This is a genomic window from Mangrovibacterium lignilyticum (assembly GCF_010882175.1).
Lineage (GTDB): Bacteria > Bacteroidota > Bacteroidia > Bacteroidales > Prolixibacteraceae > Mangrovibacterium > Mangrovibacterium lignilyticum.
The window spans coordinates 576,714-634,384 of sequence record NZ_WKLH01000003.1 but is presented as its reverse complement, the minus strand read 5'-3'; the positions used below and the strand labels follow the sequence as shown (position 1 = coordinate 634,384).

Below are 57,671 nucleotides of genomic sequence, written 5' to 3'. Positions count from 1 at the left end.
AAGGATATACCGTTTATGCCATTGAGCAAATCGATAAAAGCATTATGCTGCCGGATTTCACCCCCAAACCGGGCGAAAAAATCGCGTTGGTCTTTGGCAACGAAGTGAAAGGCGTTCAGCAAAAGGTGGTCGATTTGTGTGACGGTGCGATCGAGATCCCCCAGTTTGGCACCAAGCATTCTTTCAATGTTTCGGTCAGCGCGGGCATTGTCCTTTGGGACTTATTTAAAAAGATGAAGTGGACAGCATCCAGCCCCGGGTAGTTGCCAATGCCCCCGGCAAGCGCCTTCCCGCTCATTAAAAACCCGCCGGGACTGCCGGTTCCCGGTCTCGTTTTGGAGGCCGACCAGCCGGCTTTTCCCGACACTTAAAAGACTGGAGTTCCAAGAGCTTCTACAGCCTTGACGAAGGCTTATCCAGTCGTCACAAGTCCTTATACAGAATCCGCAAGACCGAGTCCAGCCGTAACAAGTGCTTATCCAGAAGCTCCGAGACCTTAAACAGCCGTCGCAATTCCCTATCCAGCCGTCACAAGTCGTCATACAGCCGTCGCAAGTGCTTATCCAGCCGTCGCAAGTCGTTATACAGCCGTCACAAGTCGTTATACAGCCGTCAACACACCTCGAACAGGCTCCAAGAGGGCTCCAACAGCTTTTCCGCGAAGAAAAGTTTCGGCGAACGTTCTGTCCATGGGTTAGCCTACGCAGCCACAAAAAATAAAGGCTGTCCGAAATTACATCGGACAGCCCTTATCAACTTATGCGTTTATTCCCCTGGGGAACTATTTTACAATTTCCTGGAAACGAGCTTCGTCAAAATACTTCGCGAATTCCAAATCAGTAGCGATTTTAGATTTCAGGTCAGCATTCATTGAAACTGCTTTTTCAAGGCTTTCGTACATCAGGTTTTCTTTCGCTGTACGAGCGCCAACAATTGCTTTGAAATATTCGGTCATGTAGCAACCTTCCCATGGGCAGTTCTCCAATGCTTTCAGAGCGCCGCTGTTGTCGCCAACCATGATTTTTGCCAAACCTTCGTTTGGTGTATTTGTACCGTCTAACAGTTTAACTGCTTTTTCGTATTCGGCTTTTTTGATGGCAACAATAGCCAAGTTGTTGTTCACTTCAGAACCGGCACCTGATGCAGCACCAAACAACTCTTCAGCTTTAGCAACATCACCGGCAACCAACGCGCAAGCACCTAAGTTGTTTTTGATGATTGGTTCGCTTGTACTTAAGCTTTCAGCTTTCTCGAACAATGGTTTTGCTTCTTCAAATTTACCTTGTTGAGCCAGTACCATACCTTTGTTGTTATATCCTCTCCAGTCGTTCGGATAAACTTCAGTCATGGCGCCATAAATGTACAATTGCTTTTCTTTATCGTCTGTTAAAGTTGCAGCGTACAACAATTCAGCAGGATTCAGAGCCGATGGATTACCATTGGCCAGGTCCATAATTTCTTCGTCTGTTTTACCGATCAGCTCAACGCTGGCCGTAATTTTTGCACGACGCAATTGGGGCAGAATTTCATCAGCAACGCTTGTGAAAGCCTGTGACAAGTTTTTGATTTCGCGTTCGCGTACTTCTGGATCTGAATACATTGACAGCACACGCAAGATCAATTCTTTGTCCTGGATGTTTGATTTCTCCATCAATTCTTTGAAACCGTCCCAGTCTTCCGGAGTAAACTTAGATTTCAATTCAGCTTCAATTTTTTCTTTCTTCAGCTGCTTCTCTACGTAATTACTTGAAGTTCCTTCACGTTTTTCAGACAGTTTAGTGTTGAAATCCAATGCACCATCAGGTGAAGCGTAAGCTGAAACTTCAACACCTTTCAATTCTTTACGTTCTGCGTCGAAAGCGTCTTTAGTGTATTCTTTTAATTTCTCGATATCCTCGCTTTTCAACTCACTGTTTCTCAAAACAGCACTGTTAATCAGGTAGCGAATATCTGCCGTGTATGAATCAGGAACGATTCGTTGAAACGGATCAATGTTTGGATCGTAAACACCGGTCAGGTTCTTTTCACGTTGAACGCCAATGATTGCGAACGGGAAGTTCACCACCAAAGTTGGAGCCGCCAAAACACCATCGGCAACTTTAATTGGTTCAAAGTCTACACTTTTGCTACCTTTTGAAGCAGTCATCCGGATAACCAGCTCCGATTTCCGCATATCATCGGTAAAAGGTACAGCGTCTTTATAACTGAAGTTTCCTCCGTCAGTGTAGCTAACTACCTTGTTATTTGCACTTACTTTTTCTCCTTGTACAGTTACTGGTTCAAAGGCAGTTTCACCACCTTCATAAGTCAACACAGGAGTCGCAACCACAGTCGCTTTCTTGTTGAAATATTTAGCAGGGAAAACACCATTGATGGCAACATCAACGTCGCCGGCGTGAGTTTCCAAAACCTCAGGAGTTACTTTGAAGCTGATATCATCAGCATTCTTTTTCATTTTTTGAAGACTTGCACAGCTCGATAAAACCACCGATGCTATAGCAATAGAAGCTAGAGATTTAAAGTTAAAATGTTTCATTGTAGCATTATTAAAATGATTAGTCTTTCCAACCGTTACGAATATACAAAAATTGAGTTGTTTTTAGACCGTTAAAGCGTTCATTCACTTAATATGAACCGGTTTATTCCGGGACGGTGATCATTATCAAATATAATACCAAGAATCTTTCTGTAATCCTTATCATGCCTGACAAAGTCCGCCTGATTGGTATCTATCAACACGATAGGAAAATCAGGTTGTTGTTTAAAGAAACTGAAGTATCCTTTCTCAATTTGAGAAAGATATTTCATACTGATTCCCTGTTCATAATCCCGCCCTCTTTTACGGATATTCTTCAAAAGGTTTTCAGGAAGAACATGCAGATAAACAAACAAGTCCGGTTTCGGAATCCGATCGTAAATAATATTGAAGAAACGATGGTACAATTTATACTCATCCTTGCTCAAGGTATTCTGTGCAAAAATCAAGCTTTTGACAAAGTAATAATCGGAAATCACAAATGAACTGAAAAGCTCAAACTCCCGGATATGCTTATTCAGCTGATTGTACCGGTCGGCCAAAAACGACATCTCAAGCGGAAAGGCATACTTATCCTGCTCCTGGTAGAATTTGGGCAGAAAGGGGTTGTCCTCAAACCCTTCGAGCAACATCCTGGCTCCAAATTCTTTCGCAATCATCTTAGTCAGGCTCGTCTTGCCTGCGCCGATATTCCCCTCAACAACCAAATAATTGATATCCATAGCACAAAAAAATCCCGGAATTCGTTGGTTCCCGGGATCTAAAATACATTTATAAAACGTTTTACCGAAGATTTCAGCTACATTTTCAATCCGAGATGATAAAATGTAAAAGCCCAAACATCGGTATACTCTTCAATGACTTTAGCGGTGGGCTTTCCAGCGCCATGACCAGCTTTCGTATCAATGCGAATCAGTGTTGGCAATTCGCCCGCATTGTATTCCTGCAACCGAGCCGCATATTTAAACGAGTGCGCCGGCACCACGCGATCATCGTGATCGGCTGTCGTTACCAATACAGCGGGATACCGACCACCTTTTTTCAGATTGTGGTATGGTGAATAAGCATACAGATAGTCAAACATTTCCTTGCTGTCGTCGCTACGCCCGTAATCACCGGCCCAAGCCCAACCAATTGTGAAATCCTGGTAACGCAGCATATCCAACACCCCTACTGCAGGCAAAGCCACCTTAAACAAATCAGGACGTTGATTCACAACTGCACCAACCAGCAATCCCCCGTTTGAACCGCCTTGCAGAGCCAGTTTATCCGCCTTGGTGTATTTCGAGCTTATCAGGAACTCAGCAGCAGCAATGCAATCGTCGAACACATTTTGCTTTTGCAGTTTGGTTCCCGCTTTGTGCCAATCTTCGCCGTACTCTCCGCCACCGCGAAGGTTCGCAATCGCCAGGACGCCTCCATTCTCCAAAAACACCATTCGTGTAGAAGAATAAGAAGGAGTCAGACTTATATTGAAACCACCGTAGCCATAAAGCAAAGCCGGGTTATCTCCTTTAAGTTGAATATCTTTTTTGTGCACAATGAACATGGGCACTTTAGTTCCGTCTTTTGAAGTGTAAAACTCCTGCTTCACAACAAAGTCATCCGGGTTAAAATCCACTTTCGGACGAAAATACAATTCCAGCGACTTCGTGGCAAAATTATACTTATAGATCTCTCCCGGCGTGTTGAACGAAGTATAACTGAAGAAGGACTCGTCTTCCTCTTTTTTACCGGTAAATCCACCAACCGATCCCAGTCCCGGAAGCGTCAGTTCATAGTCAAATTTTCCGTCGACATCGTAAACGCTTACAATATTGTGGGCATCTTTCATATATTGCGCTACGATTTTTCCACCATTGAAGGAAACAGATTCCAATACATCTTCCTGCTCCGGCAATATCTCCACCCATTCATCTTCCACGGGGTTTTTAAAATCGATTTTAACCAGTCGGTACCTGGGCGCTTTATAATTTGTTTTTACAAAAAGGCCATCTCCTATATTTTCAACTACGTCAAAATCGTACTCGTAGCTTTCCATTAACGGAACAAAACCGGCCGTTTTACCCGACAGATCCTTTATCGACACCGCATTACCACTTGTTCCTTCACTTGACGACAAAACAAGAAAGCGTTTATCTTCGGTGACTCCGGCACCATACATTCTCTTGGGATGTTCAGTCGATTCCTGGATTAACACATCTTTCGATTGAGTAGTCCCTATTTTGTGGTAAAAAACTTTTTGATATTCATTGGATTTAGACAACTCGCTTCCGGCTTCCGGGGCATCATAGGCGCTGTAGAAAATCCCCCCATCGTACCAGGACAGGCCGGAGAATTTCACCCAAACCAGATGATCATCCAACATGTCACCGCTTTCAATATTCTTTACAAAAATCTCGTTCCAGTCAGATCCGCTGCGGGCGATCGAGTACACGAGATACTTTGCATCGTCTGAAATCGTCACGCTTGACAAAGCAACAGTACCATCGTCCGACAAGGTATTGGGATCCAGCAGAACAGAAGCATCACTTGCCAACGAATCAGTCATGTACAGCACACTTTGATTTTGCAGACCGTCATTTTTAAAATAGAAATATTTTCCGCCTTTTTTAAACGGTGCGCCAAAGCGTTCGTAGTTCATCAGGCTGGTTAAGTGTTGGCTTATCTTATCCCGATTAGGCAGCTCTTTCAAGTAAGCAAAAGTCACTTCATTTTCGTCCCGAACCCACTGTTCGGTTTCAGCTGAATTATCATCCTCCAGCCAACGGTACGGATCTTCAACTACCGTCTCGAAATACTCGTCAGTGATATCACCTTTGGAGGTTTTCGGATATTTTAATTGCTGCGAAAATGAAATCATAGGAATCATTAAAAATAAATAGACTAGTTTTCTCATCTGTAAAATTAATTGATCAGTAAATATTGTTGTCTGGTTCTAATCAGTACAACCCGATCGCTTTTCATTACAGATTTTTCTTATCCTCACGAACTTTGCGGTCTCTTTTTCCGCCAATAACCTGACCGGTGACGACACCAATCGCAAACGCCGGTGAATAAAAGACCACCTTCTCCGGTCCCGGGAATATTAAGGTTAAAAGAAAAGCGACAAGCATGCAGCCCACTGTCCAGATAACCGATTGCATGTATGTATGGTAATAAGGAGGGAAAAATCCATGCTCTTTCCGCATGTGGTCGTTCATGCGAGATTGGAGCTTGTCCAATTTACGGCGCTCTTTGCCCGGATGGTTAACTGCCGTTGCGACCTCATCCTTCATTTGTTCCATTTCATTGCGGAATGAATAGCACTCGCGACATTTTCCCGCATTTTCGTCTACTCGTTCACCGTTACGCAAATATTCCTCAATCCGGAAAAAGCGCAAATCTCTTTCATTTGAGCCTTTCAGTTGGCTAACAACTTCCTTCTCAAATCCAGGATACCAATTTTCCATATTTCAACGCTGTTCGTTTATTTCAAGGTCAAAAATAGTGCAAAAAAAATGCCCGCAAAAGCAGGCATCTTTTCTATCTGTGATTTTCTCGAATTAATCTCTTTCTCTTTGAGGACGACGTTCTCCTCGGTTGTTATCCCGACGATCACCACCACGATTGTTGTCACGACGATCACCTCCGCGATTATCACGACGATCACCGCCACGGTCACCTTCGCGACGAGGAGGACGTTCAACAAAACCCTCCGGTTTAGGAAGAAGAACTTTACGGGAAAGTTTGAGTTTGTTGTCCCGATCGATGTCTAACAACTTCACTTCTACTTCTTCGCCTACCTTCAACACGTCTTCAACATTTTGTACCCGTTCCCAGGCAATTTCCGACACGTGAAGCAATCCTTCTTTTCCTGGCATGATCTCAACGAATGCACCAAAAGTGGTGATCGATTTGATCTTACCTTTATAGATTTCTCCTTTTTCAGGAAGAGCGATAATCCGTTTTACACGCTCTTTGGCAGCATCCAAAGCGTCTTTGTTCAATCCGGAAATTTCCACATAACCAAAGTCATCACGTTCTTCGATCACAATGACTGTTTGTGTTTCTTCCTGTAATTTCTGAATGTTTTTACCACCAGGGCCAATGATTGGTCCGATCATATCTTTCGGAATCTGGATGGTTTCAACACGAGGTACATTTGGTTTGTACTCAGCACGAGGTTCTGGTATCACTTCCAATATTTTACCTAAGATGTGTTCACGACCTGCTTTCGCCTGCATCAACGCTTTTGTCAATACTTCGTAAGAAAGACCGTCAACTTTGATGTCCATTTGTGTTGCTGTGATACCTTTCTCGGTACCGGTTACTTTAAAGTCCATATCACCCAGGTGATCTTCATCACCCAAAATATCGGAAAGAACCGCGAATTTATCTGAATTCTTATCAGAGATCAGTCCCATGGCAATACCAGAAACCGGACGTCTCATTTGCATACCGGCATCCATCATACACATGGTTCCGGCACAAACAGTTGCCATTGACGATGAACCGTTTGATTCCAAAATATCAGAAACCACGCGTACAACGTAAGGGAAGTCCTCAGGAATCATACGCTTCAATGCGCGGAATGCCAAGTTACCGTGACCAATTTCACGACGACCTAAACCACGAGGAGTTTTTGCATCGCCCACACAGAATGGAGGGAAATTGTAATGCAACAGGAATTTTTCAGTTCCCTGGAATGTTACATTGTCAATTTTCTTGATATCCATTTTTGTTCCCAAAGTGATTGAAGAAAGCGACTGCGTTTCACCACGTGTGAAGATTGCAGATCCGTGTGCACCCGGCAAGTAGTTAACTTCGCCCCAGATCGGACGAATCTCGTCGGTTTTACGTCCATCCAAACGAATACCTTCGTCCAGAATCATACGGCGCATTGCTTCACCTTCAACTTTATGGTAGTAACGTCTGATCAGTTTTTCGTCCTGACCCAGATCGACTTCTTCGTTTCCTTCGTTAGCGGTTTTATAGGCTTCAACATAATCGTCAACAATTTTCGCGAATGATTCGATCCGCAATTGTTTATCTTTGATTTGTTGTTTAGCAATATCATAACAAGCAGGAAGTAAATCGGCTTCCACTTTTGCTTTCAGCTCCGCATTGTTTACTTCGTGACAATATTCACGCTTAACAACGCCAACTTCAGCAGCTAATTCCTCTTGTATTTTACAATGAATTTTAATGGCATCGTGTGCCACTTTAATGGCCTGAAGCATATCTTCTTCGGATACTTCATCCATTTCTCCTTCAACCATCATGATGTTCTCGAAAGAGGCACCAACCATAATGTCAATATCAGCTTCAGCTAATTGTGCAGTGCTTGGATTGACGATATACTCGCCATTCACACGACCAACACGCACTTCCGAAATCGGTGTTTCAAATGGTACATCTGATACTGCTATAGCAGCAGAAGCAGCCAATCCGGCCAATGAGTCGGCCATCACATTTTCATCGTATGAAATCAGACTGATCATCACAGCTGTTTCAGCATGATAATCGGCCGGGAATAAAGGGCGGAGGGCGCGGTCGACCAAACGGGCAACCAAAATTTCTTCATCAGAAGGACGAGCTTCACGTTTTAAAAACCCACCGGGGAAGCGACCTGCTGCAGAAAATTTCTCGCGGTAATCAACTGATACCGGCATAAAATCAACATCTTCTTTGGCATCTTTTGCAGACACAACAGTTGCCAACAACATGGTATTACCCATGCGGACAACAACTGCACCATCGGCTTGCTTTGCTAAACGACCGGTTTCAATGGTAATGTTACGACCGTCGCCGATGTCAATTGTCTTAATAATTGCTTGATTCATAAAAATTTTGAACTAAAATTTAACAATACAAATTGTCTCTGTGGTGGTGGGGATATCAAAAATAATAAAAGGCAATAGAAATATTGCCTTTTATTATGAATAATTTTATCGACGTAAGCCAAGCTCTTTAATGATGCTACGATATCTTTCGATATCTTTTTTGGCTAAATAGTCTAACAAGCTACGGCGTTTACCAACCAGACTAACCAATGCACGCTGTGTGCTATAGTCTTTTCTGTTCTTTTTCAAGTGCTCAGTCAGGTGGGAAATACGGAATGAGAATAAAGCGATCTGACCTTCAGTAGAACCGGTATCAGTTGTGCCTTTTCCAAACTTTTCAAAAAACTCTGTTTTCTTTTCAGAATTCAAATACATAATTTTTGTCTTTAATTGTGATACAATGTTTAACCCGCAGCATCGCCTTCAATAACAACGGCTTAAAATTAACTTGCTAAAAAGCTGCGCAAAAGTAATTAAAATATTTGGAAAACAACAGATTGGGCTTTACAATTCACGATGAAACTTTCACAAAAAAAGGATCCCGATCATTCGATCGGGATCCTACGATTTTGCATACTACTACACTACTATAATTTGATGCATAAATCAGATATAGTTATCATTCCCTAATAACCTGGATTTTGATCATACAACCCCTCTTTCACTTCCAATTGATCCTGATGAATCGCATAAAGAATATCATTCGCAACGATGGTTCCGATTTTATTTGCAGTATCATCAACACCAGCCCAGGCATTCATCAAAGTCAACACTTTTCCGGTACGAACCAAATCGTGCCAGCGTTTTCCCTCTGCAATAAACTCCCGTCTTCTTTCGGCCAGCAACATATCCAGATCAACATTAGATACACTACCTACACCAGCTCTGGTACGAACCTGGTTGATAATATTATCAACAGTTGTCTGATCCTGTCCTAACTGAATTAAAGCTTCTGCTTTCATCATCAAAACGTCCGTATAGCGAAGAACCGGGAAATTGATCCCCCAGTTGAATCGATCCGCAGGGATGTGGTCCATACTTAAAAACTTCATGTACTGCGGACTATTGATGGTATTACCGTTTTCATCAACATAGCTCATCAGAACTGAGAAATCATCACGAACATCTCCGTCTTCAAATGAACTAAGAAAATCATCGGATGGGTCAATTGCGCCGCTTCCGTCTACCGGCACACCACCTGCAAACGGCAGGTTATTTCTCGCCCAGCTTTCCTGGTACATCAAGGTCGGCAGAATGGTACCAATACCACGATCACCGGTTGCGCCATCATTAATCGCCTGAACGTCGAACACGATGTCGGGATTGTTCTCATTATTGTAGCTAAAAATAGATGCATAATCGCTCACCCAACTATAATTACCACTTCCAATAACCTCATTCAGTAACGTCAATGCATCGGAGTATTTATTCGCATTCATCCCAGGTCCATCAATTCCATAATCAGGACCAGACATCGTTAGGTAAACTTTTGCAAGAATTCCTTTTGCTGCATTCGAAGTAGCCTTACCAGGAGAATTGTAAGAAGCCGGAAGTAGCGACGCTGCCTCGGTCAAATCACTCACGATCAAACTATAAACATCGGCTACAGCACCACGTGGAATCTCCAACGCGTCAGTCGGTGAAACAACTTTATCGTAAATTGGCACGCGTCCAAAATACCGCACCAGGTCAAAATAAAACAACGCCCGAACAAACTTGGCTTCTCCCATCATCCGGTTGCGCGTTGCAGCATCAGGAACAACGTCTTCAGAAATCTGATCAATGACCAGGTTCGCACGATAGATCGCTAAATACGAAACATCCCAAGCTTGTTTCATCAATGGGTTTGTGGCCAAAGTATGTTCGAAATTATTCAGCGGATTCCATTCGCGAACACCTGTTCCGGGTGAATAAACATTGTCTGAACGAACTTCGGACAAATAGAACTGGATAGTAGAATAATCCTGCAGGGTATTGTACATTCCGTTTACAGCCTGCTCGAACTGTGTTGTATTCTGATAAAAGCTAGCCGCACTCGGCTCAGAGATCGGAGCAAGATCCAGATCGTCTTCACAAGCAGAGAAGGCAATCAATATGAATAAGAGATAAAATATATTTTTCATGGTTAATTTCATTTAGCTAGTTTAAAATTTAAGATTTAACCCGAATACCATTGATTTTGACAATGGGAATGCACCGTAGTCATCACCGCTGTTGTTAACAGCTTCGGGGTTAAACCCACCATTGTATTTATCAGCACCGAAGAAGTTTTCGGCAGTAACATAGACTCTCGCTCCGGTTATCAGGTCTGAATGAATCAATCGACCTAAATCATAACCGAGTGTAATGTTCCGGATTCTCCAGTAGTCATTTTTATACAACCAGTCGGTGTTCTTAATCCGACCAAAAGTTGAAGGCGATTTGTGCTCTTTACCGGCAACATCGGCTTCAGTCAGGGTTTGTCCTTCAACCCAACGAACACGATCGCGGGCTTTACCCAGGGTATTTTCAGAACTTCCCTGACCAGTACGATACATCGCACGGCCGAAAGTAGAATAAAGCACACCACCTGTTTGGCCTTGTATTAAAATGGATAGATCGAAGCCTTTAAAAGAAAACTCATTGGTAATACCCCATACGTAATCAGGGTTCGGGTGACCGGAATAAGTTCTGTCGTCCGCATCGATTGTTCCATCGCCATTTTGATCGACATATTTAGGGTCTCCTGCCTCTTCGTTACCATACATTGCAACACCGTTTGCCACATCTTCAGATGTCAACAAACCATCTTGCTGAACGACATACAACGTATACATCGGTCTTCCGACCTCCAAAATATTGTGAGTAATATCGAAAGCTCCACCTAAAATCGGCGTATTGTTCGGGCCCAATTTCTTAACCTCATTGGAGTTGTGACTTAAGTTAATCATGGTTTTCCATTTGAACTGGTTCACCATATTTTGAGTAGACAATTCCAATTCCCATCCTTTATTTAGTACTTCACCAATATTTGTTAACGCGTTACCGAAACCACTTGCAGTCGGAACAGGAATATTCAACAGCAAGTCAGTATTGCGTTTTGTATAGTAGTCAAAAGAAGTATAAATCCGACCTCCAAGAATACCTGCATCAAAACCAATATCAACTGTCTCTGAAGTTTCCCAGCTCAAATCAGGGTTCGCGAAATTCGATGGAACCAAGCCATTAACCAAACTTCCGTTATTACTGTAGTTCGCATAAGCCAAACGAGCTATTTGGTCGTAATCGCCAACACCGTTATTACCGGCCAAACCCCAGCTTGCTCTCAATTTCAAATCACTGAACAATTCGGTATCTGCCATGAACGGTTCATTAATAATTTTCCAACCAGCAGAAAGTGAAGGGAAGATACCCCACTTCGTATTGTCTCCGAATTTAGAAGAACCATCGCGACGAATACTGGCCTGAAACAGATACTTGCTCATGTAATTATACTGCACACGTCCGAAATAAGAGATCAATGTATTTTCAGTTTCCTCAGAAGTTCCACTTGTCGTTGTGGCTGCGTTTAAGGTCGGAATATCGTCGGACGCAAAACCGGTACCATTGATACTATATGTTTCCAAATGGAAAGTACTGTAAGAATAACCACCTAAAACATCGATATTGTGGTTGCCAATTGAGGTATTATAATTCAGTGTATTTTCATTTACGAAGTTAACCCGGTTATATCCGGACTTACTCCCGCTGGCCGTACGGTTACGCGTTATAAATGCAGGCGTAAATCTGGATGCTTCATTGTTGTGAACATCAAAGTTGATATTCGTCCTGAACTTCAACCCCTTGATGAGTTGATACTCAACAAACGCTGTACTGATCGTCCTGAAAGTCTTGCTATTACGCTGAACATTCATTGCTTCAGCAATCGGACTCACCCTTGAAGTACCCCAGGCGTAGCGCGCGTTATCTCCAACATTTGTACCGAGTGGGCCGGTTGAAGATTCAACAACCGGGTTCATTCCAACAACAATGTGCGTAATGGCATCTTTACCCTCAACATTCGGATCTTGCTGTTCGCTGAAAGAAGGTGATAAATTCAATCCAAATTTCAAGTTCTTATTCGGGCTAACTTCAACATTGGCACGAGCACTGTAGCGACGGTAATTCACGCCAATTGCAACGCCTTCCTGGTCCAGATAGTCTCCTGAAACGTAATACTTCACAATATCATTTCCTCCGTTGGCTGACAACTGGTAGCTTTGCACCAAACCTTTCCGGAAGAATAAGTCTTGCCAGTCTACATAATCCAACCCGGGGTGACCATCCTGCATCCAGCGCTCATCCCACATATATTTCGTATTGTATTCACCGGCGCCAAGCCCCAGTAGCGACCTGCGTTCAGCATTTGTTTGCGAAGAGGTCGCACCTAAATCAGAAGCATGGTCTTTCACCCAGAAATAATTCATGTGTTCAACCTGACGTTCAACCCACTCATCAGAAGAAAGTACGTCCAACTTTTTGGCTGTTTCATTCCAACCAACATACGTATTGAATGAAATCTGAGGTTTCCCGGTCTTACCTTTCTTAGTCGTGATGATCACAACACCGTTTGAACCACGGGATCCATAGATAGATGCCGCTGCAGCATCTTTCAAAACCTGAATGGTTTCAATATCATTCGGATTCAGGTTAGTCAATGGGTTACCACTGGAGAAACCACCACTTGTTGATTGCGGAGACACTTCCATAGGGAATCCATCAACAACATAAAGAGGCTCGTTATTGGCGGAAATTGAACCGGTACCGCGAACCTGTATACTAAAGCCTTGGCCCGGCAAACCACTGGTTTGTTTAACACGTACACCCGCCATCTGACCAATTAAAGCCTGATCGACTTTATTAACAGGACGTTCGTTCAATTTCTCAGCATCCATAGTTGCAATCGAACTAATGATATCGCTCTTTTTTTGGCTACCGTAACCGACGACTACGACCTCGTCGATACCTAATGTCTCTTCTTCCAAGACAACATTGATTGTAGATTGGCTGCCCACAGCAATCTCCTGCACCTGCATTCCAACAAAACTGAAGACCAGGGTCGCTCCGGCTGAAACTTCAATCGAATAATTTCCATCAAAGTCCGTAATTGTTCCATTGGTCGTTCCTTTTTCAACCACAGTAACACCCGGTAGAGGAGCTCCATCGGTGTCTTTCACAAGACCCTTTACAGCAGTTACCTGTTGAAGCTGAATTTCGTTTCCTGATGGTGTTAAAACGATCAGGTTATTTTCCATCACTTTATAGGTAATCGACGAATTGGCAAATATTTGATCCAAAACTTCTTCCACATTCGCATTGTCTGCATCTACCGACACAACTCTGTTCAAGTCGGTAAACTCGTCGTTGTAAAGAAAATGGAACTGACTTTGTTCTTCAATTTCTATCAGTACATCCTTGACTGTTTTTTCTGAAAGACGAAGTTTAAACTTCGTTGCTTGCGAATAAGTAGTGGCACTAACATGAAAAACACAGAGGAAAATGATTAGCGTCGTTAGTTTCATGATTAAGAACAGTTTTTTAATCCCGGACGCAAAGAGCCAACCGGAATAATCCAGATTTTTTTTCATAATTTAGCATTGTTAATGAGTTAAACAACTTGCTTGAGGGGAACCGCCAAGAACACCTCAACTGGTTTGGTTAAGAATTTTAACTGATGGGAGAGCAATCTCCCATTTTTTTTTAGATTATTTCATAGATCAATTACTTTTTAATTAGAGGTTCATACTCCCGTTTCAACTTCTCATTAATAGTCAGGACAACCTCGTCATCCTGAATTTTATAGCTTAAAGGTATTGTTAGTTGAAGGGCGCTGAGTAACTGCCCCAAGGTTTGTTGTTCAATCGATCCTGTGATTTTATAGGTCGTTAGTCTCTCATCTTCAATTGAAATTCGAACATCATAGCGTCGTTCCAATTTCTTAGCGAAATCAAGCATATTCTCACGTTCAAAAATCCACCTTTTCCCTATCCACGAGGTATAGATATCTGTATTCACGTTAGTGGCAATTTGATACTTCATTTTTCCCGTTAACGCATTTGGGCGATCAATGGTTATCATCTGCCTGGGCATTAGCATCTGTTTATCACCCCCTTGACTCAACTCAATCGTCCCTTCTACCAGGGTCGCCTCCAGTTTATCCTCATCAGCATACGCCTTCACATTGAATGCTGTTCCAACGGCTTTTACCTTAACTTGCCCTGCCTGAACAATAAATGGCAGCTTCTTATTCTTCGCAACTTGAAAATAAGCTTCGCCCGACAGTGTAACATTCCGGTTATTTGAATTAAAACTGTTCGAATAACTCAGCTTACTCCCCGCATTTAACCAAACACGTGTCCCATCGCCCAGATCCATTTTAATTTTGGCACCATAAGGAGCTTCAAGCACATAAGGTGACGGAGAACCGATCGCATGATTGTTCCGGAGATTGATCGCCATGGCTCCCATCAAGAACGCGAGAACGAAAACCGCTGCTATTTTGAGCCATTCTGGTAAACGACTGAAAGTGACACGAATCGTTTTTGACTGCGCCGGATTTAATTTATTATGTAGTTTGTTGTATTGCTGCTCAACATTGATTTCGGGAATATTGCGAATGATTCCGGCAGCAAACCAGGCATCTCTAAGCTCTTCAAATGATCTGAAATTTTCGGGGTCAGCCTGTAGCCATTCCAACACCCGGAGGCCTTCCTCGTAAGAGGCTTCACCCTGAAGATATTTTAAGATCAACTCTTCCATGAAAACTTAGTTAGGTGGTTTTGTAGGATATGACAACTAACGAGCCGATCGGGGTGACAAAAATCTTACGTTCTGAAAAATAAAACAACGAAATAATGCTTAAGATCCTTTCGGACCCGAGCTAAAGCCCTCTGCAATTGAGTCTTAACCGTATTGACAGAAATTTTCAATTTTTCAGCAATCTCCTGATTTTTTCTGCCCTCTAAACGGCTCATGCGGAAAATCTGCTGACATTGATCGGGAAGTTTTTCGATCGACTTCTCCAAACTCGCCTCAAATTCTCTTTCTATTAAGGTCGACAAGGGGTAGCTATTGTTTGCGATTTCGAGATCGGCGATAGCGAGTTGATTTTTAAAATAACTGTAGTATTTGTCTTCTACCTTTTTATGCTTGATTTGGTTCAAACAATGATTGTAAGCTGTCTTAAACAAATAAGCTCCGGGTGAGCTTTGAAGTTCAATCTGGCTGCGCTTCTCCCAAATTGAGGTGTAGAGCTCCTCTACGATTTCTTCTGCGGCAAGACCATCTTTCAGAATTTCTAGTGAATAGCTGTACAAACGATGATAATACTTCTTGAAAAAATATTCAAAAGCACCTTCATCACCACGGCACATCTTACGAAAGATTTCTTTTTCGTTTGCTCCCATGTAGTTCGTTTAGCGGTCTTAGTTAATGGGCGATTACCGGTCGTAGCTGGTTTAACCAACGCACAAGCCGGTATCTCAAGGCTGTAAATGTAACCGATTATCCTCTTTCGAGCAAATGCCGAAACTCCTTTATCTGCTCCGGCGAACCCAACACAAATAACTGGTCCCCCCGACTCAATGTCAATTCAGATGAGGGATTAAAAATATACTTGGCACCACTAATCTTAATCCCAACAATATTAATCCCTGAAAGGTCTTTCGTTTTTAATTCCAAAATGGAGTGATTAACAAAGCAATCAGCCATATTCGTACAACTGATCTCTTCCAGACTTACATCCTTACTATGCTGGAGCAGAATATATTCCAGAAACTCAACAACATCAGGTTGGGTAATCAGTTTAGCCATGCGCTGGCCTCCAATACGTTCGGGCATGATAACATTGGTAACACCGGCCCGTTTTAGCTTCGAGACAGATTCCATTTCAGAAGCCCGGCTCACAATCTTCAGACTGGGATTCATACTTCTGGCCGTCAAAGCGACAAATACATTGTCGGCATCATTCGGAGTGGTGGCAATCAGTGCCTTTGCGTAATCGACACCTGCTTGCTTCAACACGTCTTCATGAGTCGCATCACCTTTAATGTAAAGTAATTCTTCGTCTTCCCGAATCCGGCCAATCACATTGTCTCGTTTGTCTACAATTACAAAATCGAGCCCGTGATCGCGAAGCTCCATGGCAACCTGTTCGCCGTTCCGACCAAAGCCAATAATGATGACATGGTCTTTCAGTTTTTGAATCTTCTTATCCACCCGATATGTTTTTAAATAATTAACTAATTCGCCGTCGAATACAAAACGAGCCAAGTTGGATCCAACATAGGCCAAACTCCCCAAACTGGTAATAATCAACGCCGAAGTAAATATTTTGCCCAAATCGCTCAACGGATGAACTTCGCTAAAGCCAACCGTCGAGATCGTTATAATGGTCATAAAAAAAGCATCGATCAGGGAATAATCCTCCAGGTACATGTACGCCGTTGTTCCAATTGTCAACATGGAAAACAACAGCAGAATACCAACACGAAGCGTCCGGTTGGATACATCCTGAAATTTATTCGACGACTGACTCATGTTTATCCTGGCTGCTTTGATTGATTAACTTCATTCCTACAGGGCAATTTAAACATTTTTTGGCATTGCAGTACGAATTCTTCAATTGAATGAGCGCCTGACTATCGAATGCGGAACGTGCCGAAATGCCGAGTTCACCCCAGTTTGTCAAAATTGAATTCTGCTCAGCGGGAATCTGCTCCATATAAGCTAACGCCAAATCTTTCAAATTTTGCTTTTGATGATAGTCGCCGTAAACGAACAAGAAAGGAACGAGGGTATTGATAACCAAATTATGAAATGATGAATCGCCCAAATGCTTCAGCTGCTTTTTAGACTCTTTATTGAACTTATAATGTGTTTGCCAGTAATCCGAAGCTTCCAACTGAAACAATTGCTTGATGTCAGCGAGCTTTCCCATTTCAATTAAGTGGGAGAATAAGGCTGAAGATTGATGAATCAACTGTGCAAACTGCGCAATTCGAACAGTTGGAAAATTGACCGGCCGCAAACGCAGAAACTTCCACAAGTGACCTTCAAGTGGTTTCAGCTTATACTTTTTATACAAGAAGGAAAACTCCCGACGCAGCGCAATAAAATAATCATCCCCCACCAATTCCTCATTCAACAAACCTGACGTTCCGAAAAGCAAAGCTTCTAATTGAAACAAGTCATTTTTATGCTTTGCCAAAACCGATAATGGTAATGCCTTGGCGAGTAATTCAAACGGAAGCGAATTTGTTTTGAATCCAAAATTGCGCGCCAGAAATTGGTAAAACGTTTCATTCCAATCGTTTTTATTTTGCTCCAAACGCATCACGATTTCGCCGGTTTTCTGCTCCAAACGCTCAACCATTAAAGCATGATACCAAATTTGTAATGTAATTGGCGGAACCCGATGAATTGATTTGGCACATGGGATCCAACTGTTCGACCGAAGCAAATTCTCGTAGTTAGATTCCAACTCTTCCGGATACGACAAACAAGTACACTCTACAGACTCGCCTTTCGAATTTCGAATCAATTCATCATCTTCCTTAACGACATGTAGAATCACATTATCATAGGCGGCATCTTGCTCGTGCTTGTGTTTCTTCCAATCGCTCGCGCGCAGATGAATCTCGACATTGCCTGCCCAGGTGGTGTCACCAATCTTCAAACGCGCATTGAAAAAATCGGGCCCCGCATCTGAATTTTGAAAGCCCGGAGACAAAACCTGTATTGGAAGTCCTGAACTGGTGATAAGTGAATCGGAGTCAAAAAGGCGATGTTTCCACAAAAATTGAAGGAAAAATTCATTCATTGGTTCTGTTTCAATCTATTTAACTAAAGTTAGACAAATACGACATCAAAATCAAGTGCCTCTGAAGTAGTTACAGAACAGTTCCAATAAAAAAAGCCTGCGTGTGTTGGGTGACGCAGGCTTACACAAATTCTTATTGTGTTAATGCAATAGGTAAATTGGGTTTATAGGCCTTAATCGGCAGTACAATCTAATCATTATAATACACTACCATAAACTAATTATTGGAACATCACAAAACAGATCTATCCAAAAACTTCATCTATCAAGCATTACAACAACTCAAAAATAGATCTTAACTTTGAAATCAAAGAATACTATTTTATCATTATTCAATACTTTTGCAACAGCATGTCAATCACAAATCCGCAGATACATCGCGAAATCACCCCATTATCAACGAACGACTGCTTGCTGGTCTTTGACCGCATGAAGCAAAAATTTGACTTTCCGGTACACTTTCACCCCGAGTATGAGTTGAATTACATCTCCAGAGCGCCAAAAGCTACCCGCATTGTTGGCAATCACCTGAGTCAAATAAACGAGCTGGAACTGGTGCTGACAGGGCCCAACCTCCAACATGGCTGGCAACAAGGCGAATGTACCTCTGATGCGATCCATGAAGTAACCATCCAGTTTCACCGCGATTTACTTCAGGCCGATTTACTAAATCGCAATATCATGCTCCCCATTCAAAAGCTACTCGAAAGGGCTAAAGCCGGAGTCGCATTTTCCGCGGGAACAATACAAAAAGTACAGCCAATGATCGAACGCATGGCGTCATTGGATGGATTTCATTCGCTTATTGAATTAATAGAACTCCTTCATGAATTAGGAAACTCTCCTGACCAACTGATTCTTAGTTCACTGAACGATCAGGATGAAGATTTTTACAACAGCGAAAAAATAAAAACCGTATTGCTTTACGTGCAGCAAAATTACATGCACAAAATAAAAGTGTCGGAAGTTGCCGGACTGGTAAATATGACTGAAGTGACCTTTGGCCGTTTCATGAAACAACGTACCGGTAAGTCTTTTGTAGAGTTCCTGAACGATACCCGCATCGGATTTGCCAGCCGCCTGCTTATCGAGAACAAACACAGCATTTCGGAAATAGCCTGGTTTTGCGGATTTAACAACCAAGCGAACTTCAATCGCATCTTCAAAAAATACAAAGACAGCACCCCCAGTGAATATCGCGAAAATTTCGCGGGAACAAGACGGGTAAATTAATCACATTCTTTAAGTCAACACCGAATAAAACACAGGCGAAAAAGCTGGTATTTTGCCGAAAAGCTGGTAACTTTAATATAGAACCTAAAAGCCAAAACTGTGAATGTTGGGAAAGTCCATATTAAACGTATTATTGTTGTTGTATTCTGTGCAGCAATCGCCATTACCATCGCCTCGGCAACTATTGGGCGCGAGATTTACGGGGTCACAAAAGTAAGTCTTATTTCTTTTGCTATTATCAATTTTTCGGGCTACCTCTTTTTCCTGGTGATGCCGGTGGAATTGGCGTTTATTTATTACCTGCATGCACACTTAGGTATTTTCCTTTTGAATGTCGTCGCAATATCGACGGGAATTGGAGCACAACTGGTGGACTATTATATCGGCCGCTCGTTGAGCACGCGCTTTATTGACAAGCTGGTTGGCCGCCGACGTTACGAAAAAGCGGAAGACGAAATCCGACGATACGGCAATATTGCCATTTTCCTGTTCAACCTGCTACCACTTTCCTCACCCATTATTTTGCTTGCAGCCGGCATGTTAAAACATCCTTTAAGGCAAGCCGTTTTTTACAGCTTAATGGGACTGGTGGTCAAATATCTGTTGATGTCGATCCTTTTTTTCTGAAACAAAAAACCCGAAGCTCAACAAAGAACTCCGGGCATGATTATGATTGATTATAAACATTTAAGGTCGACGACCTGGAAAAATAATAATCGTTCAACTATTTTTAAGCTTCTATAAGAGGTCAGCTTCTAACAACAATTCTTCCATGTCCACTTGGACATTCATGGCTGACTCGCGAGCCTTTTCTGCAAAATCTTCCTCGTTTGACGCATAAATAATGGCGCGTGACGAATTCACCAACAAACCACATTGATCGTTCATTCCGTATTTAGCCACTTCTTCCAAACTACCTCCTTGTGCACCAACACCAGGTACCAGCAAGAAATGATCCGGCACAATAGCGCGAATACCTTCCAGACTCTCGGCTTTTGTTGCACCAACAACGTACATCATACTATCGGTTGTTCCCCATTTCTGCGAGGTTTTCAACACACTTTCGTACAACTGATCGCCACTGGCTTCATCTTTCAAAAACTGGAAATCAAAAGCCCCTTTATTTGATGTCAGTGCCAGCAAAATCACCCAACGATCCAAATAGGTCATGAAAGGTTTTACTGAATCCTCACCCATGTAAGGAGCAACAGTCACCGCATCGAAATCCATATGATCGAAAAAAGCACGGGCATACAAGTTTGATGTATTACCAATGTCACCGCGTTTTGCATCGGCAATGATAAATTGCTCGGGGTATTTCTCGCGAATATAATTCACAGTTTTCTCGAGCGCAGTCCAACCGATAACGCCCAAACTTTCGTAAAAAGCCAAATTGGGTTTGTAAGCCACACACAAATCCTGCGTAGCATCAATAATTTCTTTGTTGAAGGCGAAAATCGGATCTGATGTATCTTTCAGATGAGCCGGAATTTTCAAAATATCAGTGTCCAAACCAATACACAAAAAGCTGCGTTTTGCTTTGATTTGTTCGAAAAGTTGTTCTTTGTTCATTGTTCTATTTTTTAGTGAACAGGCAACTAAAAGTTGCCCCGACCACTTTGGAATTACCAATTAAATTTCAGCCTCTTTCAATCTTTCTGCGTTTTCTTCCAACTGCAGTTTCTCGATAATTTCATCGATGTCGCCGTTGATGATCGCTTGCAGGTTATAAAGCGTGAGGTTGATCCGGTGATCAGTTACACGTCCTTGCGGCCAGTTGTAAGTCCGTATTTTTGCTGAACGGTCACCGGTAGAAACCATCGTTTTCCGTTTCGATGCAATCTCGTCCAAATATTTCTGGTGCTCCATATTATAAATACGCGAGCGCAATTCAATCATCGCTTTGTCGAGGTTCTTCAACTTCGACTTTTGATCCTGACACTGTACCACAATACCAGTTGGAATGTGGGTCAAACGAATGGCTGAGTAAGTCGTGTTGACCGACTGACCGCCTGGGCCTGACGAACAAAACTCATCACGACGTATATCTTCGGTTCGCAATTCAATGTCAAACTCTTCTGCTTCAGGCAAAACAGCAACCGATGCTGCCGACGTATGCACACGGCCCTGTGTTTCTGTCTGCGGAACCCGTTGTACGCGGTGCACTCCCGATTCGTATTTCATAATTCCGTAAACACCTTCACCTGTAACGGTAGCTACAATCTCCTTGTATCCACCGGAAGTACCTTCGTTCACCGTTGTTACTTCCAGACGCCAGCCTTTCCTTTCGCAGTATTTTGAATACATACGGAACAAATCGCCGGCAAAAATACTGGCTTCGTCTCCACCGGTACCGGCACGAATTTCCAAAATGGCATTTTTGCCATCTTCAGGATCTGCAGGAACCAGCAACAATTTGATTTCCTTTTCCTTTTCAGGAATCGCCTCTTCACTTTGCTCAATTTCCTCTTTAGCCATTTCCCGAATATCCGGATCACTCTCCTCGGCCAGCATCTGCTTACCCGATTCAATATTGTCGATCAGGTTTTTATAGTCTTTGAAAGCTTGAACCAAAGACTCCAACCGGCGGTATTCCTGATTCAGCTTCACGTAACGCTTCATATCGCTCATCACAGCCGGGTCGGTAATTTGCTGCCCTACCTCGTCAAAGCGGTACTGAATGCTCTCGAATCTTTCTAATAATGAATAATCTGCCATATAATGTGTTCCTATTTACAAGTTAAAAAATCTCAAAATCCAACGTCCCTATTTATTCGCGAAAGGCGCTAATATTCAAACGTTCCGAATTCAGAATTGATGGTTAGCTTTTTGCCTTCATAGGCTTCTACCCGACCAACAATCTGAGCATCGATATTAAATGATTTTGAAATCGCCATAATCGCATCAGCCAATTCAGGCTTCACATAGATCTCCATGCGGTGTCCCATGTTGAACACTTTGTACATCTCGGGCCATTCGGTTTTCGATTCTTCCTGAATCAATTTGAATAGCGGTGGAACCGGGAACATATTGTCTTTGATGACATGAACACCATCAACAAAGTGCAGCACTTTGGTTTGCGCCCCGCCTGAGCAGTGAATCATTCCGTGAATCTCGGAACGATGTTCGTCCAATATTTTCTTAATTACCGGCGCATAAGTACGTGTGGATGACAAAACCAGCTTCCCGGCATCAATTCCCAATCCTTCAATCGCATCGGTCAGCTTTTTTGAGCCTGAATAAACCAAATCAGCCGGTACTTCGGCATCGTAACTTTCCGGATATTTTTCCGCCAAATAGTTGGCAAAAACATCATGACGAGCAGAAGTCAATCCATTACTACCCATACCGCCGTTGTATTCTCTTTCGTAAGTTGCTTGTCCAAACGACGCCAAACCAACGATCACATCGCCAGCCTGAATGTTATCAGCAGCAATCACATCCGAGCGCTTCATCCGGCATGTTACGGTTGAGTCAACGATGATGGTACGCACCAAGTCGCCCACATCAGCCGTTTCTCCACCAGTTGGGAAAACACCAACCCCCATTTCCTGAAGCTCGCGGCACAACTCATCGGTGCCGTTAATGATGGCGGCAATCACGTCACCCGGGATTTTATTTTTGTTACGCCCAATGGTAGATGACAATAGAATGTTATCAACCGCACCAACGCACAGCAGATCGTCGATATTCATAATCAGTGCATCCTGAGCAATACCTTTCCACACCGAAATATCGCCGGTTTCTTTCCAGTACATATAGGCCAATGATGATTTGGTTCCGGCGCCATCGGCGTGCATAATGTTGCACCAATCCGGGTCACCGCCCAGCACATCGGGAATAATCTTGCAAAATGCTCTGGGGAACAATCCTTTATCGATGTTTTTGATGGCATTGTGCACATCCTCCTTCGAAGCCGAAACGCCCCGTGCCATATACCTGCTGTCGCTCATAAAATTGGATTCTGATTTCGGGGCACAAAGTTAATATTTTTAGGGAAATAAACAGAGCTAATTTCCAGGACTTAAATGATTGAGGGTAAACTTTCAATTGGGGCCTCCAACTAAAACAAGGCGGAAATGAAACAACCAACACTTCTTCTGAATTTTCAGGAAGCTTAAATTCGCTCCAAATACACATATTTGGTTAACCAAATATAGAAAAAACCATTACTTTCATTACTTGAGCCGAAACATTACCTGATCATATTTAACTCAGAATTACAGTGACGAAGGACCTGAACAAACAGCAAGTCGAAACATTGGCATTTTCAACCAATGAAATCCGCCGCAATATTCAAAAACTTAAAACTGAAGAAAATCGGTTGAAAGAGAAATCGACACTTGCGGAAACATCTTTTCTCGAACTTCGGAAACAAATGAGTTGGAGAGAAATGTATTTGGGCGGATTTCTAGGAGGAAACAGAAGCTTGACGAAACAAGCCCTTGAGCAAAAAAGATCAATTCGTGAAACCAAAATCCGACTGGAAGAAATTAAGGGGCAACTAAAAATTGAAGCAGACCAATTAAACAGAACTGTCACCGACTACTTATCTGGGAATTCTCATAACTACCGCAAAATTCAAGCTGAATATCAGCCTCTGTCCGAGTTATTGGCAGCAGCAATCCGCTACGAGAAAATCATTAAAAAAGCCAAACAGGGTATTGCGGAGGCTTTAGCCTGGACTAGTTGGAATAGCTTGATCAAACATCCGGACGCAAAAAAAGAACTGAATAAATTCAAAGCCGAGACCGAAAATTTTCAGCAAATAATCAACTCGTATGAAGTTGAATCGGAGGCCGAAATCAACAACGGAATCCTATTGTGTGATTTTATCCGCTTTGCGACGCAGACTGAAGCGATGGCGAATTTCGGGCATTTGCTAAAACACACGACCGACTGGAAAAACTATTCCCTTAGAATGTTAGAAAAAACAGAACAGCAAATAAGCCAACTGACACAAGCTGTTACTGAAGAGCTGGAAATGGTTGATCAGAAAGAGACCGGTGCTGACTTTTCAGAAAGAGAGTACGGCAGCTAAATAAAGCACTTCACTGTCTACATTTTTTTCGCAAGTATCCGCCAACTAACGGATAAGTCTGTAAATTTACTTTCGATAACCGAATCGAGAGCCTATGCATCCTTCTGCATCTTCAAAAACAAAACGTAACATCCGATTAAAATTTTTGCCCGTTAGCCTGATTCGTGAAAATCGGAAAATGATCTTGCAGGGCATCCTCGCCTTTTTGTTTCTCGCGCTGGCTTTCTATTTTATAAAACACGAGCAAACCGAGCTATCGGAAGTGAATAACACATTGCGTAACGCTTCGTTTGTCTGGGTGCTAATTGGGATGTCCCTAACCGGCTTCTTCATTTTCGTTCAAGGACTGATGTACCAATTCAGCTTTCGCTCGGTTGGTGAACGGATTACCCTAAGCAGCGCTATGTTACTGTTTGTAAAACGCAATTTCATCAGTGTATTTTTACCTGCAGGCGGCATTTCATCGCTGGCCTTTTTCACACGAAACATTGAAGTACAACAGGTTTCAAAATCAAAAATACACGTGGCCTCGTCGATCTACGCTTTTGTAGGCATTGTATCAATTGTACTGGTGGCCATTCCGGCACTGGGTTACGCCCTGTTGAAGGACTCGCTTTCATCCAAAGAAATATACATTTTTATTAGCCTGATACTGCTGATTGCACTTTGTGTTTGGGCAGTACGATCGATTGCGTTGGAGGGGCGGTTTTATCAGCTGATTGTAAAAATCCATCCGTCATTTGAAGCGCAATATGCCGAGATTAAAGATATCCGTCTAGACCGCAAGCATTTCATCCAATCGATTCTCATATCGATTGTCATCGAGTTTGTTGGCATAGCTCATTTGCTAATTGCCATGCGGTCACTTGGGTACCCGCTGGCAGTTGAGGGTGCGATTATTGGTTACATTGTGTCGGTGATGTTTTTGTTGGTTTCTCCTTTCCTGAGGGGGCTCGGAGCGATTGAACTTTCGCTGAGTTTTATCCTTACACGATACGGATTTTCGACACTCGAGGCGATCTCAGTTACCTTCCTTTACCGCTTCTTTGAATTTTGGCTACTTCTGACAGTGGGAGCCTTTAGCTTCGTTTTCGTCCGTAACAATATTTTCCTGCGGGTTGCACCGGTGGTCCTCACGTTCTCCCTGGGGGTGGTCAATATTGCCTCGGTACTGACCCCGGCCATACAATCCCGGCTGAAGCTGCTAAACGATTTTCTCCCTTGGTACGCCATCGACCTATCGAACTACGCCGTGTTTATGGTGGGCATTTTCCTGCTTCTGATATCAGCTTTCCTTTTACGAGGAGTCCGCATGGCGTGGTATTTAACAACTGGTCTGGCGATAATTTCCATTTTCGGGCATCTGACAAAAGCCATTGATTATGAAGAAGCATCGCTGGCCCTGTTTACCGTTGTTGCATTGTTCCTTACCCGGCGACAATACTTTGTCCGCAACAACCCCAATTTAGCGAATATTGGTATCAACGCTGCCCTGATTGCAGTGGCCGCTGTTCTGACTTACGGCATCATCGGTTTCTATTTCCTCGATCGCTGGCACTTCAACATCGATTTTAGCCTGTGGCAATCCATTAAGTATACCATTCAGAATTTCTTTTTCTACCAAAGCGACCTGCTTGTTCCTGCCGACAAATTCGCACAGAAATTTCTTTATTCAATTAATATTTCGGGCGGACTTACCATCGGGTTCTTCCTGTACACCATGATCCGCCCCTACTTTTTTGAGCAAAAAGCCGAGGAATACGAAATGGAAGCAGCCCGTGATCTGGTGGCAAAACATGGTCGTTCATCACTCGATTATTTTAAAACCTACTACGACAAAAGCCTGTTCTTCAGCACTGACAGCGAAGCCTTTGTGGCTTACCGAACTGCCGGGAACTATGCCGTTGTGCTCGAAGATCCAGTATGTGCCAATATCCATAAAATGGAAAAAGTAATTCGCGAATTCGACAGCTTTTGTGCGGCCAATGGCATGAAGAGCCTTTATTACAGGGTTTCGGGAAGCAGCCTCCAAGTGTACCAAAAACTAAAAAAGAAATCACTACTAATCGGTCAGGAAGCAATACTCGACCTGAAAACATTCACCATTGAGGGAAAAGACAAGAAGTCGATCCGTACCTCGTCGAACAAGCAAAAGGAACTAGGGCTGGTTTCGAAGGTTTATACGCCACCAATCAAAGATGGACTGATCCAGAAGATTCACTCAGTATCCAACGAGTGGCAAAAAGAAAAGAATTATCACGAGCTGGTCTTTTCACAGGGCTTGTTTGATCCGGAAGAACTTAAAAATCAAACACTGATCACGGTCGAAAATAAGGAGGAAAAAATACTGGCTTTTGCCAACATCATTCCAGACGACACACCGGGCGAGGCAACTTACGACCTCATTCGCAATGCCAAAGGAACCCCTAACGGATTAATTGAATTCCTGATGGCCGAGATGTTCTTCTACCTCAAAGCCGAAGGATACCAAAGTGCCGATCTGGGATTTGCAGCCATGGCCGGTATTGAAGAGGGAAAAAACTTCCCGGAGAAATCGATCCGCTTCGCCTACCAAAAGCTACAGGCATTCGCGCACTATAAAGGCTTAAAAGAATTCAAAGATAAATTTGGCCCTCAATGGCACGACAGATACCTGATTTACACGAACGACTATGACCTGTTCAGCGTACCGTCTGTATTAAACAAAGTGGTGAAACCATAATCTCACACCATCCGAACGTTCAAAATCAAATTAAATACTGGAACAGATCGGGTTTATCGTTGACGTATTGGTAGACAAAACCATGCTCAGTCATTCGTTGCACCAACCCATCAAAATCGTTCTTATCAGTCAGCTCTATTCCAACAAAAGCTGGCCCTTTCTCGCGAGCTGTTTTCTTTGAATAGTCGAAATGAGTGATGTCGTCTTTCGGCCCAAGAACATTATCCAGGAAATCACGCAGCGCTCCTGCCCGTTGCGGAAAACGGATAATAAAGTAATGTTTCAGCCCTTCGAATAACAGCGAACGCTCTTTAATTTCTTCAGTCCTGGTAATATCGTTGTTACTTCCCGACACGATACAGACCACATTCTTCCCTTTAATTTTGTCGGCATAATAGTCTAAAGCGGCAATCGACAGCGCGCCGGCCGGTTCAACTACAATTGCATCGCGGTTGTACAGTTCCAGAATTTTGGTGCAAACGCGCCCTTCAGGAACCAGCACCACATCATCAATAACGTCTTTACAAATTTCAAATGGTAAATCACCAACACGTTGTACAGCTGCTCCGTCCACAAATTTGTCAATGTCTTCCAGCTTCACCACTTCGCCTTTCTTCAATGATTCAGACATCGATGGTGCACCAGCCGGCTCCACACCAATTATCTTCGTGTTCGGACTAACTTGTTTGAAATAACTGCCCACCCCGGCAATCAATCCACCGCCGCCAATAGGAACAAAAAGGTAGTCGATTTGACAGATAGAATCCTGGATAATCTCCAGGGCAACGGTTGCCTGTCCTTCAATGATCAACGGATCGTCAAAAGGATGAATATAGGTTTTACCGTTTTGCTCACAGTCTTTCAACGCTTCAGCGCTAGCCTGATCGTAGGTATCGCCGAACAGAACGATCTCCACATTCTCGCGACCAAACATTTGGGCCTGCTTAATCTTTTGCTTGGGCGTTGTTGTAGGCATATAAATCTTGGCATGGATTCCCAGTTTAAAACTTGAATAGGCCACACCTTGTGCATGGTTCCCGGCACTTGCACAAACAATTCCGTTCTTCAACTGCTCCGGACTCAAACTTTTAATCTTATTGAATGCGCCCCGAATCTTATACGAGCGTACCAATTGCAAATCTTCACGCTTCAGCATGACACGTGCCTGAAACTGCTCTGATAGATTCAGATTCTGCGCCAAGGGTGTTCCGACCAACACCTCATTGATGGTCAGTTTAGCCCGATTGATAGCTTGTAAAGTGGGGAAATATTTTTCTGCCATGATCTCCTGTTATTAATGCTAACGATATAATTGTTTTCTGACTGTGAACCGCAAAAATAGGAGCTTTCACGCAGAAAACAGATTTCAAAGGGAGATTAGTAAGCAAACACCTTAAAATATTACTTACTATTTAGTTTCCGGTGTATATTTTTCATGATAATCGGTAGAAAGAACACGGAACTCAGTTCTCCGGTTGATTGATTTGGCAATTTCCTGTTGTTCCGGAGTCAGGCGATTAATGAATTCTTCGGTCAGCTCATCATTCCGTTTTAAGAAATCATATTGACGGGCCAGCTCGCGGGTCACTTTCTTTGGCCAGGTTTCGCCATAGCCTTTAGCCACCAAGCGATCGGGATTGATTCCTTGTTGGATCAGATATTCGACAGCAGCCTGTGCCCGCTTCTGCGACAAATCGAAGTTAAACCGATCGGAGCCCACATAGTCGGTGTGCGACATCAGCTCGATAGTAATTGTAGGGTTGAGTTCCAATACCTGAACCACGCTATCCAATGAATTTTTGGATGCCTCGTTCAGCTCATAAGCACCAAAGGCATAACTGATATTATCTACTTTGATCGGCGAATCGGTTGGCGTGAGATACAAATTGACATGAAAATCCTTGCTGTCAGTTAGGCCAATTGTTGTTTCCCGAACTTTATCGTTTAGATAACCATCGCGATAGGCCGCAAAAACATACTCTGTTTCAGGATTCAATTTCACCTGGAATTTTCCGTCATTTGCACGCATACGCAGGTTTGTTCCGTCGGTGGCGATCACGCGAACCCGTACGCCGTCAATACGCCGTCCGGTTTCTTTGTCATAAATTTCTCCGGTGATGCGGTAGACCTTTGGTGGCAGATAGAAGGAATAAATATCATCGCTGCGGGACCCTTTGCGGTTCGAAGCAAACAGCCCGTGAGGATCTTCTTCATGAATAAAACTCATACCAAAATCATCGCCCGAAGAGTTGATTGGCACTCTTAGGTTCTCAATTGCCCATTTACCATCTTCATCTTTGGTTGCTTTAAAAATATCAAGGCCGCCCATTCCGGGATGATAATCGGACGAAAAGTACAGGTTGCCTTCCCAATCCATGGACGGGAAAACTTCGTTTCCGGGAGTATTAATTTCAGATCCAAGATTTACCGGCTTCGAAAATGAATTTCCCTCCCGGGTAGCCATCCAAATATCGGTTCCGCCATAGCCTCCAAGAAGGTTCGAGACAAAATAAAGAGTATTTCCATCGGGCGAAAAAGCCGGGTGTGCGGCAATCAAACTATCAGAAGTAAGCGGCTGCAATATTGGCTCTGACCAATTTCCTCGCGACATGCGTGCCGCAAACAGGCTCGCCCCCATGTCGTTACTTTTATCGAAACGACAGCGGGTAAACACCATTAAATCGCCATTGGGAGAAATCGCAGCTGCACCCTCATCTTCATCGGTATTAATAATTCCACTGTCATCAATCAACTCAGGCTCTGACCATTTCTGCTTCTGCAGTTGAAATTCGGAACGAAACAAATCGGAAAAATGCTGCCCTGTAATCGCGCTTTCCCGTTTACCGCTCATCTCACTTTCCCGCATCGACGAAAGGATCACCTCATTATCTTTTCCAGCTACAAATACAGGAGCATAGTCGCTGTAACGGGAACTTAACTCCCGAACTGGAGCCACAATGTAACGGGTTGGGTTTGCCTCCCATTCAGGAACAAACTTACAGGCTTCCAAGCCACTCAATGCTTTCGGATCGTCCGGAAAAAGCTCCAGGTATTGCTGGTAATAAACTTCTGCTTCTTCTAAATTCTGATAGGCTCTTAAACAATCGGCACAATAAAGAATGGCCTTTTTATCCGGGTAGTTTCTTCTGATCGTATTTTTATACCAAATAGCAGCCCGTCCGAAATCGCCCAATTTGCGATAAGCTTCGGCCGTTTGATAAGCCATCTCCATGCGATGCTGCGGATCTTTGTCCTTACGGTAGGCTTTGCGGAATTTTTCAGCAGAACGGTAATACTCACCCATTTCAACGGAACTCATTCCCGAGCGATACATCTTTTGTGAGCTGCAGGCGCCAAGAATCAACATAAAACCAACGAGAACAAAACGGGCAAGTAGAATTCGCTTCATGAATAACAGCTGATTAAACTCTAAAGAAAATATTTTTATCCGTTAGGTGAAACGCAAATTTCAGGAATAAAGTATCCAAAGCGTGGCTTTTTCTCCCGAATCGGCTATGAGAAGTTTTATGCAAAAAATAAAGCCCGGCAAAAAACCGGGCTCCTTATCTTATTCGTTCCAAATCAGGTCACAGACCTTCTACCATATTTTTACCCGAAGACTATCGGGACGCCACATAGCATCACCTTCTTTAACATCGAATGTTTTATAAAAGGCATCCATATCGGCTAACGGACCGATAATCCGAAATTTTGCGGGCGAATGCACATCACTTCGGATCTGGTTCGCAACGGCCTCGGGACGCATGTTCAGCATCCAAGCCATGGCATAGCCCAAAAAGAAACGCTGGTCGGGATTCAATCCGGCAATAAGCTCGCTATTTTGATATTGAGGCCGTTGTTGAAACGCCTGATAGCCCATCATGATGCCTCCCAGGTCAGCTATATTTTCACCTTGAGTCATTTCCCCGTTTATATGCAGACTGTCGACAGCTACATAACCATCAAACTGCTCCACAATCATTTTCGTCTTACTGTAAAAACGAATGCTGTCTTCAGAAGTCCACCAATTATTCAAATTACCTTTTTCATCGTACTTGCTTCCCTGATCATCAAATCCGTGGGTCATCTCATGTCCAAAAGTTGAGCCGCCAATAATGGCATACAAAATCGCATCGTCAGCCATTTTGCGCTCATAACCGGGAACCATAATATTACACCCGGGAACCACAATTTCGTTGTTCGACGGATTATAATAGGCATTGTAGGTTTGCGGCTGCATTTGCCATTCCTTGCGGTCGACAGGCTTTCCGTATTTCGAATAATTATAACGAGTATACCATTCCGAAGCGTTCATCATGTTTTGCACATACGATGAACGATCGATTTGGAGAGAGCTCAAGTCTTTCCACTGATCAGGATACCCAACCTTCATGATCATTGCATTCAATTTGTGCAAGGCTTTTTCTTTGGTTTGCTCAGTCATCCAATCCAGCTGCTTAATCCGCTCGGCATAAACAACTTTAATTGAATTCCCTATTTCCTCCAATTTCTCCTTGGTGCCTTTGGGCAAATAGTCCGACACATAAACCTGACCGATCAAATCTCCAAGAACACTATTGGTTGTGCCCACCACCCGTTTCCAACGTGGTCGCGGTTCCTCAACGCCCCGTAAGGTTTTGGAGTGAAAATTGAAACCTGTCATATAGGTATGGTCGTCCAGATAGCTGGAAACACCATCCAGGAAATGCAATTTCAGGTAATCTTTCCAAACGGACAAAGGGTAAGTTTTCAGGTAACCATCCAGCGCAGTCAGGAATTCAGGCTGACCAACAATAACGGTGTCAATTTCCCCGAAGCCGAGTTCGGAGGTAAAAAGTGGCCAATCCAGATTGGCGGTCATCTCTGTCAATTGCTTAAAAGATAACTTCGTATAGTTTTTCAACGGGTCACGAGTGTCTTCACGTTTGCGGGAAGCCTCCGCCAAAGCAGTCTCCAACTTCATGACACTTTGAGCTGCTGCAGATGCCTTGGCTGCATCGTACCCAATGATTGTAAACATGCTATCGAGGTAATTCACAAACTCGGCACGAACCATCTTTGCCCGATCATCAGTTGCAAAATAGTAATCACGGTCCGGTAAACTCAATCCACCCTGGTAAATATTCACTGCGTTTTTACTGCTGATTTTATCGTCCTGACCAACATAAATACCCAGCATCGGTGAGGCCGCCGTTAAATTCACAAAAGCAGCTTCTTTGAAATAAGATTGAAAATCGCTCACCTTATCAATCCGGTCGAGGTATTGACGAACAGGTTCAATTCCTGCCGCATTTAAGCTCAGACTATCCATTCCGGTATTGAAAACGTCGCCAATTTTTTGTTTGGCACTTCCGGATTCTGCGTTTTCCAACCCGGCTGCCGACTCACAAATATTTCGAACCTGAGCATTCACGGTATCCTGAATAATCTGAAAAATTCCGTTATACGTCTCGCTTGCCGGGATTGGGTTTTCTTTAAACCATTTCCCGTTCGCAAATAGGAAAAAATCGTCACCCGGATTAATGGTTGAATCGATATGCGCGGCCAAAGCATCCGGGCCATTGCCTGTTTTGGGAGCATTTGGGACGCAAGCCACCATTGCCAGAACGGCAATAAATGCAGACAGGAACATTGTGTAAGTTTTCATATACAAGAGAATTTTAGGGGTAAAAACAACTTTAACCTGTTGGTGTAAGCTTTAACAGAATCATTACAAAATTCGGAAATTAAAATTCGATCCGACAGCATTACTTCAGATAAAACAAAAAACCCCGCAAAATTGCGGGGTCTTTTTCGTCTATATTGAATTCTGATTATTTCACAAATAATAATTCGCGGTATTTCGGCAAAGGCCAAAGTTCATTATCAACGGTCAGCTCCAACTTATCAATGTGATAACGGATCTCATCGAGATAGGGAAAAACTGTCGTTTCGTACGCTTTCGCTTTCTCGGCAGCATTTTCAATTACATTTGCCACCTTGCGAGCTTCAACCATTTCCTTCACCTTCACCTTGATGGTCGAAATATGCGTACCTACTTCGCGAATCAAACCAAGACGTCCTTCTGCCAGTTTTTCGAATTCATCTGCAGGGAACACATCTTTCAAATATTTCACATTCGTAAGCAGAGTGGTTTGGTATTGTACTGCAGTAGGAACAATGTGATTAATGGCCAAATCACCCAGTACACGCGCTTCGATTTGTACTTTCATGGTGTATTTTTCGTACTCCACTTCAGCTCGTCCTTCCAGTTCACTTTGATTCAACACTTTCACCGACGAGAACAAATCAACAAACTCTTTTCGGGTAAATGCTGAGATCGCTTCAGGTACGCTGCTAACGTTGGTCAGTCCTCGTCTGGCCGCTTCCTCAACCCACTCTTCGCTGTACCCATTGCCATCAAAACGAATTGGTTTGGTTTCAATGATCAGCCGTTTCATGACCTGGAAAATAGCTTCATCCTTTTTCACCCCTTTTTCAATCAGACCGTCAACCTCATTTTTAAATTTAGTTAGCTGAGCTGCCATGGCAGTGTTCAAAGCAATCATTGAAGCAGCGCAGTTAGCCGATGAGCCAACAGCACGGTATTCGAACCGGTTACCGGTAAAGGCAAAAGGTGAGGTCCGATTCCTGTCCGTTGTATCTAAAATGATTTCCGGAATTCGTCCGATATTCAACTTCAAAGCTGTTTTTTCGTCCGGTGTCATTTTACGCTCCACTACTGCGGTCTCCATCAAATCGAGCATTTTACTAACCTCAGATCCCAAAAATACCGACAAAATTGAAGGCGGCGCTTCATTGGCGCCCAAACGATGGGCATTCCCGGCTGTTAGAATACTGGCTCGCAGCAAATCCTGGTTATCGTAAACAGCTTTTAGTGTATTCACCACAAAGGTGAGGAACTGCAGATTCGATTTCGGATTTTTTCCCGGTGAATAAAGATTGACACCGTTGTCTGTTATCAACGACCAGTTATTGTGTTTTCCGGAACCATTCACCCCGGCAAACGGCTTTTCGTGGAAAAGAACCATGAATTTATGCCGACGGGCAATTTTCTTCATGATGTCCATTAATAGTTGGTTGTGATCATTCGCCAGATTAGCTTCCTCAAAAATAGGAGCTACTTCGAACTGGTTTGGTGCAACCTCGTTGTGACGGGTCTTCACCGGAATGCCCAATTTGTAAGCTTCATTTTCCAGGTCTTCCATAAACCGGTAAACCCGGGTTGGAATAGAACTGAAATAATGGTCATCCAGTTGCTGGTCTTTCGAAGAAGCATGTCCCATGAGTGTCCGACCGGTCAAAACCAAGTCTGGCCGGGCCATATAAAGTGCCTCGTCAATTAAAAAATATTCCTGCTCCCATCCTAAATTCGCCTGAACTTTAGTAACTGTCTTATCAAAGTACAAACAAACTTCGGTTGCCGCTTTGTCAACAGCATTCAATGCCCGAAGGAAAGGAGTTTTATAGTCCAGCGCTTCGCCGGTGTATGAAATAAAAACGGTAGGAATACACAATGTTCCGTCAACAATAAAAGCAGGAGACGAAGCATCCCATGCTGTGTAACCGCGTGCTTCGAACGTCTGACGGATTCCACCACTTGGAAACGAAGATGCATCCGGTTCCTGTTGAGCCAATAATTTTCCGGAGAAAGATTCGACAACTCCGCCATCTTCAACATTCACAATGAAAGCATCGTGCTTTTCTGCTGTTCCGTCGGTTAATGGATGAAACCAATGTGTATAATGTGTTGCTCCGTTTTCGGTTGCCCAGGCTTTCATTCCCTGAGCCACCTGATCGGCCATTTTCCGATCAATCGGAGCACTATTATCTACTGCATCGCAAACTGCTTTATAAGCTTCTTTCGATAAATACTTTTTCATTTTAGGCCGGTCGAAGACCTTGTAGCCAAAATAATCCGAGGTAAGGTTGTGCTCACGAGTAATCTGCAGCGGTTGGCGCGCTAGAACTTCGTCCAGAGCTTTGAATCTAAATACAGCCATATTAGTTCTGAATAGTTAAGGTTTTACAATATCAAACAATATCCGGCAGAAACTTGTATCTCAGTTATCAAAAATGAAACAAGAAACTACCGTCAATGTCAAACAAATGCGAAATAATCCCGCAAAAATTTCGCTTCGCAAAAATAATGTTTTTTTAGTGATCCATTGTACTTCAATAGACATTTCAGTCCAAAGATCTATCTTTTTGTCATCCATCCCCCATTAAAACGACCCCTGTCGAAGAAAAGCTTCCATATTTCCATAAAACACAAGCTAAGTATTCAGCAAACCAGCCTCAGAAAATCGCAACAGACTAACACAAATACCAGGAAATGCGAATAAAACCGTGCTATCGGCAATATTTCCTCTAACATTTTTTTAATAATTAACCGTTATGCTTAATTTAATATCTTCGTATTATGAAGATGAAATAACAGCTGCAAATGGGAATACTCGAGATAGTGAAAAAATTGGAAGAGGCGGGACACAAAAAGATCAAATTTGCGATCTGTGACATTGACGGAATCTTGCGATCGAAAACCTTGCTTCTGGACAAATTTATCGAAATCACGGAGAAGCAGGCCGGCTTTTGCGATGTCGTTTTTGGATGGGATTCAAGCGACAGATGCTACGACAATGTAGAGATTACCGGCTGGCATACCGGCTACCCCGATAAAAAAGCAAATATCGACCTCAATACCTTTCGGAATGTCCCTTGGGATAATAACATTCCATATTTTCTGGGAGATTTTGAAAACGACGAAAATAATTCGGCCTGTCCAAGAACCTTATTGAAGCAAATTCGGCGACAGGCAACAGACCTGGGATATAAAGCAATTTTTGCTCAGGAATTTGAATGGTTCAATTTTCTGGGAACCCCAAACGAACTGGCCGCTTCTTCTTTTCAGAAATTGCAGTCTTTAACGCCGGGGATGTTTGGCTACTCGCAACTTCGGCCTTCACTTTACAAAGAATTTTTCAACGAACTGTTTGATTTACTGTTTCAGTTCGATATTCCGTTGGAATCATTACACACCGAAACCGGGCCGGGAGTTTACGAATCGGCCATTCGGTACGATGAAATTTTGAAAGCCGCCGACAAAGCGACTTTATTTAAAACGGCGGTCAAAGAAATTGCTTACCGTCACGGCATTGTGTCCACATTTATGGCCAAATGGAACGAAGACCTTCCCGGTTGCAGCGGCCACATTCATCAAAGCATATGGAATGCTGACCAAAGTAAAAACCTTTTTTATTCAGGAAATCCCACGAAACCGATGAGTCCCCTTATGGAAAGCTATCTGGCCGGACAGCTATATTGTTTGCCTGAAGTATTGCCAATGTACGCGCCGACAATTAACAGTTTTAAGCGACTCCGCGACGGAGCATGGGCACCCACGACAGTGACCTGGGGTTACGACAACCGGACAACTGCCGTTCGGGTACTGAATGGAGACGAAAAATCAACACGCCTTGAGATGCGTGTGCCCGGATCGGACATGAATCCGTATCTGGCCATGGCTGCTTCGCTGGCTTCAGGTTTATACGGTATAAAAAAAGGGTTGAAGCTGGAAAGCCCGGCCATTGTTGGTAATGCATACGCCAAACAAGATGCAGTCAAGCTCCCTTCGAACCTCATGGAAGCCACGAAACAAATGGCACAATCGACGTTAGCGAACGAAATTTTAGGAGAAGCTTTCACCAATCATTTCACTAAAACCAGAGAATGGGAATGCCGTGAATTTGCGAAAGCGGTTACCGATTGGGAGCTCAAGCGCTATTTCGAGATCATTTAAAAAAAAATGGAAAAAGCTTTTCACGAAAGGCAAGATTATTACAACCAAAATGGAAAAATTAGATAATTATCATATCATCAGGCAAGCCTGGAAGGAGTTTGACGACAGACATGAAATCAAAGGTATTTTTGATGTAAGTGCTCATGTTTCGACGAACTCAGTTTATAAAATTTCATTTTACAACCGACAACCGGTTTTCGCCAAACTATCGGACTACGGGAAATTTGAACATTTCAAAGAAGATCATATCATTATAAACAACCTGGCCAACAACCTGGAAATCCCCTACGAAACCTTCCTGGCGCAATCATTGGTCAAACGAAACGATCTTTACATTTACCGCTACTACTCGCAGGATCATTGGGCCTGGGTCGTTTTTTACAATCCCATTAAAGTCAAGAATAAACTACCACGGCGACTTGAAGAGAAGCACGTCAAAAAATCGGGACGCGAACTGGCTCGTTTTCATAAAGCCTGCTACAATATTAGCAGCCAGTTGCCCATCGCATCTAAAAGTGTGGTGACCGACATTCACCAATTAATGAAGACTATCCGGGAACAGAAATTTTGTGCGACGCAAGAACAAAAGGACCTGATTTTACGCCAGTGTGATACTTTCCTTAATAATGCCGATCACTATAACTACATGACCGAAATTGATATTATTCCGGTTTTTGTTGATTGGAACATTGGAAATTTTTCAGTGACAGCCGATGGAAAATTCTATTCCAGATGGGATTACGACTGGTTCCGGATGTCGAGCCGGGTGATGGATTTTTACTTCTTTAGCAGGGTCTGTTCTGATGTCGGAGACCGGACCGTTTTCAGCTACGTCATCGATCCGTTGATGGAAGAACGTTTCATTCTATTTCTAAAAGAATACCATAAAATATATCCGCTAACAGAACCCGAAATCAGATTGATTCAGGAATGTTACCGCTTCTTTATTTTGAATTACGTCATTAAAGACGGGCCCTATTTCTTTCAGCCAACTTATGCCCGGAAATTACAAAAGGAAGCTTACGACGTCTACTTCCGCACAATTGACACCAACTTCCAGGCCGAAAAGCTATTACGTGCATTAAAACTCTGATTATGAAAACGAAAGATTTCAAAACTGTTGCTCTCAAATACAAAACAATTTTCTTCGATGCCTTTGGTGTTTTAAAAAACCACAAGGGAATTATACCGGGCATTGAACGGACTTTTGATTTTTTGGACGAACATGGCATCAACTATTTTGTGGTTACCAACGATAGCTCGAGAGGACCGGAGGGATTGGCCGATGGTTATATCCGAAGAGGCATAAAAAGCATTACTCCGGATAAAATCATTTCTTCCGGGATGTTGGCCCACGACTGGCTGTCCCTTAAAATTAAAAACGGAACGGTAGCATACTTGGGAACGGGAGACTCGGCACACTACATTGAGACAGCAGGGTTAGATACGCTCCCGATTCGCGACATCGACCTGAATGATATCGACCATGTCAAATGTCTCGTATTCCTGGACGATGAAGGCTTCGATTGGAATCAGGACATCAACAAAGTGATCAACCTACTTCGAAAAAAAAACATGCCGGTAGTTGTCGCCAATACGGATATTCATTACCCAGTTAGCCATAACGATGTTGCCGTGGCGATTGGTGGTATTTCAGATTTGGTTGAAGAGGTATTAGGGAAAAAATTTATCCGGTTCGGCAAACCGGATGCCCAAATGTTTATGTTTGCCTACGAAAGAGCTTGTGAAGTCAAACCCATGAAAAGAAATGACATACTGATGGTCGGCGATACCCTTTATACAGATATCATTGGCGGAAACAAATTTGGAATGGATACCGCCCTTGTACTATCCGGGAATACTTTACCCGAGATGGCTAAAGTGCGCATTTCAAGTTCCGGAATTATTCCAAACTACATCTGCGATTCGGCTATTATTCCCTAATCTGTAATCGACATTACAGGAAATCCTGACTGATTTCCTGCAATGCCTGAACTAACCGATCGTCATTGGCTTCCCTTTGCGATGCCACACGAATGTGATACTTATCAAGCCCTTCTTTGTTGGAGCAATCACGTACATAAAGTCCATATTCTTCCAACAAGCGCATTTGAAGCTCTAGCGCAGAAATGCCGAAATTAATTCTGACCAGAATGAAATTACTTCCGGTAGGATAAATCTTATAGCCGTTAAGTTTTTTCAATTTGGAGTAAAGCAATCTTACATCCTTCACAACCTGGGTTACTGACTGCTGATATTCCCGGTCGGTTTTAGGCAACATCAACAGAAAATACTCGGCGATTGTGTTAATATTCCACACAGGCAACAACGCTTTTAAAACGGAATTGAACTCGTTGTTCGACGTACAGCAATACCCCAGTCGAAGACCGGGAACACCACAATGTTTACTCATACTGCGCACAACAATTACATTTGGATATTCATCCAAAAATGGCATTAACGAAGGTTGATCAATACCGCTAAAGTCAATGAAAGACTCATCCAGCAGAATAACTTTCAAGTGGCCCATCCGCTTCAGGAAAGCTTTCAATTCAACCAAATGAATAAACTGCCCGGTAGGATTCCCCGGATTTATAATTAAAGCCGAAGAAATGGACTGTTCGTCAATCCAATCGGCAAAATCACTCAGATTAAGCTGGTAGTCTCTATCAGCTGGCAACTGGTACAAACGAGCCGAGTCGGCATCCCGAAGTTTTTCAAGGTATTCGCTGAATGTCGGAATTGGAATGGCAATATCGTCAATCAATTCCTGCTCAATCAATGTGATCAGTTCGGTTGCTCCATTACCTAAAATGAGGTGTTGCGGATCAATTTTTAATACTGCTGCAAGTTGTTCCCGGGCTAAACGCGGATTACTCGATGGATATGCTTTAATAATCTCCGGAATCTTAGCCAACAATTCGTCCATCATCGCAGGAGTTGGATAATAGGGATTCGCGATGAAGCAAAAATCAACAACTTCGTTCACCAATTCTGGTCCAACAATATCGACCAAAGCCGGCGAGTGTGTTGTTTCGAGAAAGAGCTCTTTTTTAACCGGGAATTTTATGTTTGTCATGGCGCAAAAATTTCGGTAAAAATAAACATCAAAACGTTACAAAACGAAGTGAATAAGCATAAAAAAAGCTACTCTTTTCAGAGTAGCTTTCCATATATAATCGATTATCTTGATTACATTTTTGCAATTGCTTTATGCGTTGTTTTGATGATAACAGCAGCAATTTTGTATGGGTCACCATTTGAAGCAGGACGACGGTCTTCAATACGACCTTTCCAGCCATCTTCTACAGTTCCAACAGGGATACGCAATGAACATCCACGGTCAGAAACACCATAGCTAAAATCAGTGATTGATGCAGTTTCGTGAAGACCAGTCAAACGTTGATCGTTATCAGCTCCGTAAACTGCGATATGCTCTTCGATGTGTTTTCCGAATTCTTCGCAAACAGCATCAAATACTTTTTTGTCACCACAAGTTCTCAACAAACCATTTGAGAAGTTTGCGTGCATACCAGAACCGTTCCAGTCAGCAAATTTGCCAAGTGGTTTCGGATGCCAGTCTACCCAAACACCATATTTTTCACAAGTTCTTTCCAACAAATAGCGAGCAACCCAGATTTCATCACCTGCATTGTGCGCACCTTTAGCGAAAATTTGGAATTCCCACTGTCCGGTTGCTACCTCAGCGTTGATACCTTCAACATTCAAACCTGCTTCCAGGCAAAGGTCGAAGTGTTCTTCAACGATTTCGCGACCAAACATGAATTTAGCACCTACACCACAATAGTAAGGTCCTTGTGGAGCTGGATAACCGTTTACAGGGAAACCAAGGGGTTTGTTAGTTTCTGCATCCATCAGGAAATATTCTTGCTCGAAACCAAACCAGAAATCTTCGTCTTCTTCAGTGATTGTAGCACGACCGTTTGATACGTGTGGAGTTCCGTCCGGCAACAAGACTTCAGTCATTACTAAATAAGCATTCTTGCGAGCAGGATCCGGGTAAATAGCAACTGGCTTCAATAACAAGTCAGAGCTTCCACCTTCAGCTTGTTCTGTAGAAGAACCATCAAAAGACCAAACAGGACAGTCTTCCAATTTACCGCTGAAATTATTTGCTATTCTTGTTTTTGCTCTTAAGCTTTGGGTTGGCTTGTATCCATCGAGCCAGATATACTCCAATTTTGTTTTCATCGTGTTACAAATTATAAGTTAATGATATGTTTTTCTTAAAATTTAACATCAAAAATAGAACAGACTGGCAAATCTATAAATAAAATACTAACTTCTCGGAGAAAGTTAATGATTAATTCATATTAAAATCTGGTTTCTATTTCAGCCTCAATCCTCAAGGGGGGATGACTCCAAAATTATAAATTTATTCTAAAACAGATACGTTTTTAACAGGTCAGGTTGAAAATATTTTTACACTTTTCACATCCATTACCCCATAATCAATCAAGTTCGCTGTTATCGACTGCGTACAAAATTCAGCTCAAATCCGCTCGTTGAGCCAGTTAGAAGCACTTCGCTCTCCAATTCATTAAGACCGATACATTTGCTTTCTATTCTAGCCTGAATTAGATATTTTTGTTTCGTCAACCTTAATTAACTATCAAATTGGCACAACGGGAATCAAAAAAGAAAAGTAAAGGAGCAGCCGGCCATCACCGAAAAATGGGCGACGACTTTTTGGCTCAGAACCGACAAAAGGAAGGTGTGATTGAAACCGGCAGCGGACTGCAATATTTAGTCGTTGAAGAAACCAATGGTCCAAAACCAGATGAATATTCAACGGTGCTGATGCATCAACGAGCGCAATTACTGGACGGGAAAATACTGGAGGATACTTACCGCCAAAACAAGCCCGACCAGGTGGCCTTAAATGAAATGATTGAGGGCTTACAGGAAGGAATGCAACTCATGAGTGTGGGTAGTCGCTATAAATTTTGGGTGCCTGCCGACCTGGCCTGGGGACGCAAAGGAACGTCGAATAAGATTCCTCCCTATGCGGTGTTGGCGTTTGATATCCGATTAGTAGAGATCCTTTAGCTTCGGTGCGACCACTACCGCCGTTTGGAACGCAAACTACGCTCGGGTATGACAAAAGTTGACAACTGAAGCGAAAAACTACCCTCGGGTAGGACCACCGCTGGCATTCGGAGTGAAATCGCCCCTCCGGCACGAACAAGGCTGACGCATGAAGTAAAACTACCATCGGGTAAACCACGAACTGCCATCGGGAACAAAACCGACTCTCCGAAATAACCACAGCTGACAACCGGAGCAAAACCCAGCCAGCGAAAATACCGTATACAAACTTCTTTTGTGAAACCAGAGCCCCGGCCAGCATATTCCGACTTCTGGCTCACGAAAAACAAAAAAGGCTGCCCCAATGGACAGCCTCTATATTATATAGTATAACGTACTCTGTCTAATTAATCGTATCGAAACCGCAGAACGGAACAAGAACCTCAGGTACTTTAATACCGTCAGCAGTCTGGTTGTTCTCAAGCAAGGCTGCCACAATACGCGGCAACGCCAACGCACTTCCATTCAAGGTGTGCGCAACAACCGGCTTCTTGGTTTGCTCGTCGCGGTAACGCAATTTCAAACGGTTCGCCTGGAACGATTCGAAGTTTGAAACCGAACTCACTTCCAACCATTTTTCCTGAGCGGCAGAATACACTTCGAAGTCGTAAGTCAACGCTGAAGTAAAACTCATATCGCCACCACACAAACGCAAGATGCGGTATGGCAATCCCAGCTTTTGAACCAAACCTTCAACATGAGCAACCATTTCATCCAAAATGGCGTAACTCTTATCCGGATGAGCAACCTGCACAACCTCAACTTTATCAAATTGATGCAGACGGTTCAAACCGCGAACATCTTTTCCGTACGAACCGGCTTCGCGACGAAAGCAAGCACTGTAAGCAGTATTCTTAATTGGTAAGTCTTTTGCATCCACAATTACATCGCGGTACAAGTTGGTAACCGGAACCTCAGCTGTTGGAATCAGATACAGGTTATCCTCGGTTACATGGTACATTTGTCCTTCTTTATCGGGCAATTGTCCGGTACCAAAGCCACTGTCTTCATTCACCATCAATGGCGGTTGAATTTCGAGGTAACCGGCTTCTACCGCTTCATTTAAAAAGAAATTGATTAAAGCACGCTGTAAACGCGATCCTTTTCCCTTATAAACAGGAAAACCAGCACCGGTCAGTTTCACACCCAATTCAAAGTCGATCAGGTCGTATTTTGAAGCCAATTCCCAGTGAGGCAATTTGTTTTCGCCCAAGTCCACCATTTCTCCACCGGTTTTTACAATCTCATTATCCTCCGGGGTCTTTCCTGCCGGAACCAGATCACACGGTATATTGGGTAGTTGAACCTGCAACTCGAAAACCTGCTCGTCAATTTTCGCAAAATCTTCATCCAGTTGTTTGATGCTATCTTTTAAAACGGAAGTACGTTCTTTTGCCACATTGGCCTCAGCTTGTTTTCCCTCGCGAAATAACTGTCCGATTTCCTTCGAGAGTTTATTCATTTCAGCCTTCACCTGGTCGGCGCTCGACTGAATTTCATTTTTCTTTTTATATAGTTCGCTGATTTCTCCGACAATCTCAGAAGCGTCAAAATTCTTCTTCTTCAGTTTTTCAATAACCAATTCCGGGTTTTCCTGGATAAAACGTAAATTGAGCATAAGGCACAGATATTACGGTCGCTGACCTGTTATGATTTTTGTATTCTAATTTTTGCTTGGCAAATGTATAAAATAAAAATCTCCTGCCTCAAACAAGACAGGAGATTCTCAATACGTATGATTAAAATCGTCTTAGTTGACTGCCAATTCCACAACGGGTTCAACAGACACATACGATTTGTTGTCTCTTTTCTTTCTAAAAACAACAGTACCATCAATAAGGGCAAATAATGTATGATCTTTTCCGATACCGACATTATTACCAGGATGATGAGATGTTCCGCGCTGACGAACTAAAATGTTCCCAGCTTTGCAAACCTGACCGCCGTAGATTTTTACGCCAAGTCGTTTACTTTCCGATTCGCGTCCGTTTTTCGAACTACCGACACCTTTTTTATGAGCCATGGTTAATAATTGTTTTTCGGGTTATCCAATAATTTCTTCAATCTGAATCTGAGTCAAGTACTGACGGTGACCATTTTTCTTTTTGTAGCCTTTACGACGTTTCTTTTTGAAAATGATCACTTTTTCACCTTTCAGGTGTTCCAATACTTTTGCTTTAACTTTAGCACCTTCTACAACCGGAGTTCCGATAGCGATAGTACCGTCGTTGTCTGTCAAAAGAACTTTCTCAAATTCTACACTTTCGCCTTCTGCTGTTTCAAGGCGATGAACGAACAATTTTTTGTCTTTTTCAACACGAAACTGTTGTCCTGCAATCTCTACAATAGCGTACATACTGAACGTTTAATAATTTTGTCCGGAAGGCGGGATCAATTACAAATAACAATCCACTTTTCAAGCCTACTCGAAACTTTCGGACTGCAAAAGTAGATATTTTTTGATGACAACCAAAGGATTACAAATATTTTTCAACAAACAAACGTATTTTTTCATTCCGAAAAAGAACGGCAATCACCCTCTGCTGCAATCAATTGAACTATCGTCGATTAACAAATCACCGCGAATATACGTAGATTTCAGAAAACGGAATGATGAAGTTGAAGGCTATTCAACAACAGCAATTATACCAGGCTTTTGGTTTCAATACCTGAAACAATTGTTATATTTGTTGCATACATTCCTCCGAGGCTTGATATTTTATGCATAAAATTCGTTTAAACATTCTAGGTTTGTCTGTCAGTCAAACACAATCCGGGGCCTACGCTTTAGTATTGGCTGAAGAAACCGGTGACCGAAGAATCCCGATTATTATAGGGCCGGTTGAAGCCCAGGCTATTGCTATTCAGCTGGAAGGTTTAAAACCTCCAAGGCCGTTAACGCACGACTTATTTAAAAATATTGCTGTTGCTTTCGATATCAACATCTCCGAAGTTATCATTTACAAACTGGAAGAAGGTATTTTCTTTTCGGAACTGGTTTGTGAAATGGGAACTCAGGAAATCCGGATTGACTCCAGAACATCAGATGCTGTCGCTTTGGCACTTCGTTTTAAATGTCCAATTTATACAACAGAAGAAATTTTGCGAAAAGCAGGGATTATCTTAGATCCTGAAAGCCCTTCTGAAGTCGAATTTGGCCGTGACATTGCCACGACCAGTAGCAGCAAATCGGAGTCTGAATTCGAACGTTATACCGTTAACGAGCTGACCGACATGATGAATGAATCGATCAACAACGAAGACTACGAACGGGCCTCCCGAATCAGGGATGAAATTAACCGACGAAAAAAATAATTTGCTGACATATGAAACAGCTCACCCTATGGCTGATCTTGCTGATTGGATCAATCAGCTCGTTTCCGACATTCGCATATGCGACACCCCAATCAGATTCGATCAGCACAGCTGATGAAGTGTTTCAAAGTCCTGCTCAAGAAAAAACAGCAGAAGTTAGCCCAACGCCAGCCAAGATGGCAACTTCAAACATCCTACTGTCTAAAGAACGAAAGCATTCATTCAGTTATATAACGATATTACGCGGCTTAATCGGGATGTTGGTTCTTATAGCCATCGGCTGGGTGTTCTCGAAGGACCGCAGGAATATTCCCTGGAAAACAGTCCTGATTGGCCTGGCCTTTCAAATTATTCTCGCTATCGGAGTCTTATATGTGCCTTTTATCCGGCTTGGGTTTGAGTTTTTTGGCAAGATTTTCGTCAAAATTCTGGACTTCACCAAGGTGGGGAGCGAATTCCTATTTGGTTCTTTAGCAGATAGCTCCAGCTTCGGAATGATTTTCGCCTTCCAAATTCTTCCAACCATCGTTTTCTTTTCGGCCTTAACCAGTCTTCTTTTTTACTGGGGAATCATTCAACGGGTGGTTTGGGCATTGGCATGGGTGTTTACCCGATTATTAAAGTTGTCGGGTGCCGAATCACTGTCGGTTGCCGGAAACATTTTTCTAGGGCAAACCGAATCGCCATTGATGATTAAAGCTTATTTGTCGAAAATGAATAACTCTGAAATCATGCTGGTTATGACCGGAGGAATGGCAACTTTAGCTGGTGGCGTTTTGGCGGCCTACATCGGCATGCTGGGCGGTAATGACCCGGTGTTGCGCCTGGAGTTTGCCAAGCATCTACTCACAGCATCAGTTATGGCAGCACCAGCAGCAGTTATTTTCTCAAAAATTCTCGTTCCAAACACCGAAAAAGTCAACCAGGATGTCGAAGTCAGCAAAGATAAAATCGGCAGCAACGTGCTCGATGCGATCACCAACGGAACCAGTGAAGGACTAAAACTGGCAGTTAATGTAGCCGGTATGCTTTTAGCTTTTTTGGCCTTAATTGCCATGGTCAATTATATTTTCGGATTTGTGGGCTCACTTTCCGGACTCAATGAAATGATCGCCAATGGAACCGATGGCCGATTTACCGAATTATCCCTTCAATTTCTGTTGGGATACTTGTTTGCCCCGGTCATGTGGTTGATTGGAATTTGCCAACAGGACATTATGCTTGTAGGACGATTGTTGGGTGAAAAACTCATTCTGACTGAATTTATTGGATACATCAGCCTGTCGGACTTAAAATCAGCAGGTGCATTCTTCGATCAAAAATCAATAATCATGGCCACCTACATTCTATGTGGTTTTGCCAACTTCGCTTCCATTGGGATTCAGATTGGTGGAATTGGGGCGCTGGCTCCCGGCAAACGGGTCATCTTATCGAAATTCGGCATGTATGCTTTACTTGCAGGAACACTGGCTTCGCTCATGTCGGCAACGATTGTCGGGATGATTTTGGGCTAGCAGGATATTATAAAGTATCATATTGATAATCCATTATTCACTTCGCAAATCAAATTTATCCGCAATCCTGAACTGCTAGCCTGACAGGCGATTCAACATCCAATATACCTTTTTCAAAGAGGTTACAAGAATTATGATGTTTTTAAAGTCTTAACATATTTGTTTTATACTTCGTATCGGAAAGTAGTATTAATCAAAATCTCTCCGTTATGAAGCAAATCTCATTTGTATTTCAGATCCTTCTGGTCTTCTTGCTTCTTGCCGGTTGTAAACAAAAACCTGAAATCGGTTTACTGATGGATACAATTGCCAGGGAACGCTGGGTAAAAGACCGCGACGCTTTCGTCGAGAAAGTGGAAGAAAACAAAGGGACAGTTATTGTAAAAATAGCTGATTCAGATCCTGATGTTCAGTTTCAACAAGCGTTGGAGCTAATCAACAACGATGTTGATGTTTTAGTCATTATTCCTGTAGATATGGTTGTTGCTGCAGGAATTGTAAAAATGGCGAATAACAGACATATACCAGTCATCTCTTACGACCGTTTAATACGGGACTGCGACATCGACTTCTATGTCTCTACCGACAATATCAAGGTTGGCGAGGATCAGGCCAATTTTCTGACAACAGTCAGCCCAAGCGGAAACTATGTGCTAATTGGCGGACCTACATCCGATAACAACTCTTATCAACTATACCTGGGATGGATGAATGTCCTTCAACCGCTAGTCGACAAAGGCGATATTCGGATTGTTGGCAGCAAATTTGTCGACCATTGGGATGAGGAAGACGGTTATGACATGGTAAAAGGAATTCTGGACAAAGGAGAAACAGTCGATGCCATAATTGCCGGAAATGATGCCCTTGCCGGTGGTGCCATTAAGGCATTACAGGAAAAAGACCTGGCTGGGAAAGTATTGGTTGCAGGGCAAGATGCAGATATTGGCGCCATTCGGAATATTCTTCTCGGCACACAGACTATCACCGTATATAAACCAATTGAATCACTCGCCTACAATGCTGCTGATGCAGCGATTAAAATGGCAAAAGGTAAAAAGCCATCCGACAACATGAGTTTCACCGTTAACAACGGGCACCGACTTGTTCCGGCTATTCTGCTTGACGGACAGGTGGTGAATAAGCAGAACATTCGGATGACAGTTCTTTCTGAAGGGTTTGTTGCAGAACAGGAGATATTTGAATAATACGATTTCCCTAGAACCCTTTGGTGAAGCGCGTAATCAACCTACGCGCTTCTTTTGTGTCCATATATTTAGCTCCAGATTGCAAAAGGGACTTTACTCCTTCAGCTAAAAAATGTATCTTGCCCACTCGAAAAAGGCATCTTAATATTCGTTGAAATCACACATTCACCATGAAGCAATATCTTGATTTACTGGATCATGTCCTAAAAAACGGAACTGAAAAAAGCGACCGTACAGGAACGGGGACAATCAGTGTTTTTGGTCATCAAATGCGTTTTAACCTGGAAGAAGGATTCCCGGTCCTTACGACCAAAAAACTGCACCTCAAATCAATCATTCACGAATTGCTGTGGTTTTTGGCGGGAGATACCAATATTAAATATCTCACCGACAATGGCGTACGTATCTGGAACGAATGGGCAGACGAAAACGGCGATTTAGGCCATGTTTACGGATACCAATGGCGGTCGTGGCCAACTCCGGATGGTCGCCATATTGACCAGATATCGTACGTTGTTAATTCGCTGAAAAACAACCCGAATTCGAGACGCCATATTGTGAGTGCCTGGAACGTCGGCGAAGTTGACCAAATGGCGCTTCCACCCTGCCACCTGCTTTTCCAATTTTATGTAGCCGACGGAAAACTATCATGCCAATTGTACCAACGCAGTTGCGACGTGTTTCTGGGCGTTCCTTTCAATGTTGCATCCTACGCCTTGCTGACTTTGATGATGGCCCAGGTTTGCGGACTAAAACCCGGTGATTTTGTGTGGACCGGCGGGGATGTACATATCTACCAAAACCACCTGGAACAAGTGAAACTTCAATTGACGCGAGACCCCAAATCTCTTCCGCAAATGAAAATCAACCCGGAAGTAAAATCTATCTTCGACTTTAAGTTTGAAGATTTTGAATTGATCAACTACGAAGCGCACCCCCATATTCCGGGAAAAGTTTCAGTATAAATATTCAAAGGGTTTCACATTGGTGAAGCCCTTTCCAATGCTTAATCACTATGATCCATCAAAATATTTCCATGATCGTTGCCATGGCGCAAAATGGAGCGATCGGTAAAAACAACGATCTGCTTTTTCATCTTCCGGGAGATCTGAAACGGTTCAAAAACATTACAAGCGGACACGCGATCATCATGGGACGGAAGACACTGCTTTCGCTTCCCAAATGGCCGCTACCTAACCGCCGACACATTGTTATTACAAGTGATCCGAACATCCAATTCGAAGGCTGTGAAACTGTAAACTCAATCGAAGCAGCACTTGAAAAAGTAAAGGATGAAGCTGAAGCTTTTGTCATTGGCGGTGGTACTATTTACGAACAATTTTACCCCATCTGCGCGAAAATATACCTCACTAAAGTACATCGCGATTTCGAGGCTGATACCTTTTTAAGGGTGCTCAATGAAAAAGACTGGGATGAAGAATCCCGGGAAGACTTACAAGACGAAAAAAACAACTTCAAGTATTCGTACATTAACTTGATTCGCAAATAAGCCAAATAGAGAGACTGCCTGTAATTCACTATCCTTAAATTTCCGGACGAACTAAGACTTCCGGAAAAATCATTGTTGCTCTAAAAAGAAGCTCCCGCTTTGTTTCGTTCTGAAAATAAGTTCACTTCGCAGTGGTTGAACAATTCTGCACACTCTCCAAACTTTACAAAACCACCTCAATCAATCGAAAGACCATCAACTTGATATAAAACTGCTTAAAAATATAAAACAACAATGTAACTAAACAAAAAAATAGTCGTTACTTGCTATTGAAATTGAAAATTCGATAAACACAAAACATGAAAAAGATCTACCTGTTGGTTTTGTTGGCTTTAAGTCTTGCATCATGTCATAAAGACATCCAACGAGAAGAGGATGAAGAAAACCTCCCTCAAATTACAGAAGAAAGTTTTCAATTAGCTTATACCGAAAGTGAGATTGATATGCTCACAGAGGCGATTGAGGTGAATATTGATGTGATTTCTGCCAGTTCAGAAATACTGGACGGACTGATTACCAAAGCCAAACCTATTTGTCCGACCATATCAGTCGGCCGCGAAACGGAGGCCCGGTTTCCACAAACCGTAACGATAGACTATCAGGATGGCTGCAAGGGGAAACGCGAACATGACATCAGCGGCATCGTTTACATTTATAAAACTAGCTCTTGGATGGACGAAGGTGCCACCCAAACAATAACTTTTGAAAATTTCGTGATTGACGACATTCAGGTCAGCGGCACGCTGGTTATCACCTTTCAGGGAGGTCAAAACGGGGTTTACGGTTTCTCTGCGAGTTCCGATTTGACCTTTACATGGTCCGATGGATTTTGGATTAAACGCGTTCAGGAAAAAACAAGATCGTTTATTGCAGGCTTTGATACGCCCGATGTCTCGGATGACAACATTCTGCAGATAACAGGTTCAATTACCGATACAACATCCGAGGGGATGACCTATTCAAAAACGATAGTTGATCCACTAACTGCCAAGCTGGACTGCAGTTATTTTGTAAGTGGCCAGATCGATATCCAGACCAACGGTGAATTAGTTTTCACACTCGACTATGGCGATGGCACTTGCGACAACAAGGCTACTATCACAAAAAACAACGACAGCAAGGAAATCAACCTTGATCGCAAGCGCACAATAAAAAACAACAATGCAAATGCGAGTAATTGAGCTTCGAAAATAAATATCTCCATATAAAATACGAAAGGCCGGTTGATCCGGCCTTTCGTATTTTATTAATAGAGCAACTTACCTAAGTTGTCGAATCTTTTTTGATAGTCATCCATCGATTTCCTAATGACCGTATAAGCTTCATTTGCCCCGTACAGATGGGTAATTTCGGTATCCTTATCTTTTCCGGGCATATCTTTGTAGGTTAAAAAGTAATGCTTTAATCGCTCGACAACAACTGCCGGCAGATCGCTCACATCTTTGTAACCTTCATAGACCACGTCGTTATTTAAAACGGCGATAATTTTATCATCAGCCTCGTTCCCGTCAATCATCCGGAAACCACCAATCGGACGTGCATGCACCAGAATATCCCCATGTGTGATATCTTTTTCCGTAAGCACACAAATATCGATAGGGTCGCCATCACCACGAATACCGGTTTTACCAGTTTTATCCATACAATATTGACCAACTGAGTCGCCACAAAATGTTTGCGGAATAAACCCATAAAGAGCCGGAACAACATTGGAATATTTTTGGGGACGATCGAGACGCAAATAGCCACTGTCTTTGTCTATTTCATACTTTACAGTATCAGTTGGCACTACTTCAATAAAAGCAACTAACTTTTCGGGGGCTCCTGGGCCAATTGAGACACCATGCCAGGGATGCGACTTATAACGAAGTCCCATCAACCGCCCGATAGGATCAGACAATCTATCAACCATATCTTTTTATTTACAACTTAAATGTGTAACCCTGCCAATTGTAAAAAGTTGTTGTGAGCCACACGAATTCAATAAATTTTTGAAAAGATACCGTTCTGTCAACTGTTTTGCAAGCCAAATTGAACGAATACCCGCTTGAAATTTCAAGCTACAAGACTCAAACCTCAAGCAAAGCACAATGGTTCAATTCTTACTGCAATTTTATTCTTTTTTTAACAACCGTAATTTTCTTACTCAGCGTATTTCCCTGATCATCCACTAAACTTAAAAGATGCTCTCCCTCTTCAGGACTAATCGGCAATTGATGCTTTCCACCCGTTTGCCCCAAATATGTGTTATCCAAATGCCAGTAGATCGTAGCATTGGGTGACGAATGCGCCACTTCGAGAATCACTTGCCCCGGTTTTCCATCCAGCTGAACGGGCACAAAAACCTGATTACTCTCTTGCGGATAAATCATTTCCATCACGGCTTGTATTTCAGTTGAACATCCCGGCATAAAAGGTGGTAACGATTTGTAAAACGGGTTGCGCCGCTTGTAATACCATTCCATAACCGGAGGCAATACAAACCAGGATTGGTGCAGTAATTCATCGGCAAAAAAACAGTTGGTCGTAGCCTGCCAACGACCGGAAGGATCGAGATGCACCAAACGGTGAAACGGACAAGCTTTGGTATTCAATCCTTTTTGCATTATCCAAACCGAATCGACCTGATCGCAATAACTCCCCGGCCGGTAACCACTCAGATGACAAACCGGAATTTGCGCCATCTGATCAACCGGCTGCGTAAACCATTTCCCGGACGGAAGCAAGTTAAAAACATCAAACATCAGCGGAGCTGCAGCAGAGGTACCTGTCAGCCCGGGACGACCTTCACCATCGGCGTTACCACACCACACAGCAACCAGGTAATTCCGGTCTACACCAACAGCCCAGCCATCGCGAAAACCAAAACTGGTTCCTGTTTTCCAGGCCACTTGCCGGGTAGAAGCAAACGACTCCCAACCCGACTCTTCGTCGGGCCGGTTTACTTTCAGCAAAGCATCGAAAACCAGCCATGCTGAGCCAGCTGAGATTGGTGTGTCCAACACTTCTTCTTTCGAGTACGTTTTAGCTTGATAGCTCGGCAGGCGAAAATCGTTTTGGAAGGCAGCCCCATCGTACTCTTCATAATGCAAGAGTAAACGGGCCAGGGAAGAATAAGCGCCGGCCAGATCCCACAACTTCACTTCCCCCCCACCCAAAATAAGTGACAACCCGTAGTGACTGGCCGGTTGATCTATGCTGGAAAAATGAAGCTTTTTTAACACCGTATAAAACCGATCGACGCCAAAATCGCGCAACATGCGCACGGCCGGAATATTGAGTGATTTGGACAAGGCCATGGCCGCCGGAACTGCGCCCTCGAATTGCAGGTTGAAATTTTGCGGACTGAAGCCGCCAATCTGGGTTGGAATATCCGGGATTAGCGTGTACGGCAAAATTAGGCCGTCATCCTGCATCGCGGCATACAAAAAGGGCTTCAGGATGCTCCCCGAACTTCGCTCCGCCGCAATTACATCCACTTGCTCGCCATGCTGCCCTTTTCCCCGGTCGGGCGAATTACCGACATAAGCTAACACTTCCCCCCGGTCCACATTCATAACCAACACGGCGGCATTATGAATTTCATTTGCTTTCAGACTCACCAAATGCTGCCTCACCAATTCGTTTACATGACGCTGCAGCGAGCGATCAATTGTCGTCTGAATCCGGTCACCTTCGTGTTCTTTCAGAATCCGATTGAGCAAATGCGGTGCAGCTTGGGGAATCGCATAGACATGCTGAGGCAGCGGCTCCAACTTAGCCAGGTTTAGTGTCGTTTCATCCAGTTTCCCACGCTTGTACAAAAGATTCAGCAGCCGGTTTCGTTTTTGCAGCAAAAGCTCATTTTGTTTACCCGGATAAATCAGTGATGGCGCATTGGGCAAAACAGCCAAAGTAGCCGATTCGGCCCAGGAGAGATCTTCAGCCCGCCGTCCAAAGTAGCGCCACGAAGCAGCATCCAAACCAACCACATTGCCCCCAAACGGCGCATTCGAGACATACAATTTCAGCAATTCTTCTTTTGAATAGGAAAGCTCGGCCCGAACCGCCAACATCAGCTCGATTAGTTTTTGCCAAATCGTACGAGCTTTGCCTTTTCGGGAAAGCCGCATCAACTGCATGGTGATGGTACTACCGCCGCTCACCACATGCCCATGCAGTACATTTTGCACCAACGCCCGGACTAATGAGACCGGGTTGAAACCAGGGTGATAATAAAACCGCCGATCCTCGAAAGCTAACACACAGGTCTTATATTTTCCAGGGACGGCCTCAACCTCCGGGAACCGCCACTGCCCGTCAGCGGCAATGTGGGCACCTAAAAGTTCGCCATCCCGGCTTTCGATCACGGTTGATGTTGGGTCAGAAAATAAAGATGACGGCAAACTGACCCACCAAAACAGAGAAACTGCCATCAAAATGACAGCACCAAACCAGTGTTTTGGTTTTATCTTTTCCAGCACTTTATTCATCAAGCTAAATCTCAATAATACGACTTTCTAAAGTTGTTACAGAATCGCTATTCCTCTTGCTGGCTACTTCACCACCTCGACCCACTTACCGGGTTTGCGGGAGTTAATACGGTTATCGTACATCGCTTCACACTGAACAGAAGGCAGATAGAATCGCCCTTCATAAGCCGCATTCAACAGGATGCGGAACGTTTTCTTTTCATTTGGATTCAACTCAAAATAGGTCAATACCCGGTCGTCGCGAATATTCTGGTAGTCGAAGGCATCACTTTTCAAAAGACTGTCAACGTCATTCAGCCGGCTGTTGATGATCTCCCAACCTGAAGGAAAAATCGAGGTCAGCGCCATTTCTTTATAAACACCCCGCTGTCCCGGATTTTGAATGCTAACCTCTGCCACAAAATCAGTTCCTTGAATCAGCTTTGCCGGATCGAGCCCTTGCCCTTGCATGTCAGTGTAACGCACATTCATATATAGGTTGCTTTGGGTTGAAGTTGTATCGCCGGCAACCGGAATACCATCGGTCGTTATCCTGCCATACATCACTTTCTCGGTTTGGTTTTCAACCGTCACCCTGGCTGTTTTATTATTCGTTAAACTTACTTCGCCTTGCCAAACAGGAGTGGTGGATGAAACTGATTGAGCAGCTTCTCCATTATAAGCAACCTCCGCTTTTAGTGGATTATCCTCCAGCTTACCCTCTCCTGCAAATTCGGAGATAGCCAGTAACGCATAAGCAGTCGTTTGCGTGCTCATCCATTCATCGGACGATAGTTCCTCTGAAAGCTCGGTGACTAATGGGAACGCCTCAGTCTGGTTATTCAACAGCACCAATGTTTCCAAAATCATCGCTTTGTCACGAACATCAGATCCAAAAGTATACGAAAGTTCCCGGAAGGGCTTGATGCTTTTACTTAAATTTCGGACTATTTTCTTCGCGACTTCGGGCTGACCAGCTACCGCGTAGGCAGCTGCCAATCGCCATTGCGCCAACTGATCCAGATTATTTTCTTCGCGCAAACGGTTCATCGCACCAAAATCGGGCGATTGTGCCAAAGCCAACGTGTACAAACGATAAGCCTGAATGAGCTCCGAGCGTTGATAAGCTCTGTCGGATCGTTGCCAGTTGCGGGCCGCATTTTTTTGGTAGTTCAGCCATTTGTCCTTCATGCCAAAAGGAAGACTATAACCAGCCTCTTCAGCCTTCAGCATAAAATGACCGGCATAGTTTGTTCCCCATTCCGACGAATAACGATTTCCCGGCCAATAACCAAAGCCACCGTCGGAGGTATGAAAGCGGGTATACTTATTCAGCGCTTCGCGAATATTACTTTCGATACTCTGCTTCTGCTCGTCCGAAACGGTCGTCAGTCGATTGAGCATCAGTTGTGGAAAAACGCCCGAGGTCACCTGTTCAATGCAACCATGTGGATAGCTAATCAGGAAGTTCAGTCGACGACTTAAGTCAATCGGCGGCATCGTTGATAGTTCCAGCCGGGCACTGTTGGTTCCTTCCATTCCCGGTGCGGCAACCGCTACATCCCAGTTTTTCCCCGGCTCAACCACTTTTTCCTGCAGATTTACCACGCGTGGATTTGAGGGCCGCACTTCAATTTCGATCTCATAGCTCGCTTTGAAACTAGCGCTTTCGGCGGTTACAATAACTTTTCCCACTCCGGTTTTTTCGGCTACCTTCAATTTAAATCCGGCAATTTGATCACCCACCTCCGTAAACTGAACCTGCTGTGTACTTCCGTCAACGGGCGTCAATAGTTCGTTTGTTTGAATACTGACTTTTACATTCTTCACCTCCGGTTTCATGGCAAACACGTTAACGGGTAATTTTACCTCTTCGCCCGGCCCAAGTACGCGCGGAAGCGTTGCCAACAACATGAGCGGCTTCAGTACTTTCACTGATTTCTCCGTGTTCCCGTACGCTCCGTTTTCGCCGGCAACAACCATCACCCGAACAGCACCAACATAATTGGGCATTTGCAGATTATGGCTGTTTGTTTTTCCTTTCTCAAGCGTGAAGGGACCAATAAATGAAACAACCGGTTTGAATCGGTTTACTTTTTTCCGTTTTGCAGCCGCCAGATTTTCATCCCCACCAACGGCAAAAGCGCGTTCCAAACGGGCGCCATAGGCCCCAATCACATCGTCGTAAAAGTCCCAGGTTTTCACCCCCAACGCTTCGCGGGCATAAAATGCCGGCCATGGCTCAGGTGTTTTAAAACGTGTCAAGTCCAACAACCCCTCGTCAACTACCGCTAAAGTGTAAGTCATCTTTTTGCCTTCCTTTTCCGACACTTTTACCTCGTACTCTTTTTCAGGAGCCAGCTCATCCGCCATGCTAATCTCAGGCGACAAGTGCGTGTTCGGGTCTTCAACCAGAACAGGAACAACGCCATACAAACGAATTGGTGCATCATTCTCCGTTTGTGCATGCGGCTGAATGAGCGAAATATGAACGAACACATTAGGCGCCATTTCCGACTTAGTATCGAAGGTGAAATTGGTATTCTTTTCTTTTGTATCCACCCAAAACAAATCCAGCACATCCGAGCCGTTTTCAATGCTCACCAGTGCTTTGCCGTTTTTACCCGAAGGAATGGTGACTGTCACTTTTTCACCCACGTTATATTTTTCCTTATCGGTTTTAAAAGATAACATGGTCGCTGCTCCCTGCATGCCATCGGCAGCCCAATATCCCCATTTCGAGAAATAGGCAGTAAGGCCAGTGCTGTGTCCGCTTTCAGGATCTTTCACATGGATGAGATAGCGCCCATCATCATCCCAATCGGAGTATTTGATTTTAAGCGAAAGATTGGCTACCCCATTCACGGTATTGACCACGGTCCGCATCACCGGCTTTTTGTAGGAATTATTAACGTAGCGGGCCAGATTGTCTTCTCCCGAATCCCACCACCAATGCCAATCCACCTTATAGACGGTCACTTCCAGACCTTTTCGATCAATTTTATTCCCTTTTTGGTCGACCGTTACAATATCGAGTGGATATGAGGTGTCGGTTTTGTACCAATTAGAATCGGAAGCCGGAAGTTTAACGCCCACAAACGATGCGTAAGGTGCATAAGGAACCGTTTGCACGTCGATACTGAAATCGCCGGTTTCCTCATAAACCCGGGTATTGAAATGTGCATTAAGCATCCCCGGCGCGGATGTCATTTGAGGTAATTTGAACCGAATAGCAGCAACCCCTTTTTCGTCCACGTTACCATCAAAAATTGGTTGTTCCTCGGCATAAAAATTCTTTGCCGGGTCGTCAAAAACATAGTTGAATAGGCCTTTGAAAGTTGTCTTGGCTCTCGAGAAACTGAGCGAAATCTGCGCTTTCAGATTCTTAGCCGTCCCTCCATGCAACCAAACCGTTTTCAGGCTACCGATTGCATTTTCCTGATTAATACAAAGAGGATCGGCTTCAAATTTTAAATCAATTTTCAGACGATTGGGTTTTACCGTTTCCACCTTGATGCGCTGCCGGAAGCTTTGTCCACCAACTTTCAACACAGCAGTCCAGTTACCCGTGGG

42 protein-coding genes (2 of these 42 cut by a window edge) are annotated in these 57,671 nt (G+C 43.4%); 15 read left to right on the top strand and 27 right to left on the bottom strand.

Features of this window, described 5'->3' with window-relative positions:
• Positions 1 to 263, top strand: partial view of an RNA methyltransferase gene (locus GJV22_RS16920; protein ID WP_163716566.1) — the end only. The gene continues 286 nt to the left of window position 1, outside the view; the window shows 263 of its 549 coding nt (coding positions 287-549); its start codon lies off the left edge, out of view; the stop codon is at positions 261 to 263.
• Positions 264 to 781: 518 nt separating this feature from the next.
• Here the strand turns inward: GJV22_RS16920 and GJV22_RS16915 are convergent.
• The 12 genes from GJV22_RS16915 to GJV22_RS16860 all read right to left on the bottom strand — a co-directional run bounded on the left by GJV22_RS16915 (position 782) and on the right by GJV22_RS16860 (position 18,199).
• Positions 782 to 2,455, bottom strand: coding sequence for a tetratricopeptide repeat protein (locus GJV22_RS16915; protein WP_205461923.1), 1,674 nt, complete (start codon positions 2,453 to 2,455; stop codon positions 782 to 784).
• A 161-nt stretch (positions 2,456 to 2,616) separates the two neighbouring features.
• Positions 2,617 to 3,258 (bottom strand): deoxynucleoside kinase, encoded by a 642-nt coding sequence (locus GJV22_RS16910; protein ID WP_163716561.1) that lies wholly within the window; start codon positions 3,256 to 3,258, stop codon positions 2,617 to 2,619.
• A gap of 77 nt (positions 3,259 to 3,335) precedes the next feature.
• Positions 3,336 to 5,435 carry a prolyl oligopeptidase family serine peptidase gene (locus GJV22_RS16905; protein WP_163716558.1) on the bottom strand — a complete coding sequence of 700 codons (2,100 nt, stop codon included), beginning with the start codon at positions 5,433 to 5,435 and terminating at the stop codon, positions 3,336 to 3,338.
• 67 nt (positions 5,436 to 5,502) lie between these two features.
• The gene (locus tag GJV22_RS16900) at positions 5,503 to 5,988 is read right to left on the bottom strand and encodes a hypothetical protein (RefSeq protein WP_163716555.1); all 486 of its coding nucleotides are present in this window, start codon (positions 5,986 to 5,988) and stop codon (positions 5,503 to 5,505) included.
• 93 nt (positions 5,989 to 6,081) lie between these two features.
• Complete coding sequence (gene pnp / locus GJV22_RS16895; RefSeq protein WP_163716552.1) at positions 6,082 to 8,361, bottom strand: polyribonucleotide nucleotidyltransferase; 2,280 nt, start codon at positions 8,359 to 8,361, stop codon at positions 6,082 to 6,084.
• Between the two features lie 105 nt (positions 8,362 to 8,466).
• A complete protein-coding gene (gene rpsO, locus GJV22_RS16890) occupies positions 8,467 to 8,736 on the bottom strand; it encodes a 30S ribosomal protein S15 (RefSeq protein ID WP_163716549.1) in 270 nt (89 codons plus the stop codon).
• Between the two features lie 251 nt (positions 8,737 to 8,987).
• Positions 8,988 to 10,484, bottom strand: coding sequence for a RagB/SusD family nutrient uptake outer membrane protein (locus GJV22_RS16885; protein ID WP_163716546.1), 1,497 nt, complete (start codon positions 10,482 to 10,484; stop codon positions 8,988 to 8,990).
• A gap of 21 nt (positions 10,485 to 10,505) precedes the next feature.
• Positions 10,506 to 13,967, bottom strand: a complete 3,462-nt coding sequence (locus tag GJV22_RS16880) for a TonB-dependent receptor (protein ID WP_205461922.1) — start codon at positions 13,965 to 13,967, stop codon at positions 10,506 to 10,508.
• A 133-nt stretch (positions 13,968 to 14,100) separates the two neighbouring features.
• On the bottom strand, positions 14,101 to 15,138 hold the full coding sequence (locus tag GJV22_RS16875) for a FecR domain-containing protein (protein ID WP_163716544.1): 1,038 nt from the start codon (positions 15,136 to 15,138) through the stop codon (positions 14,101 to 14,103).
• A gap of 65 nt (positions 15,139 to 15,203) precedes the next feature.
• Complete coding sequence (locus GJV22_RS16870; RefSeq protein ID WP_163716541.1) at positions 15,204 to 15,785, bottom strand: RNA polymerase sigma-70 factor; 582 nt, start codon at positions 15,783 to 15,785, stop codon at positions 15,204 to 15,206.
• 97 nt (positions 15,786 to 15,882) lie between these two features.
• Entirely contained in the window at positions 15,883 to 16,917 is a 1,035-nt protein-coding gene (locus GJV22_RS16865) for a potassium channel family protein (RefSeq protein WP_163716538.1), read from the bottom strand.
• Positions 16,898 to 18,199 carry a DUF2851 family protein gene (locus GJV22_RS16860; protein ID WP_163716535.1) on the bottom strand — a complete coding sequence of 434 codons (1,302 nt, stop codon included), beginning with the start codon at positions 18,197 to 18,199 and terminating at the stop codon, positions 16,898 to 16,900. Before GJV22_RS16860 ends, GJV22_RS16865 begins: the two co-directional genes overlap by 20 nt.
• Positions 18,200 to 18,550: 351 nt before the next feature.
• Here GJV22_RS16860 and GJV22_RS16855 point away from each other — a divergent pair, with 351 nt between their 5' ends.
• Positions 18,551 to 19,432, top strand: a complete 882-nt coding sequence (locus GJV22_RS16855) for an AraC family transcriptional regulator (RefSeq protein ID WP_163716532.1) — start codon at positions 18,551 to 18,553, stop codon at positions 19,430 to 19,432.
• 99 nt (positions 19,433 to 19,531) lie between these two features.
• On the top strand, positions 19,532 to 20,059 hold the full coding sequence (locus GJV22_RS16850) for a DedA family protein (RefSeq protein ID WP_163716529.1): 528 nt from the start codon (positions 19,532 to 19,534) through the stop codon (positions 20,057 to 20,059).
• Positions 20,060 to 20,170: 111 nt separating this feature from the next.
• On the opposite strand, the gene pyrF is transcribed toward GJV22_RS16850, so the two are convergent.
• The 3 genes from pyrF to GJV22_RS16835 all read right to left on the bottom strand — a co-directional run bounded on the left by pyrF (position 20,171) and on the right by GJV22_RS16835 (position 23,385).
• On the bottom strand, positions 20,171 to 21,004 hold the full coding sequence (pyrF, locus tag GJV22_RS16845; RefSeq protein WP_163716527.1) for an orotidine-5'-phosphate decarboxylase: 834 nt from the start codon (positions 21,002 to 21,004) through the stop codon (positions 20,171 to 20,173).
• A 60-nt stretch (positions 21,005 to 21,064) separates the two neighbouring features.
• Positions 21,065 to 22,150, bottom strand: a complete 1,086-nt coding sequence (gene prfA, locus GJV22_RS16840) for a peptide chain release factor 1 (protein ID WP_163716524.1) — start codon at positions 22,148 to 22,150, stop codon at positions 21,065 to 21,067.
• Positions 22,151 to 22,218: 68 nt separating this feature from the next.
• Positions 22,219 to 23,385: an AIR synthase related protein gene (locus GJV22_RS16835; RefSeq protein ID WP_163716520.1), complete on the bottom strand. Its 1,167-nt coding sequence runs from the start codon at positions 23,383 to 23,385 to the stop codon at positions 22,219 to 22,221.
• Between the two features lie 272 nt (positions 23,386 to 23,657).
• Here GJV22_RS16835 and GJV22_RS16830 point away from each other — a divergent pair, with 272 nt between their 5' ends.
• The gene (locus GJV22_RS16830) at positions 23,658 to 24,473 is read left to right on the top strand and encodes a hypothetical protein (RefSeq protein WP_163716517.1); all 816 of its coding nucleotides are present in this window, start codon (positions 23,658 to 23,660) and stop codon (positions 24,471 to 24,473) included.
• A 178-nt stretch (positions 24,474 to 24,651) separates the two neighbouring features.
• Positions 24,652 to 27,195, top strand: coding sequence for a phosphatidylglycerol lysyltransferase domain-containing protein (locus GJV22_RS16825; protein ID WP_205461921.1), 2,544 nt, complete (start codon positions 24,652 to 24,654; stop codon positions 27,193 to 27,195).
• Between the two features lie 25 nt (positions 27,196 to 27,220).
• Here the strand turns inward: GJV22_RS16825 and ilvA are convergent, their stop codons facing one another.
• The 4 genes from ilvA to GJV22_RS16805 all read right to left on the bottom strand — a co-directional run bounded on the left by ilvA (position 27,221) and on the right by GJV22_RS16805 (position 35,198).
• Entirely contained in the window at positions 27,221 to 28,477 is a 1,257-nt protein-coding gene (gene ilvA / locus GJV22_RS16820; RefSeq protein ID WP_163716512.1) for a threonine ammonia-lyase, read from the bottom strand.
• A gap of 126 nt (positions 28,478 to 28,603) precedes the next feature.
• On the bottom strand, positions 28,604 to 30,604 hold the full coding sequence (porE, locus tag GJV22_RS16815; RefSeq protein ID WP_163716509.1) for a PorE family type IX secretion system protein: 2,001 nt from the start codon (positions 30,602 to 30,604) through the stop codon (positions 28,604 to 28,606).
• 189 nt (positions 30,605 to 30,793) lie between these two features.
• Positions 30,794 to 32,842: a M13 family metallopeptidase gene (locus GJV22_RS16810; protein WP_205461920.1), complete on the bottom strand. Its 2,049-nt coding sequence runs from the start codon at positions 32,840 to 32,842 to the stop codon at positions 30,794 to 30,796.
• Positions 32,843 to 33,008: 166 nt separating this feature from the next.
• Entirely contained in the window at positions 33,009 to 35,198 is a 2,190-nt protein-coding gene (locus GJV22_RS16805; protein ID WP_163716506.1) for a glutamine synthetase III family protein, read from the bottom strand.
• Between the two features lie 443 nt (positions 35,199 to 35,641).
• On the opposite strand from GJV22_RS16805, the gene GJV22_RS16800 reads away from it, so the two are divergent.
• The 3 genes from GJV22_RS16800 to GJV22_RS16790 are packed head-to-tail and all read left to right on the top strand — an operon-like array spanning position 35,642 to position 38,938.
• The gene (locus GJV22_RS16800; RefSeq protein WP_163716503.1) at positions 35,642 to 36,994 is read left to right on the top strand and encodes a glutamine synthetase family protein; all 1,353 of its coding nucleotides are present in this window, start codon (positions 35,642 to 35,644) and stop codon (positions 36,992 to 36,994) included.
• A gap of 49 nt (positions 36,995 to 37,043) precedes the next feature.
• Entirely contained in the window at positions 37,044 to 38,087 is a 1,044-nt protein-coding gene (locus tag GJV22_RS16795; protein ID WP_163716501.1) for a hypothetical protein, read from the top strand.
• Positions 38,088 to 38,089: 2 nt separating this feature from the next.
• The gene (locus GJV22_RS16790) at positions 38,090 to 38,938 is read left to right on the top strand and encodes an HAD-IIA family hydrolase (protein WP_163716497.1); all 849 of its coding nucleotides are present in this window, start codon (positions 38,090 to 38,092) and stop codon (positions 38,936 to 38,938) included.
• A 13-nt stretch (positions 38,939 to 38,951) separates the two neighbouring features.
• Here GJV22_RS16790 and GJV22_RS16785 read toward each other — a convergent pair whose 3' ends face one another.
• Positions 38,952 to 40,073 (bottom strand): pyridoxal phosphate-dependent aminotransferase, encoded by a 1,122-nt coding sequence (locus GJV22_RS16785; protein ID WP_163716493.1) that lies wholly within the window; start codon positions 40,071 to 40,073, stop codon positions 38,952 to 38,954.
• Positions 40,074 to 40,186: 113 nt separating this feature from the next.
• Positions 40,187 to 41,206, bottom strand: coding sequence for a glutamine synthetase beta-grasp domain-containing protein (locus tag GJV22_RS16780; RefSeq protein WP_163716490.1), 1,020 nt, complete (start codon positions 41,204 to 41,206; stop codon positions 40,187 to 40,189).
• Between the two features lie 426 nt (positions 41,207 to 41,632).
• Here GJV22_RS16780 and GJV22_RS16775 point away from each other — a divergent pair, with 426 nt between their 5' ends.
• Positions 41,633 to 42,064, top strand: a complete 432-nt coding sequence (locus GJV22_RS16775; protein WP_163716488.1) for an FKBP-type peptidyl-prolyl cis-trans isomerase — start codon at positions 41,633 to 41,635, stop codon at positions 42,062 to 42,064.
• 382 nt (positions 42,065 to 42,446) lie between these two features.
• Here GJV22_RS16775 and serS read toward each other — a convergent pair whose 3' ends face one another.
• The 3 genes from serS to rplU form a co-directional block, all read right to left on the bottom strand.
• On the bottom strand, positions 42,447 to 43,721 hold the full coding sequence (serS, locus tag GJV22_RS16770) for a serine--tRNA ligase (RefSeq protein WP_163716485.1): 1,275 nt from the start codon (positions 43,719 to 43,721) through the stop codon (positions 42,447 to 42,449).
• Between the two features lie 132 nt (positions 43,722 to 43,853).
• Complete coding sequence (gene rpmA, locus GJV22_RS16765) at positions 43,854 to 44,126, bottom strand: 50S ribosomal protein L27 (RefSeq protein WP_163716482.1); 273 nt, start codon at positions 44,124 to 44,126, stop codon at positions 43,854 to 43,856.
• 21 nt (positions 44,127 to 44,147) lie between these two features.
• Positions 44,148 to 44,459 carry a 50S ribosomal protein L21 gene (gene rplU / locus GJV22_RS16760; RefSeq protein WP_163716479.1) on the bottom strand — a complete coding sequence of 104 codons (312 nt, stop codon included), beginning with the start codon at positions 44,457 to 44,459 and terminating at the stop codon, positions 44,148 to 44,150.
• A 395-nt stretch (positions 44,460 to 44,854) separates the two neighbouring features.
• On the opposite strand from rplU, the gene GJV22_RS16755 reads away from it, so the two are divergent.
• The 6 genes from GJV22_RS16755 (at position 44,855) to GJV22_RS16730 (ending at position 50,828) form a co-directional block, all read left to right on the top strand.
• A complete protein-coding gene (locus tag GJV22_RS16755) occupies positions 44,855 to 45,418 on the top strand; it encodes a bifunctional nuclease family protein (protein WP_238480348.1) in 564 nt (187 codons plus the stop codon).
• Positions 45,419 to 45,429: 11 nt separating this feature from the next.
• On the top strand, positions 45,430 to 46,932 hold the full coding sequence (locus GJV22_RS16750; RefSeq protein WP_163716474.1) for a NupC/NupG family nucleoside CNT transporter: 1,503 nt from the start codon (positions 45,430 to 45,432) through the stop codon (positions 46,930 to 46,932).
• A gap of 209 nt (positions 46,933 to 47,141) precedes the next feature.
• Positions 47,142 to 48,137, top strand: coding sequence for a substrate-binding domain-containing protein (locus GJV22_RS16745; protein WP_163716471.1), 996 nt, complete (start codon positions 47,142 to 47,144; stop codon positions 48,135 to 48,137).
• A gap of 170 nt (positions 48,138 to 48,307) precedes the next feature.
• Positions 48,308 to 49,102 carry a thymidylate synthase gene (locus GJV22_RS16740; RefSeq protein ID WP_163716468.1) on the top strand — a complete coding sequence of 265 codons (795 nt, stop codon included), beginning with the start codon at positions 48,308 to 48,310 and terminating at the stop codon, positions 49,100 to 49,102.
• Between the two features lie 50 nt (positions 49,103 to 49,152).
• Positions 49,153 to 49,647 (top strand): dihydrofolate reductase, encoded by a 495-nt coding sequence (locus GJV22_RS16735; protein ID WP_205461919.1) that lies wholly within the window; start codon positions 49,153 to 49,155, stop codon positions 49,645 to 49,647.
• A 299-nt stretch (positions 49,648 to 49,946) separates the two neighbouring features.
• Positions 49,947 to 50,828, top strand: a complete 882-nt coding sequence (locus GJV22_RS16730; protein ID WP_163716466.1) for a hypothetical protein — start codon at positions 49,947 to 49,949, stop codon at positions 50,826 to 50,828.
• A 65-nt stretch (positions 50,829 to 50,893) separates the two neighbouring features.
• Here the strand turns inward: GJV22_RS16730 and GJV22_RS16725 are convergent, their stop codons facing one another.
• The 3 genes from GJV22_RS16725 to GJV22_RS16715 form a co-directional block, all read right to left on the bottom strand.
• Positions 50,894 to 51,559 carry an inorganic pyrophosphatase gene (locus GJV22_RS16725; protein ID WP_163716463.1) on the bottom strand — a complete coding sequence of 222 codons (666 nt, stop codon included), beginning with the start codon at positions 51,557 to 51,559 and terminating at the stop codon, positions 50,894 to 50,896.
• A gap of 190 nt (positions 51,560 to 51,749) precedes the next feature.
• A complete protein-coding gene (pbpC, locus tag GJV22_RS16720) occupies positions 51,750 to 54,119 on the bottom strand; it encodes a penicillin-binding protein 1C (RefSeq protein WP_163716460.1) in 2,370 nt (789 codons plus the stop codon).
• Between the two features lie 63 nt (positions 54,120 to 54,182).
• Positions 54,183 to 57,671 carry the 3' portion of an alpha-2-macroglobulin family protein gene (locus GJV22_RS16715; RefSeq protein WP_163716457.1) on the bottom strand. Its footprint extends 2,073 nt past the window's final position, so the window shows 3,489 of its 5,562 coding nt (coding positions 2,074-5,562); its start codon lies off the right edge, out of view; it ends in the stop codon at positions 54,183 to 54,185.

Excerpts from the sequence above, each read along its gene's own strand:
- GJV22_RS16915 (WP_205461923.1), bottom strand. The coding sequence starts at position 2,455 with ATGAAAAAGAATGCTGATGATATCAGCTTCAAAGTAACTCCTGAGGTT.
- GJV22_RS16910 (WP_163716561.1), bottom strand. The coding sequence starts at position 3,258 with ATGGATATCAATTATTTGGTTGTTGAGGGGAATATCGGCGCAGGCAAG.
- GJV22_RS16905 (WP_163716558.1), bottom strand. The coding sequence starts at position 5,435 with ATGAGAAAACTAGTCTATTTATTTTTAATGATTCCTATGATTTCATTT.
- GJV22_RS16900 (WP_163716555.1), bottom strand. The coding sequence starts at position 5,988 with ATGGAAAATTGGTATCCTGGATTTGAGAAGGAAGTTGTTAGCCAACTG.
- pnp (WP_163716552.1), bottom strand. The coding sequence starts at position 8,361 with ATGAATCAAGCAATTATTAAGACAATTGACATCGGCGACGGTCGTAAC.
- rpsO (WP_163716549.1), bottom strand. The coding sequence starts at position 8,736 with ATGTATTTGAATTCTGAAAAGAAAACAGAGTTTTTTGAAAAGTTTGGA.
- GJV22_RS16885 (WP_163716546.1), bottom strand. The coding sequence starts at position 10,484 with ATGAAAAATATATTTTATCTCTTATTCATATTGATTGCCTTCTCTGCT.
- GJV22_RS16880 (WP_205461922.1), bottom strand. The coding sequence starts at position 13,967 with ATGAAAAAAAATCTGGATTATTCCGGTTGGCTCTTTGCGTCCGGGATT.
- GJV22_RS16875 (WP_163716544.1), bottom strand. The coding sequence starts at position 15,138 with ATGGAAGAGTTGATCTTAAAATATCTTCAGGGTGAAGCCTCTTACGAG.
- GJV22_RS16870 (WP_163716541.1), bottom strand. The coding sequence starts at position 15,785 with ATGGGAGCAAACGAAAAAGAAATCTTTCGTAAGATGTGCCGTGGTGAT.
- GJV22_RS16865 (WP_163716538.1), bottom strand. The coding sequence starts at position 16,917 with ATGAGTCAGTCGTCGAATAAATTTCAGGATGTATCCAACCGGACGCTT.
- GJV22_RS16860 (WP_163716535.1), bottom strand. The coding sequence starts at position 18,199 with ATGAATGAATTTTTCCTTCAATTTTTGTGGAAACATCGCCTTTTTGAC.
- GJV22_RS16855 (WP_163716532.1), top strand. The coding sequence starts at position 18,551 with ATGTCAATCACAAATCCGCAGATACATCGCGAAATCACCCCATTATCA.
- pyrF (WP_163716527.1), bottom strand. The coding sequence starts at position 21,004 with ATGAACAAAGAACAACTTTTCGAACAAATCAAAGCAAAACGCAGCTTT.
- prfA (WP_163716524.1), bottom strand. The coding sequence starts at position 22,150 with ATGGCAGATTATTCATTATTAGAAAGATTCGAGAGCATTCAGTACCGC.
- GJV22_RS16835 (WP_163716520.1), bottom strand. The coding sequence starts at position 23,385 with ATGAGCGACAGCAGGTATATGGCACGGGGCGTTTCGGCTTCGAAGGAG.
- GJV22_RS16825 (WP_205461921.1), top strand. The coding sequence starts at position 24,652 with ATGATCTTGCAGGGCATCCTCGCCTTTTTGTTTCTCGCGCTGGCTTTC.
- ilvA (WP_163716512.1), bottom strand. The coding sequence starts at position 28,477 with ATGGCAGAAAAATATTTCCCCACTTTACAAGCTATCAATCGGGCTAAA.
- porE (WP_163716509.1), bottom strand. The coding sequence starts at position 30,604 with ATGAAGCGAATTCTACTTGCCCGTTTTGTTCTCGTTGGTTTTATGTTG.
- GJV22_RS16810 (WP_205461920.1), bottom strand. The coding sequence starts at position 32,842 with ATGAAAACTTACACAATGTTCCTGTCTGCATTTATTGCCGTTCTGGCA.
- GJV22_RS16805 (WP_163716506.1), bottom strand. The coding sequence starts at position 35,198 with ATGGCTGTATTTAGATTCAAAGCTCTGGACGAAGTTCTAGCGCGCCAA.
- GJV22_RS16800 (WP_163716503.1), top strand. The coding sequence starts at position 35,642 with ATGGGAATACTCGAGATAGTGAAAAAATTGGAAGAGGCGGGACACAAA.
- GJV22_RS16795 (WP_163716501.1), top strand. The coding sequence starts at position 37,044 with ATGGAAAAATTAGATAATTATCATATCATCAGGCAAGCCTGGAAGGAG.
- GJV22_RS16790 (WP_163716497.1), top strand. The coding sequence starts at position 38,090 with ATGAAAACGAAAGATTTCAAAACTGTTGCTCTCAAATACAAAACAATT.
- GJV22_RS16785 (WP_163716493.1), bottom strand. The coding sequence starts at position 40,073 with ATGACAAACATAAAATTCCCGGTTAAAAAAGAGCTCTTTCTCGAAACA.
- GJV22_RS16780 (WP_163716490.1), bottom strand. The coding sequence starts at position 41,206 with ATGAAAACAAAATTGGAGTATATCTGGCTCGATGGATACAAGCCAACC.
- serS (WP_163716485.1), bottom strand. The coding sequence starts at position 43,721 with ATGCTCAATTTACGTTTTATCCAGGAAAACCCGGAATTGGTTATTGAA.
- rpmA (WP_163716482.1), bottom strand. The coding sequence starts at position 44,126 with ATGGCTCATAAAAAAGGTGTCGGTAGTTCGAAAAACGGACGCGAATCG.
- rplU (WP_163716479.1), bottom strand. The coding sequence starts at position 44,459 with ATGTACGCTATTGTAGAGATTGCAGGACAACAGTTTCGTGTTGAAAAA.
- GJV22_RS16750 (WP_163716474.1), top strand. The coding sequence starts at position 45,430 with ATGAAACAGCTCACCCTATGGCTGATCTTGCTGATTGGATCAATCAGC.
- GJV22_RS16745 (WP_163716471.1), top strand. The coding sequence starts at position 47,142 with ATGAAGCAAATCTCATTTGTATTTCAGATCCTTCTGGTCTTCTTGCTT.
- GJV22_RS16740 (WP_163716468.1), top strand. The coding sequence starts at position 48,308 with ATGAAGCAATATCTTGATTTACTGGATCATGTCCTAAAAAACGGAACT.
- GJV22_RS16735 (WP_205461919.1), top strand. The coding sequence starts at position 49,153 with ATGATCCATCAAAATATTTCCATGATCGTTGCCATGGCGCAAAATGGA.
- GJV22_RS16730 (WP_163716466.1), top strand. The coding sequence starts at position 49,947 with ATGAAAAAGATCTACCTGTTGGTTTTGTTGGCTTTAAGTCTTGCATCA.
- GJV22_RS16725 (WP_163716463.1), bottom strand. The coding sequence starts at position 51,559 with ATGGTTGATAGATTGTCTGATCCTATCGGGCGGTTGATGGGACTTCGT.
- pbpC (WP_163716460.1), bottom strand. The coding sequence starts at position 54,119 with ATGAATAAAGTGCTGGAAAAGATAAAACCAAAACACTGGTTTGGTGCT.